We start from the raw sequence: 55004 nt of genomic DNA, 5'->3' as shown, positions 1-55004 counted from the left end.
TGACGGAGTGGCGAAACAGCAGAAGCTCCACAAGGAAACCGTAGCCAACCACAGGGATGCCTGGCTGGCCAGGGGGTTCATCGGGCTGCGCGACCTGCCGCGCAGTGGTGCCCCTCGCAAACTATCGGAAACGTATCAGCAGGTACTCTGCGCCTGGGCGACGGCTGAGGCCTGTACGGCCCCCCAGTTGAGGGACCGCCTGTCAGAGGAACATGGCGTACAGGTTTCGGTGGGAGTGGTTCAGGCGGCCTTGAAAGAGAAGAACTATGTCTGGAAAAGGACCCGGCACAGTCTAAAAAAAACGGGATGAGGCGAAATTTCGAGCAGCCCAGGTAGAAATAGATGAATTGCTTGAAAAAACAAAGCTTGGCGAACTCACGTTATCGTATATGGATGAAGCCGGCTTTGTGCAGACCCAGCCCAATCGGAGCGCCTGGACCGAGACAGGAGAGGTGCACCGCATCACGGCCGCGCGGGGAAAGCGTCTGAATGTGATGGCCGCGTTGATCTCGACGGGTGAATTGTTCACGGCCAAGTTCTGGGAGACAACGACCGCAGCTCTTTTTGGCGGCTTCCTCGGTCTCCTCCTGGAAAGCGTCGGCAGACCCCTGACGGTGATTCTGGACAATGCTTCCATCCACAAAGCGAAGGAAATCCAGACCCTGTTGGCCCTGCTGAAAGAGAAGGGCCTCACGCTTTACTTCCTGCCACCCTACAGTCCGGAACTGAACCGCATCGAGAAGCTCTGGCACAAAATGAAGTACGAGTGGATGGCCTTCAAAGCACGGAACTCTGCCGGGCTTGAGGCTGACGTCGACAAAATTCTGGACGGTTTCGGCTCTCATTATCGAATGACTTTTTGCTAGGCGCTTACGCCATGTACCCGCTCATTCTTGAAGCTGTTGAACCAACTCTCGGTGGGCGCATTATCCCGGCAGTTGCCCTTGCGGCTCATCGAACAGGTCATGCCATATTCCTTGAGCTTGTCCTGAAAGGTATGGCTGGCGTACTGGCTGCCGCGGTCGGAAGTGATGCATCAGACCCGTGGCAGGCCGGCGGCGGAACCACGCCATGGTCAGGGCGTCCGTCACGATGTCTGCCGTCATGCGAGGCTTGAGTGACCAACCCACAACTTCCCGGTTGAACAAATCCAGCACGATGGCCAGGTACAGCCAGCCTTCATCCGTCCATAAATACGTGATGTTCTAGGTCCAGACCTCATTGGGTGCCGTGGGCGTGAAATGGCGGGCCAGCAGATTCTCCGACACCGGGAGGGCATGGCGCGAATCCGTCGTCACCTTGTAGCGGCACTTGTGACGGGCGTGAATCCCGTTCTCGCGCATCAGCCTCTCTACCCGCTCCTTGCCCGCACAGAAGCCACGTCTTTGCAGTTCGCGCACCATGCGTGGGCTGCCATAGGCGCCCTTGAGTTCGGCATGAATGGCCTGGAAAGTGCCAGCATCTGCAGGTCCGTCAGCCCCTTGCGCTCCGCCACCCCGCCTCGCTTCGAGGCTCGGTAACCGCTGATACTCACCTTCAATGCCTCGCACAGTTCCGACAACGCGAACTCCCGCCGATGCGAGTCAATCCAGGCGTACTTCACAGGGCATCCCTCGCGAAGTACGCCGCCGCTTTTTTTACTATTTCAATCTCCCGCTTGAGTCGCGCGTTCTCGGCTCGCAGCCGTGACAGTTCCTTCTCTTCTGGCGTCACCATCCGGTTGCCCGCGCCGTTTGAGGTGCCCTTCGCCGCCGCCTTCACCCCGTTGCGCAAGGTCTGCTCGACCAGCCCCAATTCCTTTGCCACACCTCCGATACTCTCGCCGGCCTTTACCCGCTTTACCGCCAGGCCCCTGAATTCCGGCGTGAATGCCGGCTTCGGTATCTTCATTTCTCGCTCCTAAAGTGACTGAATCCTACGTCACCCTTGGAAGACGAAATTTCGGGGGAAGCTCAGTGTCGTTCTAGCTGCCTTTCAGGCTTTTTGCAGGGCCTCGTCCCGCAATTCCCGGCGCAGAATCTTGCCGACGTTGGTCTTCGGCAGTTCGGCCCGGAATTCAACCTGACCGGGTACCTTGTAGCCTGTCAAATGCTCGCGACAATGGGCAATCAGCGCCTCGGCGGTCAGTGCGGGGTCTTTCTTGACGACGAAAATCTTGACCGCCTCACCCGATTTGTCATGCGGCACGCCAACGGCAGCCACTTCCAGGACCCCTGGATGCTGCGCCACGACATCCTCGACCTCGTTGGGGTACACATTGAAACCCGAAACGAGGATCATGTCCTTTTTGCGGTCGACGATGCGAACGAAGCCTGTCTCGTCCATCACCGCGATGTCGCCGGTCAGCAGAAAACCGTCAGGCATGATGACCTTGGCGGTCTCTTCAGGACGATTGTAATAACCCTTCATCACCTGCGGACCCCGTATGCAGAGTTCGCCACGTTCACCGAGGGGAACATCGACCCCGGCATCGTTGCGAATCGCCACTTCGGTAGACGAAATCGGCAAGCCGATCGCGCCGGTATAGGCAGGAATGTCGAGCGGATTGATGGTCGCGGCCGGCGACGTTTCGGTCAGACCATAGGCCTCGATCAGGGGCTTACCGGTCACCTGCTTCCACTTTTCGGCGACTGCCCTCTGTACCGCCATGCCGCCGCCGAGAGTGACTTTCAGCTTGCTGAAATCGAGGGCGCAGAAGGCGTCATTGTTGAGCAGGGCATTGAACAGGGTGTTGACTCCGGTGATCACCGTAAACGGATGCTTGCCCATCTCCGCGACAAAGCCCGGGATATCGCGCGGATTGGTGATCAACAGATTGCTGGCGCCGATCTTGAAAAAGGTGAAACAGTTCGCCGTCAGCGCGAAGATATGATACAGAGGTAGCGCGGTGACCACGAGGTGTTGCTCGGTCCCGAGCGCAGGCTTGATCCACGCGTGCGCCTGTGCCAGGTTTGCCAGAATGTTGCGATGAATCAGCATGGCTCCCTTCGACAGGCCTGTCGTACCCCCGGTGTACTGCAGAAACGCAAGGTCGTCCTGAGTGACGGTAACCGCCTTCAGTTCACCCGCCCCCCCCTTGGCGATGGCGGTGCGGAAATTGACTGCACGCGGCAGGCTCCACGCCGGGATCATTTTCTTGACATACTTGACCACGAAGTTGACAACCGCGCCTTTGGGAAAACCGAGCATGTCGCCAAGACGGGCAATCACAATATGCTTGACCGGTGTCCTGTCCAGAACCTGCTCCAGTGTCACCGCGAAGTTTTCGAGGATCACGATCACTTCCGCACCTGCATCCTTGAGCTGATGCTCCAGTTCACGCGGCGTATACAGCGGATTGACGTTCACCACCACGTAACCCGCACGCAAGGCGCCAAAAATGGAAATCGGATACTGCAGGACGTTGGGCATCATCACTGCCACACGTGAGCCCTGGGGCAGCTTCAGGACCGATTGCAGGTAGGCAGCAAAATCCCTTGACAGCTTGTCGAGTTCGCCATAGGTGATCTCGACGCCCATGTTGATGTAAGCGACGCGGTCGCGGTACTGTGCCACGCTCTTTTCGAAGAGTTCGCCAAGCGACTGAAACTCGCTCAAGTCAATCTCGGCCGGCACACCTTTCTGATAGCTCTTTAGCCAAATCTTCTCCACCTGTTCTCCTCCGGGGTTACTTGGTCTCTCCATGGATCGTATCGATCGATGTCTTCGTCAGCGCTGCCTACTGGCCATCCGCCCACGCGCGGGCTGCCGCTTGCGAAACGCTACGGGGTTCATTCTAATGGATTTTTTACTCTGACGGACCCCTTGAACGTGATTCCAGGGGTACTCGCAGCACCTGTGGCGACAAGTGGCGTGGACGAACAAGGCTCATGCACCCGGATTCGACACGGAAGCTGGCACCGCTAACGGCAGCACTTTGGCCGGAGGACCGGCCACCAGCGCCGCTGCCGACACCAGGAATCAGCGCTGCAGGTACTTGAGCTTGCCCGGCTTGTTATTCCACTCGTCGGCGTCGGCCAGGGGTTCCGTGCGCTCGACGATGACCGGCCAGGTACTGGCCAATTCGGCATTGAGCGCGATGAACTGACGCTGCGCCTCGGGCACATCGTCTTCGGCAAAAATGGCTTCTGCCGGACATTCCGGAACGCACAAGGTGCAATCGATGCACTCCTCCGGGTCGATCACCAGGAAGTTCGGACCCTCATGGAAACAGTCGACGGGACAAACATCAACGCAGTCCGTGAATTTGCATTTGATACAGTTTTCAGTAACAACGTAAGTCATCGTCGCGCTTCTACAGATTCAGACGGCAAAGACTATAACGTATTTGGCGCTGAGGAGACAGACCTACGCCTTCCCTTGGGAGGATTTTTTCGCTAGCATTGCGGGGCTGGTTACGAGCGCGGCTAGTTCCGCTCAATCCCAACGCCCGCTACGCATCCCATCCCAGATCCCGCAAGAGGTTTTAATGAGCGAACACATCCACCACGTTACGGACAACAGCTTCGGCACCGAGGTACTTCAATCGGAGGAACCTGTTCTCGTTGATTACTGGGCCGAATGGTGCGGTCCGTGCAAGATGATTGCGCCACTCCTGGACGATGTCGCCAACGACTATGCGGGTCGCCTCAAAGTAGTCAAGCTGAACATCGACGACAATCAAAGGACACCTGCCAATTATGGCATCCGTGGCATCCCGACGCTGATGCTGTTCAAGAACGGCAACGTTGAAGCAACGAAGGTCGGCGCCCTTTCGAGATCGCAACTGATCACCTTCATTGACAGCAACCTCTAAAGTCGATACCCTCATTGTCTGGAGGTTCGCTGGGTGCAACACCTGACCCACAGCAACTGACGAGCCCGCACAGAACCTTCAGGCGTCCTCCCCCTTTAGCATTACCCTGCCGGCCCCACGGCACTTCGCTTGGCACGCGTTGCATTTGCGACGACGCGCGGCGCGTTTGCTTCTTCCCCTCTTCGTCTTCAGCACATGCACTTATCCGAACTCAAGGCACTCCATGTCAGCCAGCTACTCGACATGGCCATTACTAACAACGTCGAAGGCGCAAACCGATTGCGCAAGCACGAACTGATCTTCGCGCTGCTCAAGAATCAGGCCAGAAAGGGCGAGAGCATTTTCGGCGACGGTACGCTGGAAACGCTCTCCGATGGTTTCGGTTTCCTGCGCTCGCCGGATACCTCGTATCTGGCCAGCACCGACGACATCTACGTCAGCCCGAGCCAGATCAGGCGCTTCAACCTGCATACCGGAGACACCATCGAAGGTGAAATCCGTACGCCGAAGGACGGGGAACGCTATTTCGCCCTGGTCAAGGTCGACAAGATCAATGGCGAAGTGCCCGAGGCGTCGAAGAACAAGATTCTCTTCGAGAACCTGACGCCCCTGCACCCCGCCGAGCACCTGAAGCTCGAGCGAGACATCCGTGGCGAAGAGAACATTACCAGTCGAATCATTGACATCATCGCGCCAATAGGCAAAGGCCAGCGCGGTCTGCTGGTGGCCAGCCCGAAAAGCGGCAAGACGGTGATGATGCAACACATTGCGCACGCGATCACGACCAACCACCCGGACGTCACCGTGATTGTCCTGCTGATCGACGAGCGCCCCGAGGAAGTGACCGAGATGACACGCTCGGTCCGCGGCGAAGTTGTCGCATCAACCTTCGACGAACCGGCAACACGTCATGTACAAGTAGCGGAGATGGTCATCGAAAAAGCCAAGCGGCTGATTGAGCACAAGCGCGATGTCGTTATCCTGCTTGACTCGATCACCCGCCTGGCGCGCGCCTACAACACCGTCCAACCGGCATCAGGCAAGGTGCTCACCGGAGGCGTAGACGCCAATGCACTGCAGAAACCAAAACGTTTCTTTGGCGCTGCGCGCAACATCGAGGAAGGCGGCTCACTGACGATCATCGCCACAGCACTGATCGACACCGGCAGCCGTATGGACGACGTCATCTACGAGGAATTCAAGGGCACCGGCAACATGGAGATCCATCTCGACCGTCGCATGGCCGAGAAACGAGTCTACCCGGCAATCAACGTCAATCGTTCGGGCACCCGCCGCGAAGAACTACTGCTCAAGCCGGATGTCCTGCAAAAGATGTGGATTCTGCGTAAGTTGCTGTACAACATGGATGATCTCGAAGCGATGGAGTTTCTGCTCGACAAGATCAAGGCCACCAAGAACAACGCGGAGTTCTTTGATTCCATGCGCCGCTGAACACTTTCCGCAAGCAACGCGGTTGTCGGACCGCCGACACCGTACGGCGGTTCCGGGATGTGCCAGAATGCGAAGCTTCTGACATCGGAATTGCAGAGCAGCCGGAAATCGTCGATAATGATTGTTTTTATTGCCTAGTGTGTCGGTCCTTGCCTCCTTGGGCTCGACCGACTGGTCCAACATACAGGAAAAGCACCAGATGAAAGCCAACATCCATCCTGCATACAACGAAATCGCGGTGACCTGCTCCTGCGGCAACACCTTCACGACCCGATCGACGATGAAGAAGGCGCTGCATGTCGAGGTGTGCGCGGCCTGCCATCCGTTCTACACCGGCAAACAGAAGATCATTGATACGGCTGGCCGCGTCGAGAAGTTCAATCAGAAGTACGGTGCGATGCGTAAGCCGGCCTAGGCCAGAATCGATTCGTCGAGAAAAAAGGCAGCTCTCGGCTGCCTTTTTCATTTCCGTCGACGAGCCAGTTCAGCAGCAAGTTCAAGTGCCCTTTCAAGCAGAACGTCCCCGCCACAGGGGGATTCCACTGCCGCCCAGCGGCTGGACCCTGGCGGTTCTGCTCGTCCTTTATATTTTCACCGGCCTGATCGGCCACGATCCGTGGAAGAACGACGACGCAGTCACCATCGGCGTGGTCCATGATCTGGTCTCCAACGGCAACTGGCTGACACCCAGCCTGGCAGGTAACCCCTACCCCGACGCCCCCCTCTACTACTGGGTGGCGGCGGCCAGCGCTCACCTGTTGTCCTGGCTCTTGCCCCTGCATGAGGCAGCACGTCTGGCCAGCGGTGTATTCACACTCCTCGCCCTAGGCTGCACGCTCCTTGCCGCGCGCGAGTTGCATGACCGCGAACAGGCTCCGGCGGCACCGCTGCTTCTGGCCGGCAGCATTGGTTTCCTGTTCCATGCGCACGAGGCGCAGCCGATGTTGGCAACCCTGACGGCACACACGGCCGCCTACTGGGGGCTGACACAGATCGACAGGCGCCCCCTGCGAGGCGCTTGCTGGTTCGGGTCGGCACTGGGACTGGGTTTCCTTGCCAACGGCCTGGCGCCGATGCTGCCGCTGCTGCCGGTGGCAGCCTTCGTGGTCTGGCGATCACAGCACCGCCAGCGCTCGGCACTGCTGCTGCTGCTGGGTTCGCTGCTGCTGAGTTGCATGCTTGCCGGAGCATGGCTGGCGGCATTGTTCGCGACCTCACCCGATTACCTCGCGGCATTCTGGCAGGGCGAGTTGACCCAACTCAGCGGCAGCGTGCAACCACTGCTCAGCCTGCAACGCCTGTTGCTGATGTTGCCCTGGTACGCCTGGCCAGCCCTGCCCCTCGCCGGCTGGACACTATGGGCGAAACGCCGCCAGTTGGCGACCACCCCTCTGGCTTTGCCGATGTTCGCTTTCCTGGTGGCGCTACTGGTGGTCAGTGTCTGGTTGGGAGCACGCAGTGCCCCGGCGCTGCTGTTGCTGCCACCGCTGGTGCTGCTCGCCGTTCCGGGCGTCACCTCACTTCGGCGCGGTGCCGCAAACGCATTTGACTGGTTCGGCATGATCACCTTCAGTTTCTTTGCCGCGCTCACCTGGATTGCCTGGTGCGCAATGGTATTTGGCTGGCCGGCAAGGCTCGCCAAGCAGGCTGTCCGCCTGGCGCCAGGTTTCGTTGGTCACTTCAATGTATTCGCTGCCGGCCTTGCCCTGCTGGCGACGCTGGTCTGGTGCTGGATGATTGTCACCAGTCCCCGCTCACCGATGCGCGGTATCATGCACTGGATGAGCGGCCTGACGCTGCTGTGGCTCCTGATTGCGACGCTGTGGATGCCGTGGATCGACTACGGAAAGACCTATCGTCAGGTATCGGGCTCCCTGTCCAGGGCACTTCCCGAAAAACGCGAATGCATCGCCAGTGCCAACCTCGCCGATTCTCTTCTCGCCTCTCTGGACTATTTCGACGATATCCGCACGTTGCCGGCAAAATCGATTGCCGGCAAGAGGTGTGACTTGCTGCTGGTGCATGGCTCGGCCAAAGACGGCAACATCTCGGTGGCTGGCGGCTGGCGCCAAATCTGGGAGGGTGGTCGTCCAGCCGAGCGCCGTGATGCCGAAAAACTACACCTTTACAGGCGGGAGGAGGGAAAAAAAGGGCCGCCGGGCAAGTGACGTACACGCAACGCAAGTCGCCGCTGTCACCGCCTCAAAGCCTGAGGAAGTGCTCGCGGTAGTATTTCAATTCTGCAATCGATTCGCGAATATCCGCCAGAGCCGTGTGGTCGGACTTCTTGACAAAGCCTTTTGCCACCTCTGGTCGCCAGCGGCGGCAGAGTTCCTTCAAGGTACTGACGTCAAGGTTTCGATAGTGAAACCATGCCTCAAGCTGGGGCATGTACTTGACCATGAAGCGACGATCCTGCCCGATCGAATTGCCGCACATCGGGCTGGCCGCCTGGGGCACCAGGCCCTGCAGGAAACTCAGAGCGGCCCTTTCGACCGCGGCTTCGTCGAGCACCGAGGCCCGGACCCGATCGATCAACCCTGATCGGGCGTGCGTCTTTCGATTCCAGTCGTCCATCGCGTCGAGGCGAGCCTCATTCTGGCTAACCACCCAGGCCGGCGATTCGGCGATGGTCACCAACTGGCTGTCGGTCACAATCATCGCAAGTTCAATGATGCGGTCGCGCTCAGGTTCCAGACCGGTCATTTCCATATCCAGCCAAACGAGGTGATTGGCAACCTGTGTCATATAATCCACCTGAACTGTAAAAGCCCTATTGTGTCACAGGCCCATGCTCAATACTTTCTCACTGCTGTTTCTTGTCTCCTTGCTGTTGATGTGTGTCATGCGTCTATGGCTCGCGCAGCGTCAGATTTCTCATGTACGCGCGCATCGAGAAGCGGTACCCGAGAGCTTCTCTGGACATATCGCTCTTGGCGCCCATCAGAAAGCCGCTGACTATGCGGTGGCACGTGCCCGTTTCGGCAGAGTCGGTCTCGCCATCGAAGTCGCCGTTCTACTCGGCCTCACGTTCGGCGGCGGCCTGCAGTCACTGAATGACTTCTGGTCGCCTCGCCTCGATGGTCTCCCTTACGGGGTCGCACTCGTATTCAGCGTGATCGCGCTTTCTGCCGTCGTTGATCTGCCGCTCACGCTCTATCACCAGTTCGTGATCGAAGAAAAGTTCGGTTTCAACCGCATGCGCCTCACGCTCTTCCTCGGCGACCTCGTGAAACACGCGGCCCTGGGCATCGTCATCGGTACACCGGTGCTGCTTGCCGTCCTCTGGCTGATGGAGAGCATGGGAGAGCTGTGGTGGCTCTACGTGTGGCTGTTCTGGTGCGGCTTCAATCTGCTGCTCCTGTTCATCTACCCGACCTGGATCGCACCCTTGTTCAACAAGTTCGCGCCACTCGAAGACGACGCTCTCAGAACGCGCGTCGAAGCCCTGCTTGCACGCTGCGGCTTCACCACTTCTGGCCTTTTCGTGATGGATGGCTCAAAGCGATCGGGCCACGGCAACGCCTATTTCACCGGTTTCGGCAAGACCAAGCGCATCGTCTTTTTCGACACGCTGCTCGGTCGCCTGCAAGCCGTCGAGGTCGAAGCCGTACTCGCGCACGAACTTGGGCACTTCAGGCACCGGCACATTGTTAAGCGGATCGGCATGCTGTTTGCCATGTCGCTGCTTTTTCTCGCCATTCTCGGTCAACTGATCAATGCCGACTGGTTTTTCAATGGCCTGGGGCTTGATGCCAGGAATACGGCGCTGGGACTGGTGCTATTTTTCCTCGCCGGACCGGTTTTCACTTTCTTCCTGACCCCGCTGTTGAGCCTGCTGTCCCGCCGCGACGAGTTTGAAGCCGACAGCTATGCGGCCGGGCATGCATCGGCAGGCAACCTGGTGAGCGCACTCGTGAAACTGTATGAAGATAATGCTGCCACCTTGACACCCGACCCGCTACACTCGCTGTTCTACGATTCACATCCCCCGGCGGCCCTGCGCATTGCCCGCCTGCAGGACGCCTAAGCCCCGCACAGGAGGAAATGCCGCCATGACCACGCAGCAACAACTCGCGCTAGAGCGCTGCCGCCCGTTGCAGGGTAGCGAGTACCGGCTTGATCTCGCACAGCGTTCAGCCTTGCTGACTGGCCTGCCGGGCTGGCAACTGGTCGGCGAGACCGTACTGCAGAAGGAGTTCGCCTTTGCCAGCTATGCAGCGACCTTGCTGTTCGTCAACACCGTGGCAGGCCTGGCTGAACGCGAGAACCATCACCCCGACCTTGCAGTCGCTTACGGCCGCGTCAAGGTGAGTTACAGTACCCACGACGTTGGTGGCCTGTCCCGCAATGACTTCGTCTGCGCGGCCAAGATCGAGGCGCTTACCCAGATTTGAGACTCTCTGGCACCGTCGTCGCCGCCTACGGACGGCAGTACCGGATCGAATTGGCCGACGGCACGACGCTGCTCTGCGTCCCGCGCGGCAAGAAGAGCGAACTGGTCTGCGGCGATCAGGTCAGCGTGCTGCGGACTAGCCCAGACCAGGGCGTGATCAGCTCGCTGGAGTTGCGCAGGAGCCTGCTGTATCGCTCCGATCACTTCAAACAGAAGTTGATCGCCGCGAATGTGACACAAGTGATCATCGTCGTCGCCACCGAACCCGCGTTTTCGGATGAACTGATCACCCGCTGCATCGTTGCAGCCGAAAGTCAGGAAATCAAGGTGCTGATCGTGCTCAACAAATGCGACCTCCTTGAAAAGGTAGCGCTGGCAACGACAACACTGACACCGTTCCAGGCGCTGGGTTACCTTGTGCTGCCGCTGTGCGCACGCAATGATGGCGCCAGCCTGCTGCCTTATCTCGCCGGTCATACCAGCCTGTTGATCGGCCAATCCGGTATGGGCAAGTCAACGCTGACCAATGCCCTCGTCCCCGACGCCTGCGCGCCAACCCGTGAGATATCGCAGGCCCTCAACGCCGGCAAACAGACCACGACGCATGCCAGCCTCTATCGCCCCGGCGCCAGCTCGGCGCTCATCGACTCGCCCGGCCTGACCGAATTCGGCCTGCAGCATCTGTCGGTAGCGGAAATCTCGCAGGCATTCGTCGAATTGCGGCCATTGCTCGGTCAATGCCGCTTCCGCGACTGCCGACACGACCGCGAACCCGACTGCAGCATTCTTGCCGCAGTCCGGCACGGTGACATCGACCCGCGCCGCTATGCGGCCTACCGCGCACTCTGTGCCGAAATCGGCTAATACCAAAGGAGCCTTCGCATGAGCGACATCATCATCCGCCGCCAGCACGGCAAGAATCTTGCCGAGGCGCGCGCCTCGGCCGAGCACATGGCCGCGGAACTGAAGGAAGAATTCGATCTCGACTACATCTGGATCGGCAACGTCATGCGTTTCAAGCGGCCTGGGGTCGCCGGAGAATTGTCGGTAAACGACCAGACAGTAGCTCTCAACATCCGTCTCGGATTGCTGCTCTTCGCCCTCAAGCCGGCTATAGAGCGCGAGATCCACAGGTTTTTCGACGAGAACTTCCCAAGCTGAGAAGACCTCTGCGCGGCGCCGATCCCCCCGGTTTCATTTCTCTTGCAACTTTTCGATCAAGCTGACGTACTGTTGCATCGCATCGGCAGGACCCGTGCCCTTGAGCGCAGCCCAGGCATCGTACTTGGCACGCCCTACGAGATCAGTGAACCCGGGGCGCCGGCCCTCGACATCGCCCTCGCTTGCCTGTTTGTACAGGGCGTAGAGCTTCAGCAACACGGTATTGTCCGGTCGCTCGGGCAGGCTCTTTGAATTGGCAACGGCAGCATCGAACCGGGCTTGCAAGTCACTCACGGGAAGTCCTCCGCAGGATGATCTGTTGGAATGGCTTGCTATTATATGGGCTTGCCATTTTCTCAGGGAGCGCGCGGATGACGCAACGCGAAAGAATTTCCCATGTCGACACCGCCTGGCTGCGCATGGACCGACCCGAGAACCTGATGCAGATCCTGGGGGTCATGATCTTCGAGGGCCGCATCAACGCCGAGCGCTTCAAACGCACTGTCGCGCAACGGATGCTGCGTTACCGCCGCTTCCGGCAGATTGCGCGGGAGGACGCCGACGGCACCTGGTGGGTCGATGACCCCGACTTCGACATCGATGCGCACGTGCGCCATTCCTCGCTCCCGGCACCCCACGGCACGCACGAACTGCAGAAGTTCGTCGCCGAAATGGCCAGTAGCCCGTTGAACCCGGCCCGCCCCCGCTGGGAATTCAACCTCGTCGACACCGCCCGGGGAAATTCGGCACTGGTCGTTCGCATCCACCACGCGATTGCAGACGGCATCGCACTGCTTGGGGTCATCCACTCACTGACCGATGCCGCCGCCAACGCCCCCGAGCATGGCGGCCCGGAGGCAGCGTCGGAGGAACCGGATGACGATGACGCTGGCGACGTGCCGGAAGGCGACGCCTTCTGGCGGACCATCCTCGATCCACTCACGGACGTTACGCTGGCGTCGATCCACCTGGGTGGCCATCTGTGGGGACAGTTTCTCGGGCTCCGCAATGACCCGACAGGCATCCGCAACTACGCGCGCGTCGCGGCAGCGATCGCCCAGGAAGTCGGCAAGCTGGCCCTGCTGCCCAACGACAGTCCAACACGCTTCAAGGGAAAGCCCGGAACCGTCAAACGCGTCGCCTGGTCGGAACCCATCGCCTTGCCGGACATCAAGGCCGTCGGCAAGGTCCTCGGCTGTTCGGTCAACGATACCCTGCTGGCGGCGGTGGCCGGCGCCTTGCGCGGCTACCTGGTGGCGAGAGGCGATCCGGTGGTAAGCTCCGTTGCCATCCGCGCCATGGTCCCCGTCAATCTGCGAGCAGCGAGCGATGCCGATGAACTCGGCAACCGCTTTGGCCTGGTCGCCCTCGAACTGCCGATCGGTATCGACAATCCGCTAGCCCGGCTGTACGCCACGCGTGCCAGGATGGCGGCGTTGAAGGGTTCCTACCAGGCGATGCTGACCTTCACCCTGCTCGGTGCAGCCGGCACCGCCCCGAAGTTCGTTCAGGACCAGATCCTCAAACTGCTGACCAGCAAGACAACGGCGGTGATGACCAACGTACCCGGCGCGCAGCAACCCCGCTATTTCGCCGGCAGCAGGATCGACCAGCAAATGGTCTGGGTACCGCAGGCCGGCGACATCGGCATGGGCGTCAGCATCCTCTCCTACAATGGCCGAGTACAATTCGGACTGATCACCGACAAGAACCGAGTCGACGACCCCGAGCAGATCGTGGGCCGCTTCGCCGACGAGTTCGAGAAGCTCTTGTGGCTGCTCCTGCTGGAACCCTGGGATCGGCTGGGGGACCCGGCGGCCGTCGAGGAAGACCTCTCGCGCCTGATCAATACGGTCGCCGAATAGGGGTCACCCAGGTAGCGCAGGCGCCGTTCAGTCGGCCACTTCGGCCTTGGCTGCCTCGACGTCGAGACGCTCCATGGCGTCCATCGGTCGGCATTCTGCGGCTTCCTGGTAGAGCCGCTCGGCATCCTTCATGCCGGCCTTGCCGAACATCATCACCAGGGCATTGGCATACTCGATGCGGGTGATCGCGGAATCCGGGTTGAGTTTGAGAGCGGCCTCGAGCAGGGCCTTGCCGGCGTCTTTTTTGACCCCGTAAGTGATGCCGCCAACCAGCGCCCCGACCTTGTCGATCACCTCGGCGTGATACGCGCCCAGCGCGATATGCGCGTCGGCGTGTCTGGGCTCGAGCTCCAGCGCCCGCGTCAGGCTGTGTTTGATCTTCCCACCCAGACCTTGTGCGAGCGCCTTGACCACCGAGATGCTCTGGCTGTAACGACCGAGAGCAAAGGCATGCAGATACCAGGCGTTGACCACCTGGGGCGATTTCTGCTGCTGCTCCTCACAGCGTTGCGCGACCTCCATCAGCAGGTGGCGCTTGCGATCGTCGTCAGTCTCGAGGTAACTGGCATAGATCGTGGCTGCCTTGTTGGCGGCGTTGTAGCCGGCGAGACCACAAGCCAGGCCGGCCTCGACCGCCTTACCGAAGTCACCCGCATGGTAACTCCGCCAGGCGTCCTGTACCTTGGGATCGTCAGGAAACGGCTCGCAGTCGCCACGGTGCAGACGACCCCAATTCTCCTGTAGCGCCGCACCGGCATAGCTGTAGGCCTGGTCCGTGTAGGGAAAGGTTTTCCAAGTCATGCTCTTCCTCCATATGGGTTACGTTCTGAGGTACTCATGCGACAGTTTTTCGAGCAGCCCTTTCGATTCGCCAAACAGATACGGCGCGATCATCGCCATCGCCTGATACACGCCGCGGCCGATGCGCCCGCTTTCGACCTTGCCGCGCGGATCACAAGCGTATTCGAAGGACAGCCAGTAGGTTGCAATCACCGTCATGTTCGTCGCCAGCGCGCGCAGTTCCTCAGGGCCTGCGCGCATCGCACCAGCCAGCACCAGACTTTCACACAAGGTCGTCGCCGTACGCACCTTGTGCGCCAGGATCTGTTTGAAATGAATCTCCAGAACCCGATTGCGCGTCAGCAGGTCATTCAGGTCGCGATAAAAAAAACGATACTTCCAGATCTGTTCGAACAGCAGGTGCAGAAAAAGCCAGATGTCTTCGACATCGGCTGACCGCCGCGTCGGCACCGCGAGGATGTCCTCGATCTCCCGCTTGAAGTCGGCGAAAATCGACTCCAGGATCTCGTCCTTGTTGTGAAAGTGGTAATAGAGGTTGCCGGGACTGATGTCCATTTCGTCGGCGATGACCGTGGTCGTCACGTTCGGCTCACCAAAATCGTTGAACAGGCGCAGGCTGGTTTCCAGAATACGTTCTCGTGTTCGCCGCTTCGGTTTCTTTTCCATCGACTGTCCGCCGTGATCTGCTCCGAAAGGCCAGAATATCACCGCCGGCAAGGTCAGGGAATGGCCGACGAACGAAATTGCACCGACGGGCGACCCGGGTCAGGCCTTCTGAGCCAGCAGCCAGGCTTCCAGGTCGCGCAGCGAAGAATCCAGTGCACTGGCGCTGGTCGCCAGGTCGGGACGACGCTTCTTCGACAACAGGGAGCGGCTATGGTCCTTGAGCACACCAAGGTTCAACTCGATCCCGTGGCGCTCGAAGATTGGCCTCAACTCATGACGCCGCCGATACAGATCGCTGCGCGTACGCTGATAGGCATGCTCGCACAGGCGACTACGGCCGCGATAACTGAATACGTTGGTGAAGAACATGTCCGCATCGTCGCGGGTGGGTTCGAACAGCACCACATCCTTGCCCTCGAACTCGAGACGGTAGCGGTCCATGCCGGTGCGCATCCGCGAGTGGATGATGGCGCGGAAAGTCTGCGACAAGACCACCGGCAGCCCCCCGTCGACGAGATGCTCGGGAGCCGGAGAAGGGTTCTCGTGCGCTGGTCGTTTGGCCGCCAGGCGCGCATCGAATGGCACCAGCGGGTTGATGCAGATGACCAGTTCGGCACCTTCGTGCAATGCCACGGACGCGTGCAGGGTCTTGATCAGCGCACCATCGACGAAATAGCGCTCGCCGATCCTGACCGGAGGAAACAAGCCCGGAAGGGCGGCACTCGCCTGGACAGCCACCGAAATCGGCACGTCATCATGCCCCGCGGAACCGAAGGCCAGCGACTCGCCGGTGTCCAGATCAGTCGCCACGATAAAGAGCCGGTGCCTGAGCTGACGAAAATCGTTGCTCCGCCCCTCCACCGAAAACAGTTTCCTGAGCAGCTGATCGATCCCGGAACTGTTGAACACTCCCGCCGGGATGGCATGGCTGAGACCCTGAAATGCCTCCAGAAAGCGAAGATGCCAAGGGTCCGACAGGTACTGGCGGAGTGACGACCAGAACAACATCGGCACGGACAGCGCGCGCCGCAGGTATTCGCTGAAGGCCGGACGCAGGAGCATTTCCGGGTCAAATACCTCGTCGCTGTCATTATCCACCAACATCCGCGCCAGAGTGGCAGGCCCGAGACCATTGGCAACCGCCGCCGACATGAAGGCCCCCGAACTGACTCCAACATAAATGTCGAACTCGGTGAAGTCCACTCCTTCCAGCGCTTCGGCCAGAGCGGCCATCGCCCCGACTTCGTAGATACCGCCCACCGGACCACCGCCAGCGAGCGCCAGCGCGATTTTTGAACGCTTGTTTGCCGCCATACAGTGCCGTTCCTTTTCTTAGGAAGCGCCTCCTGCAGCAGCATCGAATGCCGCTTCCCGGCGCCATGGTGCCCGTGCGCACCGCTACGCAAAATTCGTCCAGACGAAGGCACCGCCCACCGATCCCACACCGTCTGGACAGGCGCGCCATCGCGCCCGCCGCCGGCACATTGCCCGCATCGATCAGCAAACCCGCGGCGGGCTCTTCAAGACAAGCTACTCGCCGGCCTGCGGGATGGTATTCAGTACATCGGCCGGAGTGACCGGAGGAACCGGCTTTGCGGCAGCAGTTCTGGCCGCGGGTTTGCGAGTCGCCGGCTTGGCAGGAATCTCTGCAGCAGGTGACTCGTCCTGCTCTGCGGACGTCGCCTCAGACTTGACAATCGTCTTTCCTTCGGTCAGTGCCTGCACCGCCGCGCTCAACTCGACGACGCGCTTGGAAAGTTGGTCGATATCCTGCTTGCTGGGCACGCCGAGGCTACCCAGAGCACGCGCCACGCGGTCCTCGAACACCTGTTCAAGGCGGTCCCACGTGCCAGACGCCTTGCCGGCAACCTGTGCAATTCTCTCATCGGTGATCTTGCGGGTTCGCGACTGGATGTTCTCGCCTTCCTTGACCAGCGCATCGAACACCTTGCCGCCTTCTTCCTGGGCTTTGGCGAAGGCACCAAGCCCCGCCAGCCAGATCTGTTGCGCCGATTCCTTGACTGTCGACGCCAGTTGGTTCTCGGTCACGCTGCCGGCCAGTTCTTTGAGTTTCTTGCCCATTTATATCTCCTTAAACGTAGTAGTCAAAAGGCCAGCAAGTTTTTTGCTTGCCCTGGAAAGCCAGTGTAGTGACAATATCTAGAGGACGCACACTAAAGAGTCAGGGAATGGCCTCTGGGAGGCTGCAGTCCAGCACGCAAGGAACACAGGAGAGGACAATGAATTTCATCAGGAGGCAGCAATGAATTACTTCGTTACCGGCGCCACTGGTTTCATCGGCAAGCGACTTGTCGCAAGATTGCTGGGCCGCCCCGAGGCTACCGTCTATTTCTTGACTCGCGCCATTGAGCTGCCGAGGCTGCAGGAATTGTACGAGTATTGGGGTTGTGACGATAGCCGCGTCATTCCGATCGTCGGCGACCTGACGCAAGTAGACCTGGGCGTCTCGCGGACCGATATCCACAAGCTGCATGGCAAGATCGAACACTTTTTCCATCTCGCGGCGATCTATGACCTCAAGGCCAGCGCCGAAGATCAACAGCGCGCCAACGTGGACGGCACCCGCAACACCGTCCGCCTGGCAGAGGAAATTGCTGCCAGACACTTCCACCTGGTCAGCTCGATTGCCGCCGCCGGACTTTTCGAAGGGCTGTTTCGTGAAGACATGTTCGACGAAGCGGAGAACCTCGAGAATCCCTACTTCCGCACCAAGCACGACTCCGAAGGCATCGTCCGCAAGGAGTGCCGGATCCCGTGGCGCATCTTCCGTCCGGCAATCGTCGTCGGCGACTCGCGCACCGGCGAAATGGACAAGGTCGACGGGCCCTACTACTTCTTCAAGCTGATCCAGAAGATGCGCAAGATGTTCCCCTCCTGGATGCCGACCATCGGTATCGAAGGCGGGCGCATCAATGTCGTCCCGGTAGACTTCGTGGTCGCGGCGATGGATCACATTGCCCACCTCGCCAATGAAGACGGACAGTGCTTCCACCTCACCGACCCGATGCCGATGCGCGTCGGTGACCTGCTCAACACTTTTGCACGCGCCGCACACGCTCCCGAAATGGCAATGCGCATCAATGCTGCCCTGCTCGGTTTCATCCCGCGCACGGTACGCAAGGCGATGTTCGCCCTGACCCCGGTGCGCCGCATCCGTACCGCGGTCATGAAGGATCTCGGCCTGCCCGACGACATCCTCGATTTCGTCAACTACCCGACCCGCTTCGACTGCCGCGAGACGCAGCGCGCGCTCAAGGGCAGCGGCATCGCCGTGCCCCCGCTCGACAGCTACGCCTGGCGCTTGTGGGATTACTGGGAACGCCACCTCGACCCGGATCTTTTCGTCGATCGCACGCTGCGCGGCCAGGTCGAAGGCAAGGTCGTGCTGGTCACCGGCGGCTCCTCCGGCATCGGCAAAGCCACCATTCGCAAACTCGCGGAAGCCGGAGCCGTGGCGGTCACGGTCGCCCGCGACGCGCAGGCGCTCGACGAAGTCCGGCGCGAATTCGAAGTCGCCGGGCTGCACCTGATCACGCATGCGGTGGACATCGCCGATCCGCAGCAATGCGCCGCCTTTGTCAAATTCATGAACGAGGAGCACGGCGGCGTCGATATCCTGGTCAATAACGCCGGCCGCTCGATTCGCCGCGGTATCGAGAACTCCTTCGATCGTTTCCACGATTTCGAGCGGACCATGGAACTCAATTACTTCGGCGCGTTGCGTCTGACCATGGGCTTTCTGCCGGGAATGATCGCCAAGCGCAAGGGACACGTGATCAACATCTCGTCGATCGGCGTCCTCACCAATGCCCCTCGCTTCTCGGCCTATGTGGCCTCAAAGGCAGCGCTGGACGCCTGGGCGCGCTGCGCGGCATCCGAGTTTGCCGATCGCGGAATCGAATTCACCACCATCAACATGCCCTTGGTCAGGACACCGATGATCGCCCCGACCAAGCTCTACGATCAGGTCCCCACGCTTTCCCCGGAAGACGCCGCCGATCTGGTCGTCGAAGCGGTCATCCACAAACCGGTGCGCATTGCCACACGCCTGGGAATTTTCGGTGCCCTGCTGCACTCCCTGATGCCGAAGGTCGCACAGATCACGATGAACACCTCCTTCCGGATGTTCCCCGATTCCGGGGCAGCGGCGCGCAAGCCTGAGGAACCGGAATCGCAAACGGCGGACCAGATCGCCTTCTCACAGGTCATGCGCGGGATTCATTTCTGAGTGAGTTGCCCGCAGCAAGCAACCGTCTCGCCCGCTGCGACGAGAACCCAGGGGGCCACGCATCGGACGCCAAGGCAAGCGCCTGCTGTCCTGAGCGAGGCCCCGCTCACCTCCCTGCCGCATCATCACCCATGACGACTCCCACTCAAAACCAAGCACCGGTTCACAACGCACGGCAACTCCTCAAGGAACTGCAGGAGACATTCCCGGTCTTTCGTGACAGCCTGCCGCTCGCCATCGGCATCGACAAGCAACTGCAAGGGCGACTGCCCAACGTTGGCCGCAAGGACTTGCGCATCGCTCTGGGAATGCACACGCACTCACTCCGGTACCTGAAAGTGATGGCGCAGGCAACGGTCCGTGTGGATCTTGACGGGCAACCGGCAGGCGAAATCCTGGCCACGCACCGTAGCCACGCCAGCGACCTGATCAAGGAGCGAACCCGCAAACAGGCAGAACAGCGCAAAGCACAGCGCGAGGCTGAGGCGCTGGCTCGCCAGCGTACCGAGAAGCTGGACCAGTTGGTGGAGAAATTCGGCCGCAGCCGCTGAGTTGTCGGCGCTGCGTACAGCGCCGTGCCGATTCCAGTGTTTCCGCCGACCCCGGGACCAACCTACGAGACAAGAGGCGCAGGCGGATTGCGGTCTGTCGAGCAAGAAATCATGGACCACCTACTCAAGGACAGCGCACCGCTCGAATTGTACGCCTGGCTGGACGACGACGCTGAATGGCCCGGATGGGACATCCTCGTCGGCAATCCCTTCGCCCACTCGCTACCCGGCGACCAGTTCACGACCGTTCAGAACTACTTTGCCGAGTACCATCTGGAATACTTCCGGCAGCGACTCTACCCGCATTTCCCAAGCCGGCTGCATGCTCTCCTGCTCTTCGCCACACGCGTCGATGCCGAGACTTTTCGCGCCAAGCATCCCGCCCGCACCTTCGGCAAGTCACTGGTGCGAGCGCGCAGCAAAGGCAGCTATGTCTGCTCGTTCCACGATGCGAGCTGGCTGGACTACCTGCGATTACCGCATAGCCTGAGCCTGTCGACACTCGACGAAATCGCCAATCATTACTGGAAGGGCGCGCTCGTCGAGGAAGTTGGGCTCACCTTTCTGAATGAGCGCTGGCGAGAACCGCCGGTCATCGAAGCGCTTTTTCAAGGTATCCTTGAGCCGGTCACGGCACACCCGCAGAGCGGCTTGCTACCCGGCTTCACGTGACGGCACCGGGAAGTCGCCCGGCCACAACGATCGCGGTACTGCTTGCCGCCCGCTGGCTCAACAGTTAGAATCGCCGGCTCGCTTCGCCAAGCGAATAAGCACCTTCATTCATCAGGCGTTGGCTCTATCAAACCGGGGCTGCGCCGTTCTTCAGGAAAGAGAGTTTGACATGGCGATAAATGTTGCGCAAAAAGCGCAGATCATGAGCGACTACCAGCGTGCCACAGGCGACACCGGATCGTCCGAAGTCCAGGTGGCCCTGTTGACCGCTCGCATCAATGACCTGACCGGCCACTTCAAGGAACACAAGAAGGACAACCACTCGCGGCGCGGACTTTTGCGCATGGTCAGCCGCCGTCGTAAGCTCCTCGACTACCTGAAACGTACCAACGTTGACTCCTACCGCAGCCTGATTCAGCGTCTCGGCCTGCGCAAGTAAGCCTGTTCGCCGATCCGCGTCGCGGTCGGAGGTGCAGGCAATTCGAAAAGCCGTCAGCGGCCAGCCCCCAGGTGGGCTGTGCCGCTGTTTCTGCTGCTGCGGCTTTTGTTGGCAAATGGGCGCGTCGGTCGAATGGTCTGCCGGAGTCGTGGGCAGGCACGCGCCAGATTATTGAGAAAGGGAACTATGTTTAATATCGTCAAGAAAACCTTCGCCTATGGTGCCCATCAGGTCACCCTGGAAACCGGCGAGATCGCCCGCCAGGCGGGTGGGGCCGTAATGGTCTCGATGAACGACACGGTCGTGCTGGTCAGCGTCGTCGGCAACAAGACAGCCAAACCGGGCCAGGATTTTTTTCCCCTAACGGTGGATTACATCGAGAAAACCTACGCCGCGGGAAGAATCCCCGGAGGGTTCTTCAAACGCGAGGGGCGCCCCTCGGAAAAGGAAACGCTGACCTCCCGGCTGATCGACCGCCCGCTGCGCCCGCTCTTTCCCGAGGGCTTCTACCACGAGGTACAGGTCGTGGCGATGGTGATGTCGCTCAACCCGGAAATCGATCCAGACATCCCGGCGATGATCGGTGCCTCGGCAGCTCTGGCGATCTCGGGCATTCCCTTCGATGGGCCGATCGGTGCCGCACGCGTCGGCTACCTCGACGGTCAGTACATCCTCAATCCGACCGCCACACAACTGTCGTCGAGTCTGCTGAATCTGGTCGTCGCCGGTACGCAGTCGGCGGTCCTGATGGTCGAGTCGGAGGCCAGGGAACTCTCGGAGGAAGTCATGCTCGGTGCCGTGGTCTATGGGCACCAGCAGATGCAGGCGGCGATCGACACCATCAACGAACTGGCCGATGCAGCCGGCAAACCGGAATGGGACTGGACACCGGCAGCGAGAAACGAAGCGGTCCACGGCAAGCTCGACCAACTGGTCGATGCCGAGCTGCAGGAGGCCTACCGGATCACCAGCAAGCAGCTACGCAGCCAGCGCATCAAGGAGATCACCGCCTACGCCGTCGAGGTCCTGACCGCCGGTGACGACGCCCCGGACGCCAACGCGGTGCGCAACATGGTTTCCGCCGCCGAAGCGCGTATCGTGCGCGGCCGCATCCTGGCCGGCGAGCCAAGAATCGACGGTCGCGACACGCGTACGGTCAGGCCGATCGCGATCCGCTCGGGCGTTTTGCCGCGGGCGCACGGTTCGTCCCTGTTTACCCGTGGTGAAACCCAGGCCATCGTCGTGGCCACGCTCGGCACCGGCCGTGACGAGCAGATCATCGACGCGCTGTCCGGCGAATATCGTGACCGTTTCATGCTGCACTACAACTTCCCTCCCTATGCAACCGGCGAATGCGGACGCGTCGGCACGCCAAAGCGGCGTGAGATCGGACATGGCAGGCTGGCCAAACGGGCACTACTGGCCGTGCTGCCATCGGTGGAAGACTTCTCGTACTCGATCCGCGTCGTCTCCGAGATCACCGAATCCAACGGTTCGAGTTCGATGGCCAGCGTCTGCGGCGCCTCGCTGGCCCTGATGGATGCGGGTGTGCCGCTCAAGGCACACGTCGCCGGAATCGCCATGGGTCTGATCAAGGAGGGCAATCGCGTCGCCGTTCTGACCGACATCCTCGGCGACGAGGATCACCTCGGCGACATGGATTTCAAGGTCGCCGGTACCGATTCCGGGGTCACCGCGCTGCAGATGGACATCAAGATCCAGGGCATCACCAAGGAGATCATGCAGGTCGCCCTGGCGCAGGCCGGCGAAGCACGCCTGCACATTCTCAAGCAGATGCAGGACTCGATGTCCGGACACCGCGAGGAAGTCTCGACCTACGCCCCGCGCCTGTACACCATGAAGATCAACCCCGAGAAGATCCGCGACGTGATCGGCAAGGGCGGGGCGGTGATCCGGGCGATCACCGAGGAAACCGGGACGACCATCGACATCAAGGACGACGGCACTATTACCATCGCCTCGGTCAGCGGTGACGCGGCCGATGCTGCGCGGGCGAGAATCGAGTCGATCACCGCCGACGTCGAAGTCGGCAAGGTCTATGACGGCACCGTGCTCAAGCTGCTCGACTTCGGCGCCATCGTCAGCATCCTGCCTGGACGCGACGGCCTGCTGCATATTTCGCAGATTGCCAACGAACGCGTCAATGCCGTCGCCGATTATCTCAAGGAAGGCCAGAAAGTGCGCGTCAAGGTACTGGAAGCCGACGAGAAGGGTCGCGTGCGCCTGTCGATGAAAGCCCTGACGGTCGAAGAGGGTGGTGCCGGGGCAGCAGCGCCGGCGTCGTAACCACGCAACAGCAGATCAAAAAAAGGACGCCACGGCGTCCTTTTCTATTTCCGCGCGCGGCCAATTCGTCCGCGCTGCACGTGTCTGGGACCGCCTATTTGGCGATCTGCTTCTCGCGCACCTCTTCCAGCGTCTTGCAGTCGATGCACAGCGTCGCCGTCGGCCGCGCTTCCAGACGCTTGATGCCGATCTCGACGCCGCAGGCCGCACAGTAGCCATAGTCGCCACTGTCGATACGCGCGATGGTTTCCTCGATCTTCTTGATCAGCTTGCGCTCGCGGTCACGGTTGCGCAACTCGATGGCGATGTCGGTTTCCTGGCTCGCACGATCATTGGGATCAGCAAAAACCGTCGCTTCATCCTTCATCGTGTGCACCGTGCGCTCGATGTCTTCCATCAACTGCCGCTTGAGGGCTTCGAGGATGCCGCGAAAATGAGCCAGCTGATCGCTGTTCATGAACTCCTCGCCCGGTTCCGGTACGTAGGGAGTGAAGTGCTTGTGGAGCAATTCTTCAGCCATGTTCGAAGACCCTGTTTTCTGTTTGCAAAAAAAGACGACTAGATATCAGAAATAGCAGCGTCTGGCAAGCAACGGTCTGCTGATCGGATGCGTGCGGGCGGCGGCAACCGGCTGCCAGGGCGCGCCGGGAACGTTCATCTGCCCGCCCCCGCTGGATCGCCTTCGACAGGAGGGCCATCACCGCGGGCCAGATAGCGTGCGCGCAGCGCCATCGCCGTCTCGAATGCCGCCTGCGTGAAACTCAGGATCTCCGCGAACTCCGCGTCGCTGAGCGTCCGGGCATCGTCGTTGCTGCGATAGACGTTGACGAACTGGTGCTCGCGCACCGTCTGCAGCACCAGCTTGCCGACCCCCAAGCCTTCGAGGCTCTTCCACAGATCGGGATTCGCCGTGCGCGTAAAGCGCATCACAAAACCGACCGGGTCGTTGCGCCCAAAGACCGCCGCCAGGCGCAGGATCAACTCGAACGACAGGGCAATGCGGCCATTCTCGAGCGCCTCGATCAGCGAGGGATCCTTGAGATCGATCGCCGCGCCGACCTCGGCAATCGTCAGTCCCGCCGACTCGCGCATGGCGCGGATCGCCGCCCCGGTCCTGGCCCATGCGGGTTCGGCGACGCCCGGCAACACCGCCCGCACCACCTCACTGGCGGCGTCGAGCGGGTGCCCGTCCTGCAGCGCCCGCGAGACCTTGCCGGCGGTCTCCATGGCGCGCCCGGCAAGCACCGTTGCCGACCCCAGGTCCAGCAAACGGCTGGCCATCGCGCGCATCTGATCGACCATGCCCGGCTCGGTCAACCGAGCGCTGTCGGCGCTCGCCTGCGCATCTGACTTCTTTGCGGTTCGCCTGGCAACCGCAGGCTTGCGTTTGGCCGATGGAGCGGACGGGGTGCTCATGAGGGATCCCTTCGTGGAAGTGGCGGCATGGTTGAAGTTTAGCTCAGGCCGCCAATGCTGCAAGGGGCAAGGTGTGGGGCGGACACGCCCCGCCGCCCACGCGTGCCGGGAGCGCACACGACAGACACCTCACGGCTGGTCCGGCGCGTCGTCGTGAACACCGGACCTGGGCGGCTGAGCACGCGCCTGCCGGGTCGTGGCCCTTCCCTGCTGCCGCGTGCACCCCTTGAACAGGTAGCCGAGGGCGAGCGCAAGCAGCGCAAAGGCCATGCCCACCACCAGGACAAACACCAACAGTCCGACCGGAGCGGCGAGTAGCCAGGGCGCTGCGGTATCGTGATTGTCGAAGCTCGCGAATACCCGTTGAAAGGCCAGGCCGGCCACCTGATAGGCCAGCGGCACGGCCAGGCTGGCCGCGACCAGGAGTTGCACGACCGTCCAGCCGACGCGCGGACCCGCCCTTTCGACATCGGGCCGCGCCCTTCGCCCGCGGAGTATCCGCAGCAACAGCGCAGCGAGCACGCCGCCGCCGATGACCAGCCCCCCCGGCAACAGCCAGCGTTCGATTCGCCCTACCCAGGCCAGGTCGCGTCTGGGTGGCGGTAGCGGTGGCGCCTCGATCGAGACCGAAGGCTGTGCTTGCACTGTCGTCCCCCCCGCCTGTCCCGCCTCGTCACAGCGCTGCTGACCTGGCCGGCGGATGGTCCGGGCTTCCGGCGGACAGGGGCCGTCGACAATGTACTGCAAGCCATGCAGGTCACAGAGCGCGGCGTTGCGCAACCGGCACTCCTCGGCGACGGTCGGTACGTCGGCCCGGCATGCCGAAGCAGCAATGACCAGCCACGCCACCGACACACTACCGGCAAGACCCAAAGCGGCGCGTTGGCTGTGCATTGCTGCTTCTCCCTTCCACCGGCTAATCCGGTACACCCGCGCACTCAGAGCTGATACTCGTCGGCCGGTCGCGCACCGGCCATCGCCATGTCGACGGCCTTCTTCGTCAGGTGCGAGGCGAAGAGTTCAATGAAGTCATATTCGTAGCGACGGATGTGCGTGCCACGGCGCAAACCTATACGCGTCGTGTTCGAACCGAACAGATGCTCGGCGGCCATCGCCTGCAAACCGGTGTCGCGCACCGGATCGAAAGCCATGCGGGCAATGATCCCCAGCCCCAGCCCCAGCCCGACATAGGTCTTGATCACGTCGGCGTCGATCGCCGTGAGCACCACATTCGGAGTCAGTTGCGCCAGTTCAAAAGCCTTGTTGATGCGTGAGCGACCGGCAAAGGCCGAGTCGTAGGTGATCAGTGGCCAGCGCGACAGGGCGGTCAACGAAACCGGCTTTTCGCCGAGAATCGGGTGCCCGTCGGGAGCGATCACACAGTGCACCCACTGGTAACACGGCAACATCAGCAGTTGTGGATACTGGTCGAGCGCTTCGGTGGCGATGGCGATGTCGGCCTCGCCTTTCAGCGTCAACTCGGCGATCTGTGCAGGATGCCCCTGGTGCAGCGACAGGCGAACCCGGGGATGCCGGTCGACAAAGTTCTTGACCACTGCCGGCAGCGCATAGCGCGCCTGCGTATGGGTGGTGGCGATGACCAGGCTGCCAGTGTCGCCGCCAGCGTACTCTTCGCCGACGCGCCGGATGTTCTCGGCATCGCGCAGAATGCGTTCGGCAATTTCGAGCACCGCCCTGCCGGGCTCGGTGATCGCCGTCAGGCGTTTGCCGCCGCGCTCGAAGACGGTCACCCCGAGTTCGTCTTCGAGCAGCCTGATCTGCTTGGAGATCCCCGGCTGCGAGGTATAAAGCGCCTCCGCGGCTTCGGAGACATTGAGACCACGGCGCGCCACTTCGACGAGATAGCGGAACTGCTGGAGTTTCATGGCTGTCGCACCATTGGATTGGTTATAACAATCTAACTGAATATTCTTTTTCGATCAAACACTGCGCTGATACCATGCGCGGACTTTTTCCGGTAGTAAGCCATGGACTGGATGTACACCTTGTCGGGTTTCGTCGTCGGCGCCATCGTCGGGCTCACCGGCGTCGGCGGCGGCTCTCTGATGACGCCGTTGCTGGTGCTCCTGTTCGGCATCCACCCGGCAACGGCGGTCGGCACCGACCTGCTGTATGCAGCCATCACCAAGGCCGGCGGCACAGTGGTGCACGCCCGCAAGGGGCACGTCGATTGGCGCATCACCCGTCTGCTGGCCAGCGGCAGCATTCCGGCCGCGCTGCTGACGATCTGGGCATTGTCCCTGCTGCCGAAGCAGAGTGTGACGGTGTCGCATATTATCTCCTTTTCGCTCGGTATCGCCCTGCTGCTCACCGCCGCCGCGATCCTCTTTCGCAGCAAGCTGCAGCAGCAGGCCCTGGCGCACGCCGACGACGCCGCACACACGCAGTTGCGGGCGCCGATCACGGTTGCCGTCGGCGCGCTGCTCGGCGTGCTGGTGACCATTTCGTCGGTCGGCGCCGGCGCGCTCGGCGTCGCCGTCTTGTTCTACCTCTACCCCCGGCTGCCGGCGATTCGCATCATAGGCAGCGATCTGGCGCACGCCGTACCGCTGACGCTGATCGCCGGTCTGGGCCACTGGCTGATCGGCAGCGTCGACTGGTCACTGCTCGGCAGCCTGCTGCTCGGATCGCTGCCCGGCATCTGGCTCGGCAGCCACGCCTCGGCGAAGGTGCCGGAACGCGTGCTGCGCCCGATCCTGGCCGGCATGCTGCTACTGATCGGCAGCAAGCTGATTGCCCAGTAGATACCGCACGCCGCCCCATCGCCTCCAACCGGGAGACGGGGCAACCTTCAACAAGGCCCAGGACAGGCTTCCTGAGGCGCTGATGCGACTTTCAAGGCAAGGAGCGAGCGACGATGTATCGCTACGACAATACTGACCAACAGATCATCAACGAGCGCGTGGCCCAGTATCGCGACCAGATCGGCCGTCATCTGGCCGGCGAGCTGTCGGTCGACGAATTGCGTCCGCTGCGCCTGCAGAATGGCCTCTACATCCAGCGGCACGGCCCGATGCTGCGGATCGCCATTCCCTACGGCATGCTCTCGGCCGCGCAGTTGCGCAAACTGGCCGAGATTTCTCGCCGCTACGACCGCGCCGTCGGGCATTTCACGACGCGCCAGAACATGCAGCTCAACTGGCCGCAGTTCGAGGAAACGCCGGACATCCTCGCCGAACTGGCGAGCGTGCAGATGCATGCCGTGCAGACCTCGGGCAATTGCGTGCGCAACATCACCACCGACCATTTCGCGGGTGTCGCACCCGACGAGTGGACCGATCCGCGCCCGTATTGCGAACTGCTGCGGCAATGGTCGACCTTCCATCCCGAATTCGCTTTCCTGCCTCGCAAGTTCAAGATCGCGGTCAATGCCGCGGCCGAGGACCGCGCGGTGATTCGTGCGCACGATATCGGCCTCGACCTGGTCGGCAACGAGCAGGGCGAAATCGGTTTCCGGGTCTTTGTCGGCGGCGGCCTGGGCCGGACGCCGATCCTCGGCAAGCTGATCCGCGAGTTCCTGCCGCGCCGGCACCTGCTCTCGTACCTCGACGCGATCCTGCGCCTTTACAACCGCTACGGCCGTCGCGACAACATGTACAAGGCGCGCATCAAGATCCTCGTGCAGGCGCTCGGCATCGACGAATTCGGACGCCAGGTCGAGGCCGAATGGTCGCAACTGCGCGACGGTCCGACGACGGTTCCGGACGTGGAGTTCGCACGCCTCGGCGGGCATTTCGCCCCGCCGCCGCGTGCAACGCTACCGGCTGAAGACGCCGCGCACGCCGCCCGGTTGCGCAACGATCCGGCTTTCGCCAACTGGGTCAAGCGCTGCGTGCATCCTCACAAGACGCCGGGCTACGCCGCCGTCACCCTGTCGCTGAAGGCGCTCGGCGTCGCGCCTGGCGACATCAGCGACGTGCAGATGATCGCCGTCGCCGAGCTCGCCGAACGTTTCAGCTTTGGCGAACTGCGCGTCAGCCACGAACAGAACGTGGTCCTCGCCGATGTCAGACAGAGCGATCTGCACGAGGTCTGGCTGATCGCTCGCCGTCACCGCCTGGCGACGGCCAACATCGGCCTGCTCACCGACATGATCTGCTGCCCGGGCGGCGATCTTTGCGCGCTGGCCAACGCCCGTTCGGTGCCGATCGCCGCCGCGATCCACGAGAAGTTCGACGACCTCGACTATCTCCACGACATCGGCGACATCTCACTGAACATCTCGGGCTGCATGAACTCCTGCGGCCACCACCACGTCGCCAACATCGGCATCCTCGGAGTCGACAAGAACGACGAGGAATGGTATCAAATCACCATCGGCGGCCAGCAAGGGAACGCCGCGACCATCGGCAAGGTGATCGGGCCGTCGTTCTACGCCCAGGAAGTGCCACAGGTCATCGAAGCGCTGATCGGCGTCTATCTCGAACACCGAACGCCCAGCGAACGCTTCATCGACACCTTGCAGCGGATCGGCATCGAGCCCTTCAAGGTGCGTGCCTACGCCGGCCGCGACCGGCGGCGGACGGCCAAGGTCGACAACCGGGAAGAGGAAGTCATCAATGCCTAGGATCATCAAACATGACCGCGTCGTCGAGGACGACTGGCAAGTCCTGACACTGGCAGCAGGCGAGACCCCGGCGACCGTGACCCTGCCCGCCGACCCGGTCCTGCTGCCGCTCCCGGTATGGCTCGCCCGCCGCGCGGAAATCAGCAGCCTTTACCGGACCCTCGGGGTCTGGCTCGACAGCCATGAGGGCCCGGAAGCGCTGGCCGACGACATTGACCGGTTGAGCATCATCGCCGTCAATTTTCCCAAGTTTACCGATGGCCGCGGCTACTCGATCGCCCGCCTGCTGCGCGAGCGCTATCACTTCCAGGGCGAGATCCGCGCCATCGGCGACGTGCTGCAGGACCAGCTCTTCTTCATGCGGCGCTGCGGCATCGACGCCTACGCGCTGCGCGCGGACAAGGACATCGAGAAGGCGCTGGCCGGCTTCTCCGTGTTCAGCGAAACCTACCAGGCGGCGGTCGACCAGAGCGAGCCTCTGTTCCTGCGCCGCCGCAAGGAGGCGTCGGCATGAGTGTCCAGGTCAATCCCGACGACCCGGCGCTGCTCGCCGCCGTGGCCACCCGCGTCGGTGAAGCGCGCCGCCTGCTGCGCGAGATCGCCGACACCTTCTCGCCGGCAGCGTTCGCCAGCAGTCTCGGCGCCGAGGACATGGTGCTCACCGATCTGATCGTCCACGACCGACTCGACATCGAGATCTTCTCGCTCGACACCGGTCGCCTGCCACCGGAAACCTACGACCTGATCGCCGCGGTGAAGAACCGCTACGGCCTGACGCTGCGCCTGTACTCCCCGCGCCACGAACTCGTCGAAGCCTACACCCGCAGCAACGGCATCAACGCCTTTTACGAATCGGTCGAGTTGCGCAAGGCCTGCTGTTTCGTGCGCAAGGTCGAGCCGTTGCAGCGCGCGCTGGCCGGCCGCAAGGCCTGGATCACCGGCATGCGCGGCGGCCAGGCGGCAACCCGCGACGGGCTGCCGGTGCGCAGTTTCGACGCCGCCAATGGCGATGGCGGCCTGGAGAAATTCAACCCGCTCGCCGCATGGAGCGAACGCGAAGTCTGGGCTTACCTGAAGCTCAACGACGTTCCCTACAATGCACTGCACGACAAGTTCTACCCCAGCATCGGCTGCGCACCGTGTACGCGGCCGATCACGCCCGGCGAGGATGTGCGCGCCGGCCGCTGGTGGTGGGAAAATCCACAATCCAAGGAATGCGGCTTGCACGTCAAGCGCGCCTGAAGGCCCGGACGGACGTCTGCGACAGACGCGTCACGGGCGCTGAACACCCCGAAATACAGGTCAAACCATGAGTACTGCAACACTCTCCAGAGTCATCCTCTCCCACCTCGACTGGCTGGAGTCCGAGGCCATCCACATCATGCGCGAGGTGGCCGGCCAGTGCAGCCGTCCGGTCCTGCTCTTCTCCGGCGGCAAGGACTCGATCTGCATGCTGCGCATCGCTGAAAAGGCGTTCCGTCCGGGCCGATTCCCCTTCCCGCTGCTGCACGTCGATACCGGACACAACTACCCGGAGGTCATCGACTTCCGCGACCGGCGCGCGGCCGAACTCGGCGAGCGCCTGATCGTGCGCTCGGTCGAGGACTCGATGGTGCGCGGCAGCGTGGTACTCAAGTCGGCCGACGAGCCGCGCAACAAGCACCAGTCGGTGACCCTGCTCGAAGCGATCGAGGAATTCGGTTTCGACGCCTGTATCGGCGGCGCACGCCGCGACGAGGAAAAAGCCCGCGCCAAGGAACGCATCTTCTCGTTCCGCGACGAGTTCGGCCAGTGGGACCCGAAAAACCAGCGCCCCGAACTGTGGGACCTCTATAACGCGCGCAGCTTCAAGGGCGAGAACATCCGTGTCTTCCCGATCTCCAACTGGACCGAGATCGACGTCTGGCAGTACATCGAACGCGAACATCTGGCGCTGCCGTCGATCTACTTCGCACATCAGCGACCGCTGGTGCGCCGCGGCGGCGGCCTGCTGCCGGTCACCGCGGTCACCCCCGCCCGCGCCGGTGAAACGATCGAGACCCTGACGGTCCGCTTTCGCACTGTCGGTGACATCACCTGCACCGCACCGGTGATCTCCGAAGCCGACAGCGTCGCCAAAATCATCGCCGAGACCGCCAGCACGACGATCACCGAGCGCGGGGCGACCCGCCTCGACGACCAGACGTCGGACGCCTCGATGGAACAACGCAAGAAGGAAGGCTATTTCTGATGTCCGCGATCGAAAGATTCCCTGCCGAAGCCCTCCCCGACAATGGCCTGCTGCGTTTTCTGACCTGCGGCAGCGTCGACGACGGCAAGAGCACCCTGATTGGTCGCCTGCTGTTTGACAGCAAGACGATCCTCGTCGATACCCTGCATGCGATGAAAAGAACTTCGGAAAGGCGTGGGCTGGATATCGTCGACCTGTCGCTGCTGACCGACGGCCTGCAGGCCGAGCGCGAACAGGGGATCACCATCGACGTCGCCTATCGCTATTTCACCACCGGAACCCGCAAGTACATCATCGCCGACGCGCCGGGCCACGAGCAATACACGCGCAACATGGTCACCGCCGCGTCGACCGCCGACCTGGCGATCATCCTGATCGACGCCCGCAAGGGCGTGCTCACCCAGACCCGCCGCCATTCCTACCTGGCCCACCTGCTAGGCATTCCGCAGATCGTCGTGGCGGTGAACAAGATGGACCTCGCGGACTACTCGCCCGAAACCTTCGCGCGCATCAAGGCGGATTATCTGGCGTTCGCCAACCAGTTGGGCATCACCGACGTGCGCTTCATACCGATGTCGGCACTGCACGGCGACATGGTGGTGGATCGCGGCGAGCACCTGGACTGGTACGACGGGCCGACGCTGCTCGAAATCCTCGAAAGCACGCCGGCGGTGCACAGCGAGCACACCGAAAAATTCCGCTTCCCGGTGCAATACGTCTGCCGCCCACAGGATTCTGCCAACCCCGAGCTGCACGACTATCGCGGCTTCATGGGCCGCGTCGAGTCCGGCGAACTGCGCATCGGCGATGCGGTGACCGTGCTGCCGTCGGGACGGGAAACACGCGTCAAGGACATCCAGGTCCTCGGCGAATCGCAAGCCCGCGCCGTCGCCGAGCAATCGGTGACCCTGCTGCTCGCCGACGAGATCGACATCTCGCGCGGCGACATGATCGTCAAAACCGGCGAATTGCCGCAGGTGACCAAACAGATCGACGCCATGCTCTGCTGGCTCTCCGAATCACCGCTCGACCCGCGCCGCAAATACCTGCTGCGCCATACCACGCGCGACACCAAGGCCATGCTCGCCGGCATCGAGTTCCGCGTCGACATCAACACCATGGAACGGCAGACGGCCGAGCTGCTGGCGATGAACGACATCGCCCGCGTCCGCTTCAAGCTGGCACAGCCGATCTTTGCCGACCCCTATGCCGAGAGCCGCGGTACCGGCGCCTTCATCGTCATCGACGAATCGTCTAACAACACCGTCGGCGCCGGCATGATCGCCTGAGCGTCGACCGGCCTGCCGCGCCCCTTCCGGCAAACCCTGCCGAGTGGTGCGGCGGCGCATCGCCGCCGAATCTGTGGACCCAATTGTTCGAGACGTGCGGCTTGGTGATGCCTCGATCTGCGCTTTCATGCGACAAGTTTTGCCCCCGATGACTGCCCAAGCGAGTGCTTGCGTGCCATGATACAGCCTTGAAGGCTCATCTTTCGAGCCCGTAACCGAAGGCATCGTCGTCGGACTTCATCTTTATGAGCAGCATGGAACGGATCTACCAGATCGACCAGATTCTCGGCGCCCGCCCCTTTGCGACGCGCGCGGATCTGCAGGAGCGTCTCGGTGTTTCCTGGGCAACGCTGAAGCGCGACATCGCTTATATGCGTGATCGCTTGAATGCCCCGATCGTCTTCGACCGCAGCCTGGGCGGCTACCGCTTCGAGAAGCCCGAACAACAGGTCGGACCGCAGTATGAACTGCCGGGCCTGTGGTTCACCGCGGAGGAGATCCATGCACTGCTGACCATGCAGCATTTACTCTCGAACCTCGACACCGGGGGACTGCTTGGGCCGCAGATCCAGCCCCTGCTCGCCCGCCTTTCGGGCCTGCTCGGCGCTGCCGAGAACCCGGTCGAGGAAGTCCGGCGCCGCATCCGTATCCAGACGGTTGGCGCCCGTGAATTTCACCTCGACCACTTCCAGGCCGTCGGCTCAGCCTTGTTGCGGAGAAAACGCCTGGTCATCCGCTACCACGCGCGCGGCACCGACAAGCTGACCGAACGGGAAGTCTCGCCGCAACGCCTCAATTACTATCGCGACAACTGGTATCTCGATGCCTGGTGTCACCTGCGCAATGGCCTGCGCGCCTTTTCGGTCGACGCCATCGAACGCGTCGAAATCCTCGACAAGCGGGCCAAGGACATCGCCGACACCCGGCTCGACGAAGTGCTCGGGTCCGGCTACGGCATTTTCGCAGGCGATCAGGTGTCGTGGGCGGTGTTGCGCTTCACGCCGGAAAGAGCGCGCTGGGTCGCCTCCGAACGCTGGCATCCGAAGCAGGAAGGCAAGTTCCTCGACGATGGCAGCTACGAACTGCGCGTGCCCTACGCCGACAACCGCGAACTGATCATGGACATCATGAAGTACGGTAGTGACTGCCAGGTCATCGAACCGGAAGCACTGCAGGCGAGTGTGGCGCAGGAATTGCGTCGCGGACTGAAGAACTATCGGGTCTAGCGCCTTTGCGTCCCCGGCAGGCAAAGCACCCTGTCTTGCGAAGCTCCAAAAAAAAACCCGACCGGGATCCGGTCGGGCTTCTGAACTGCTACGTACCCCGGTTTCAGGCGCGTTCGAAAATGACTGCGATCCCCTGACCACCACCGATACACATGGTCACCAGTGCGTACTTGCCGCCGGTGCGCTGCAACTCGTAGATCGCCTTGATGGCGATGAACGCACCCGAGCAACCGACCGGGTGACCGAGGGCGATCGCCCCGCCGTTCGGATTGGTCTTGACGGGGTCGAGGCCGAGACCCTTGTTGACCGCAATGGCTTGCGCGGCAAAGGCTTCGTTGGCTTCAATGACGTCCATCTGGTCGAGCGTCAGGCCCGCCTTCTTTAGCGCCAGTTTGGTCGCCGGGATCGGGCCCTCGCCCATGATGTCGTTCGGCACGCCGGCGACCGCATAGGAAACGAGACGCGCCAACGGCTTCTGACCGGCACTCGCTGCCAAATCGGCGGCCGCCAGAACCAGGAAGGCTGCACCGTCATTAATGCCGGAAGCATTACCAGCGGTGACCGTACCCTCCTTGTTGAACGCCGGCTTCATCTTGGCCAGCGCTTCGATCGTCGTGCCGGCCTTGACGTGCTCGTCCGTATCGAAAACGACGTCGCCCTTGCGGGTCTTCATGACGATCGGGACGATCTGCGACTTGAAGCGACCCTCGGCGATCGCAACACCGGCACGGCGCTGCGACTCGACCGAAAAGGCATCCTGCTCTTCACGGCTGATGTTCCACTTCTTGGCAAGATTCTCTGCGGTAACGCCCATATGGCCGACACCAAACGGATCGGTCAGGGTGGCGACCATCATGTCGATGGCCTTGGCATCGCCCATGCGCGCGCCGGTACGCATCGCCGGCAGCATGTAGGAACCACGCGACATGACTTCCACACCGCCACCGATTCCGTAGTCGGCGTCGCCGAGCATGATGTTCTGGGCAGTGGTCACGACGCCCTGCAGGCCTGATGCGCAGAGGCGGTTGACCGCCATGGCCACCGAGTCCATCGCCAGACCCGCCTGGATCGAAGCGACACGAGCCACATAGGCAAAGCGCGAATCGGTCGGGATGCAGTTGCCCACCGTGACGTAAGTAATCTGTTGCGGATCGACACCGGAACGGGCGATCGACTCCTTCATCACGGTGCCGGCCAACTCGTGCGGCTCCATATTGGCGAGGGAACCTCCGAAAGTGCCAATGGCTGAACGGACCGCGCTTAGTACGACAACTTCTCTGCTCATGAAGAAACTCCTGAAAAAAAATCGATCAACCGCCTACCAGACTGGCAAGCCCCAACAACAGCAAGAACGACAGCACCACGGCAGGCCAAGCCAGCCCGACGGCGCTGTCCATGAAGTCAACATCGGCGGTCTCACCGGTGCCGACTTCCGACCACCCGTCCAACTCGCCTGATGCCGAGAGCGGCTAGCCGAGGCGAACCCCAAAAGTATCCGCGCCGCTGGCCACGACAATTCCCGGGCCATCGCTGGTGTACTGGTCAGCCGGGGTACGCCGACAGTAGACCGCATCCTCGAATTCGCCGACGATGGCCAAGGCCACTGCGGTGAGCCGCACAGGAAGCCAGTGAATAATAGCAAAGGTTCGCCGTGCGAAGCGCTTACTGAATGTCCGTATAATAGTGAATGAACTGGCGGAACCCCGTCGTCAGGCAAGGGACCAGGGAGATTCACAGCCAGGCGAGAAGCGGGCTGATGTCGGCAAGAACAAATGGACGCCTGCGGCAACCAGCATCAGGCCGCCGACCCCGACCAGCCAGGCAAGGGTTCCATGCCGACGCGGACCCGCATTGAACCAGCTTTCGAGAAAACCGTAGCACCAGGTTGGCGGCTCATGGACCAGGCGAAGGTTGGGTAGTGGTTGGGCCTGCTCGATGAGCGGGACGGCAAGCAGGGAAAACAGGCTCATACTGGAGTCTTGCCTGGGTGGCGCCAAGTACTCCAATACGCTGTAGTAGTTCGCGCCAGATCAGTATTCGAACGGGCACCATACCATAATTTGCCGGGGCTTGCAGAAACCCGTGACTTCGCGCAACATCACTCTGCGGCTTGTGGAACGCTTCTCAGCATGGAACTGTCGTCTATCTACAGCAAGACCCAAAAAGGCCATGATGAGGTGACCACCCGCGCACACCGCCTGCCCTTCCGGGTGCGTGCGATGCTGATCATGGTCGATGGCCACCACACCGGACACCAACTTCTCGAACTGAGCAGTTCCGCAGCGGATGGCAGGCAGCAACTGGCAGCCCTGCTGGATGGCGGTTTCATCCAGGCACAGGTAGCCGCCGACGCCGGGCACGAAGGCATGCGCCGGGCACTACCCGACGAGGACATCAGCCTCGCCCGGAGTTACGCCATCCGCACGCTGAAGGAATTGTTGGGTTCGCGGGCCGCTGCGTTGATCGCAGCAATCGAGCAAGTCGAAACGCCGGACGAACTCCGGCAGCATGTCAGCAAGCTGCGAGCCGCACTGAGCACGGCTCCCGACCAGGAAAAGGCCAAGCACTTTCTCGAAACGCTGGCGATGGTGCTTGACTAGCGTGCGTCAGGGGAGAGGGAGCGGTAGAGCGACATGATGATTCCCGCCGTGGCGCCCCAAATGAAGTAATCGCCGTATGGCATCGCCCAGTAGTGCCGCAGTTTGCCGCGGTAGTGCAGCGAGTGCCGCTGGTGATTGGCGGGATCGAGCAGAAAGGCCAGCGGCACCTCGAAGGCCTCTGCCACCTCGAAGGCGTCGAGCCTTAACTCGAAGGGCGGCGTCACCATGGCCACCACCGGGGTGACACGAAAACCCGTGGCGGTACGATACTCCGGCAGGTAGCCGACAATCTCGACCACCGCCGAAGGCAGGCCAATCTCCTCGAACGCCTCGCGCAGCGCCGTGTGCGCCGGTGAGGGATCGGCCTCCTCGCAACGCCCCCCCGGAAAGCTGACCTGCCCGGGATGATCCCTGAGGTGTGCGGTGCGTTGCGTCAGCAGTACCGTCGGCTGGTCGTTCCGCCGGATGATCGGGAACAGCACCGCCGCCGGCATCAGTTCCTCGTCGCCAACGCCATCTTCGAGCACAAAGGGAACACGTGACGGTTCCGGGCGCAAGATTCGCCGCAGTTGGTCGAGATCGACTGGCCTTCCTCGCTCTGGCGATGGAGCAAGCGAAACTTCAGGTGCTGACAGCACGCTCTTCCTCCTCGATCTCCGCATGCACGGCTGCAAGTGCATCGCGCAGGGTTTCATCGGGAAGGGCGTTGATCCTGCTCGCCACCAGATCCGCGGACTTCACGGCACCCTCCGGCAAGAGACTGCTGTCCAGAGAGGCAATGAGCGCGGCACTGGCACCCACCACCTGCAGCAGGGTCTGCCGCTCGCTCATCAGAAGTTCGAGTTCGCGGCCCAACATGGTTATCTTCTCGTCGCGGTGACGCATTTTCGAGTTCTCCTAGTAGCGCTTCCTGAGGATCATGGTCTGACCATCGCGCTGCATTTCCATACGGTTCAAGAAACTCATGCCCAGCAAGGCAAATGGCATATCCTGGGCATGCACCACCGCGTCGACGTTGTTCAGGACAATCTCGCCAACGCGCACGCTGTCGAGTTTGACGCGAGCAACGGCAGCCTGACCATTGGCGGTGTTCACCATCCCCGGCTGTCCCTTGCCGGCGTCAATGCCGATGCGCCGCGCTTCGCCGGCGCCGAGCGAGATCATCGTCGCACCAGTATCCACCAGAAAGCGCACACTCGTTCCATTGATGTTGCCGGTCGTCAGGAAATGGCCGTTACCATCGGCGGTCAATGTCGCTTTGGCGCCGCCATCGCCAGCAGGCTGCGATGCAACATTCTGCCCAACCCGCAGGATACGCTTCTTTCCGTCCGTCTCGATGGTGGCCGTATCACGGTCGACCGACAGGACTCTGACGCCTTCGTCGGTGCGCGCACCGACCGCCACCGTGCGCGGCGCGCCGCCGTCGATGGTCAACAAGGCCTTACCCGGGAACACGCCAGCCAGCCCGACATCGACGGCCTGCGCCACCGGGCACGCGGCCCAGAACGACAGCAACACGGCGCCCCAACTGACCACCCCTGTACCGCTTTGGTGACCCCGCGGGTCACCACTCCAAAGCCACCGCATAAGCACAATCCCTCCTCGCATAGCCAGCCACATTTCGCCATCCGACGCGCAATGGATCAAGGCATTTTGCCACACTCCGATCACGGCACCTGACGGGCATCCAGGGGTTATCCGGAGAAGCGACGGTAGCTGCGCGCGTCAGGGCTCCAGAGCCAGCCGGCAGTGCCGGACAAATCGCGCACGAACCACTGGCCGACCCGCGAGACTACTGCGGAAAACCACGCCATACGCCCGTCGCCGATCGCAGGTCCGGGACGGTCGCGTACCGTGCTCATCCTCCAATCTGGTGGACGAGCACGGCAGCAGGGTTTCAGCGATAGACGAGGACGGGAATTTTGGAGTGCGTCAGCACTTTGTTGGTTTCGCTGCCGAGCAACAAGGCGGTAAAGCCGCGGCGGCCATGCGAGGCCATGAAGATCAGGTCACAGCCGGCCTGGGTCGCCGCATCGATGATCGCCTGGTAGGGAATATCGCTGGTCAGGGACAGTTTCGCCACCGGGACGCCTGCGGCATCACACAACTGGACGACAAAATCCAGCGTCTGTTGTGCCTGCTGTTCGGCAAGTTCGGCGAACTTCTCCGGCGTCGTGGGGTCGATCAAGGCCCCTTCACCATAGTAGCTGACCGGATATTCGGGTTTGGCAAAGAACGCCGTGATGCGCGCCCCCGCCTCCTTGGCAAAGGAAACCGCGCGACGGGCGGTTTCCCTGGAAAGTTCGGAACCATCGGTCGGAACAAGGATATTCTTGAACATGGCGTTTCCTCCACAGGACGATGAATTAACTATAGGATGAAAGCGGGCCCGACTGTTGATCAACATCAAAGGATGGAGGGTGCATGCGCACAAACGCTCGGCAACCGCGACGGTGATGAACCATTCGCAGCCGGCCGAACAGCAATGCGCGCCGGAAAACCGGTATCCGTCGATCAGAATTACTTGATGTCGGTCAACGTGGGTGGTCGCCGCCCGCCCGACAATGGCAATCCTGTCTCCAGAGAGCTACCGCATGCACGCGATTACGGATTTCATGGTCAACGATCACCGCTCCTGCGACGGTTTGCTGGTCGCCGTCGAGCACGCCGTGGTGAACGCCGCCTGGGCAACAGCCCAAACCGAGTTCGCTCGCTTCAGCGACGCGATGCGTTATCATTTCGCGGCCGAGGAACGCGTTCTCTTCCCGCTTTTTGAACAGAGTACCGGCATGTACCACGGGCCGACGCAGGTCATGCGCGCCGAGCACGCGCAAATGCTGCAGTTGCTGGCCAGCACCGCGTCGGCTCTGGAGGCGGCGGACAGCGACGATTACGCCGGTAGCGCAGAGACGCTGTTGATCATGATGCAGCAACACAACCTCAAGGAAGAGAACGTGCTGTATCCAATGTGCGACCAGCATCTGGCTGATCAACTCGATGCGTTGCTGCCCGCGTTGCAGAGGCAGATTGCCGGCCAGGATGAAAGCACGAGATGACACAGGGGAATGCCGACATCGTGCTCGACGCGCGTGGCCTGGAGCCTCCCGGACCACTGGTGCGTACCATGGAAGCACTCGACCAGCTCGGTCCGGCGGAAAAGCTCCTGGTACTCCTCCCGCGCGAACCCTATCCACTCTACCGGGCGCTCGAACTCAACGGCTTCTGTTGGCAAACGGTGTGCCGGCCCGACGGAACCGTGGAAGTCCTGATCCAGCAACGACAGCCCTAGTGCAGGCGCTACTGTCCTTCGATCAGGCGCCACCGCTGGCGGCGCCGCTGCGTTTTTTCCTGACCGCACCGCTGTTCGCCATTCTCGCCGGTCTGCTGCTGTTGTGGAGCGGCCCAGACCTGTTTGCCTCGCGCTGGACGCCGGCGGCGCTGGCCCTGACGCACCTGATCAGCGTCGGCTTCATGCTGCAGGTGATGCTGGGGGCGATGATACAGATTCTGCCGGTGGCCGCCGGAGCGAACCTGTCGCGACCGCTGCTGGTAGCGTCCCTGGTCCATGTCGCGATCACGCTGGGCGCATTGTTGCTGGCAGCGGGTATGCTGAGCTACGAACCACTCGTTCTGAGGTTGGCCGTGTTCCTGCTCGGCAGCGGCGTGGCGCTGTTCGTGGGTGCAGCCGCACGCTCCTTGTACGGTGTACCGTCGACGAACCCGACCGTGCGTGGCCTCAAACTGGCCTTGTCGGGTCTGAGCGTCACCGTCGGCCTCGGCCTGCTGCTGGCCATCGCCTTCAGCGGCGGTTTCGAACTGCCGCTGCCGTTGCGACAGTTGACGCCCATTCACCTCGGCTGGGGCTTCGTCGGCTGGGGCGTGCTGTTGCTCGCCGCTGTCGCTTTTGTCGTGGTTCCGATGTTCCAGATGACACCGCCGTACCCCGCCGCGTTCACCGGCACTTTTTCCTGGTCGGTGCTGGCGTTGCTGTGCATGTGGAGTTTCGCTGCCGGCGCGGCCTGGCACTGGCCATCCGCCATTCTGGAGGGAGCCGTGGTACTGTCGGTGGCCAGTTTTGCCGCCCTGACCTTGCAGGTCCAGAGCCGCAGCAAGCGCGCGAAGTTCGACGCCACCCAGCACTACTGGCGTGTCGGCATGCTGTGCGCCCTGGCAACCTGCGTCCTGTGGTTCGCGGCGGCAGTCGTGCCGGCGCTCGCCGAGCGCCCGGAATGGTCGCTATGCTGCGGGGTACTGGCGCTGGTTGGCGGCTTCATGTCGGTAATGATCGGCATGCTGTACAAGATCGTTCCTTTTCTGGTCTGGTTGCACCTGCAGAACCGTGGTGGCGGGCGAGTGTTGGCTCCGACAATGAACAAGGTCATCGCCACACGACAGATCGACCGGCAAATGTATGCGCACCTGCTGGCGCTTGCGCTCCTGCTGGCGGCAGTCGTCTGGCCGCTGTGGTTCAGCTATCCGGCAGGCCTGGCGGTCGTGCTCGCCAATGCCTGGCTGCTGCACAATCTGCTGACTGCCGCCGCGTTCTACCGGCGGCACTGCCTGAAAATCGAGGCCTGGGAAGCCGCCACGGCCACGCCGGTCGGATGATGAGTTACCTGTACCTGAAGTACCTGCACATGGGTTGCGTTGCCCTCAGCGGCGCCGGCTTCCTGCTGCGCGGGGTGTGGATGCTGACCGATTCACCCTGTCTGCAGCAGCGAGCGGTACGGGTCCTGCCACACCTGGTCGATACGATCCTGCTCGGCAGCGCGATCGCCATGGCGATAATCAGCGCCCAATATCCGTTCGCGGTGAACTGGTTGACCGCCAAACTCGTCGGTCTGCTGATCTACATCGGTTGCGGAACAATGGCTCTCAAGCGCGCCCGCAGCAAGGCACAACGGGCAGTGTTCCTGGTCGCTGCCTTGGGCGCCTTCGCCTACATCGTATCAGCCGCGCTTGCCCGCAGCCCGCTGGGCTTTTTCGCCTGGCTCGCGTAGGCGGCGAGCGCCGCGCTTCCTGCCGCCGCTTAGGCGCGCTGGTGCGTCAGCAGCTTTCGCAACCCGGCGGTGTTGAGGATTCGGACCTTTCTTTGATGCACGGCCAGCAGCCCTTCTTCCTGGAACCGCGAGAATGCCCGGCTGACAGTCTCAAGTTTGAGACCGAGATAGCTGCCGATTTCGTCACGCGACATGCGCAGATTGAATTCCGCCGGTGAATAACCACGCGCCTTGAAGCGCTGCGAGAGATTGAGGAGAAAGGCTGCCAGGCGTTCCTCGGCGCGCATCGTGCCAAGCAGCATCATCACCCCGTGATCGCGAACGATCTCGCGGCTCATCACCTTATGGAAGTGATGCTGCAGGGTATGAATCTGCCGCGACAACCCTTCGAGTTGCAGGAAGGGAATCGCACACACTTCGCTGTCTTCGAGCGCGATGGCATTACAGGAGTGGATTTCGCTACTGATGCCGTCCAGCCCGAGCAACTCGCCCGTCATCTGAAAACCGGTGACCTGATCACGACCGTCCTCGATCATCACATCGGTCTTGAAAAAGCCGCTGCGAATGGCGTAGATCGATTCGAAACCCTGCCCGGCACGATAGAGATGATCACCGCGTTTCAGGCGCCTGCGCGTCGAAACCAGTTCATCCAGCCTTTTCAGCTCGTCTCGCTCAAGTCCTATGGGCAGGCACAGCTCGCGCAGGTTGCAGTTCGAACAAGCGGTCTTCACGACTTCAAATGCCAGCCTTGCCGTCACAGCATTCATCGTCATGCGCGTCCTTTTTCATTAAACCCTGCCTTTGATCCAGGTCAACCCGGTTGCTCCAGCGCGGTCCGATAATGCAGACCATAAACAGTGTAGCGGGAACATGAACTCTGTCGCTGGCCACCTCGTTTTTGATCCACAGATCATCCGCCGTTTCGACATCAACGGTCCGCGCTACACGTCGTATCCGACCGCGGACCGCTTCGTCGAAGCCTTTGGTGCGGAGGCCGCCAGGCTCTGGCTCGGCAAGCGGAATATCGGCGCCATCAGCCGGCAACTGTCATTGTACTTCCACATTCCATTCTGCAACACCATCTGTTATTACTGCGCGTGCAACAAGATCATCACCAAGGACCATGGTCGTTCGGCCAAGTACCTGAAATATCTGGCACGCGAACTGGCATTGCAAAGCAGCTATCTTGAGGGCGGCGACCAGGAAGTCGCGCAGCTGCACTGGGGTGGGGGTACGCCGACCTTCCTGTCACACGACGAGATGCGTCAGTTGATGGCGGCGACACGCCAGCACTTCAAATTGATCGACGGCGGCGAGTACTCGATCGAGGTCGATCCGCGCAAGGTTGATCGCGCGACCGTCGAGTTGCTCGGCGAGTTGGGTTTCAACCGCATGAGCGTCGGAGTGCAGGATTTCGATGCCAGCGTGCAGCAGGCGGTCAATCGCATCCAGAGCGAAGAGGAAACCTGCGCGGTGATCGGCGCGGCGCGCGCGACCGGCTTCAAATCGATCAGCATCGACCTCATCTACGGTTTGCCCAGACAAACGGTGAGCGGCTTCGGGCACACCCTGGACCGCGTCATCGACGCCGCTCCGGATCGCGTATCGATCTACAACTATGCGCACCTGCCCAGTCTGTTCAAGCCACAGCGCCGCATCCTGGAAGCTGACATGCCTTCCGCCGACGCCCGCCTGCAGATTCTCGCCCTGGCGATCCAGCGGATGACCGATGCCGGCTACGTCTATATCGGCATGGACCACTTCGCAAAACCCGACGATGAACTGACCACTGCGCAGCGACAAGGGCGGTTACACCGGAACTTTCAGGGTTATTCGACGCATTCGGATTGTGATCTGCTGGCCTTCGGGATTTCCGCGATCGGCAAGGTCGGACCGACCTACAGTCAGAACGTGAAGACCCTTGACGAGTACTACGACCTGCTCGACAGCGGCATCCTGCCGGTATATCGCGGCATCGAACTGAACGCCGACGACCTGCTGCGGCGGTCGATCATTCAGTCGCTGATGTGTCACTTCGAACTTTCGATCGAATCGATTGAAATCGCCCATCTGATCGACTTCCGGCAGTACTTCGCCACCGAGCTCGACGACCTCGACGAAATGGTGGACGCCGGCCTGGTCCGCGTCGACGACAAATGGATCACCGTTCTGCCGCAGGGACGCATGCTGGTGCGGGCGATCTCGATGGTCTTCGACAGGTATCTGCGCGCGGACCGCCAGCGCACCCGCTACTCGAAAGTGATCTGAAGCAGCCCGGCGGGCGATCGTCGAGCGGGAAGGAGTAGAATTCCCCCCTTCCCGCCCGGTGCTTGCGCTTGCCTCCGATGCCTGAACTCCCTTATCTCGCCCTGCTGCTGATCGGTCTGCTGGGTGGCACGCACTGCATCGGCATGTGTGGTGGCATCGTCGGCGCGCTGTCGATGGGAGCCCCGGCGCGCATCAGCCTGCACCTGGCCTATAACCTGGGACGCGTCACCAGTTATGCGACAGCCGGCGCGATTGCCGGCGCGCTGGGCCAGGCCGGCATGGCATTGTCCGGTCAGTGGCCGTTGCGCAGCGCCCTGTACGTGCTCGCCAACCTGATGCTGGTTGCCCTTGGCCTCTACCTGATGGGCGTCACGCGCGCCCTGGCCTTCAGCGAACGCGCTGGTCAGAAGTTGTGGCGGCACCTGCAGCCCCTGAGTCGGCGTTACCTGCCGGCACGTACCGCGGCGCAAGCCTTTCCGCTTGGCCTGCTGTGGGGCTGGCTGCCCTGCGGTCTGGTCTACAGTGCCCTGGCAACCGCCCTGACCAGTGGCTCGGCGTGGCACGGCGCGGGCTTGATGCTGGCCTTCGGCGTCGGCACCTTGCCCAATCTGCTGCTCGCCGGTCTGCTGGCCGCTCGCCTGCAGGCCTATGCGCGCCAGCCGGTGGTCCGCATCCTATCCGGCCTGCTTATTCTGGGCTTCGGGGTCTGGGGACTGCTGAGCCTGCCGGCGCTGACCCGGCTGGTCCCCTGGAACTAGCGATGCACATCTTCTGCCAGCCGCCGCCTGCGCTGCGCCTCGGTAAACATGACTGAGCCGACCGCCGGCACGCTGCACCTCGATCTGCCGATCAGTGGCATGACTTGCGCCGCCTGCGCGACACGCATCGAAAAAGTGCTCAACCGATTGCCAGGCGTAGCCGCCAGTGTCAATCTCGCCAGCGAGCGGGCGCTGATCGACGTCTCTTCGCCGGCAACGAGTTCACAACAAATCGTCGCCGCCATCGAGAAGGCCGGTTTCAGCGTGCCGCCACGCACGCTGGAGCTGGCCATCCAGGGCATGAGCTGTGCGGCCTGTTCGACGCGCCTCGAAAAGCTCCTCAACCAACTGCCGGGGGTAGAGGCGGTGGTGAACCTGGCGAGCGAGCGGGCCATGCTGCGCTATATTCCCGGCATCGTCTCCCCGACACAGCTGATCGCCGTGGTCGAGCGGGCGGGCTTTACGGGTCGGCTCGCCAATGATCATTCGCGGGAGGAGGAACAGGCGCGCAAACGCGCGGTGCAGCGGGCCGAATTGCGGCGATTCTGGATTGCCGCGGTATTGACGCTGCCACTGGCTGCACAAATGCTGACCATGTTCGATGCCGGCGCAACGCAGCACCAGGATATCCTGCCACGCTGGCTGCAGCTCGCCCTGGCAACACCCGTGCAGTTCTGGATCGGCTGGCGCTTTTACAACGGTGCCTGGAAGTCCCTGCGCGGCGGCGCCGCGAACATGGACGTGCTGGTTGCGCTCGGAACGACGATGGCTTATGGGTTCAGCCTGGTGGTCACCGTGTCTGGAGCGGCCGGCCTGCACGTCTATTTCGAGGCTTCAGCCGCAGTGATCACGCTCGTCCTGCTCGGCAAGTTGCTGGAGGCCAGCGCCAAGGCGAAGACCACCGCGGCGATCGAGGCCTTGCTACGCCTGCAACCCCGGACAGCACGCGTGGAACGCGATGGCCAGTTGATCGAACTCGACGCGGCCCTGCTGATCCCGGGAGACATTTTCATTGTCCGCCCCGGCGAAGCACTGCCAGTCGACGGCGAGGTGATCGACGGCTCCTCGACGGTCAATGAAGCGATGCTCACCGGTGAAAGCATGCCGGTAGTCAAACACCGCGGTGAGCGCGTTTTTGCGGCCACCAACAACGGTGAGGGCACACTACGTTGCCGCGCAACCGGCGTCGGCGAGCACACCCTGCTGGCGAGCATCATCCGTATGGTCGCCGAAGCACAGGGATCGAAAGCGCCCGTGCAGCGACTCGCCGACCGGATCTCGGCGGTCTTTGTGCCGATCGTCTGCGGCATTGCCTTATGTACCTTGATTGGCTGGTGGACTCTGGGCGGCGTCTTCAGCACGGCGCTGGTCAACGCCGTCGCGGTGCTGGTGATTGCCTGCCCCTGCGCGCTGGGTCTGGCCACCCCAACGGCGATCATGGTCGCCAGCGGGCGGGGAGCCGCTGCCGGTATCCTGATCAAGAATGCCGAGGCTCTCGAACGCGCCGGGAAGATCGCCGTTCTGGCGATCGACAAGACGGGCACCCTGACGTGTGGCGAGCCGGTGCTGACCGATCTGCTGCCATTGGCCTCCGTGTCAACCGAAGAGGCGCTGGCTTTGGCTGCCGGCCTTGAACAGGCTTCCGAGCACCCGCTGGCACGCGCCATCCTGCGGCATGCGCAGGCTGCAGGCGTGGTATTGCCGCTACTCGAAGCGTTTCGGGCAATTCCCGGGCGCGGCGTGCAAGGCCGGATCGGCGGACGCTGGCTGCGCCTTGCGGCCCCAGACACCCTCACCGGCCTGGACCTGCCGGAGGCGGCGATTGCCGGGTTGCAGCGCGCCGGCAAGACGGTCGTGCTGTTGAGTGAATGCCACCCCACCAACGGCACCAGCGGCGACGATGCCGAACTCGACGCGGGCCTGGCGCTGGCGTTGCTGGCCATTGCCGACCCCCTGCGCGACACTTCGCACGCCGCCGTGGCGCGGCTGACGGCCCTGGGCATCCGGGTGGTCATGCTGACCGGCGACCATCCGGGTACTGCCGCGGTGATCGCCGACGCGGCCGGAATCCGGGACGTCCGCGCCGGCGTGCTGCCCGGCGACAAGGCGGCGATGGTCAGCGCACTCAAGAGCGGTGGCGCGGTGGTGGCCATGGTCGGCGACGGCATCAACGACGCCCCGGCGCTGGCTGCTGCCGACGTCAGCTTCGCCATCGGCGCCGGATCCGATGCGGCCATCGAAGCCGCCGACGTGACGCTGGTACGTAGCGACCTCAACGGCATCGCCGATGCGATCCTGCTTTCGCGTGCGACGCTCAGAAAAATCAGGCAGAATCTGTTCTGCGCTTTCATTTACAATGTACTCGGCATACCGCTGGCGGCGCTGGGGATGCTGAGTCCGGTGATCGCCGGCGCGGCAATGGCGATGAGTTCGGTTTCAGTCGTCTCCAACTCGCTGCTGCTGAAACGCTGGCGAGTGGGCGGCAAGCGAAGCTAGGCAGGGATGCAGCGACTCCGAGCGAGGCGGGCTCTCGGTCTACCGGGAACATCACCAACAGAGGTTTGAAACCACCGATGGAGAAGATCGTGATTGCTGTTGGCGGCATGAGTTGCCAACGTTGCGTTCAGAGTGTCAACGCCGCCCTCAGGACGCTGCCCGGTGTTCAACAGGTTGATGTCGACCTGGATGCGGGGCAAGCCAGCGTCACCTGCGACCCCGGCCGGGTGAGCGTCGCCGAGTTGCGCAAGGCGGTCGAAGAGGCGGGATTCGACGCCGGCTGAAGCGCTGTCGACGACTCGTCGGAGCAACCCCTACAGAACGCCCCATTGCTGGCCCCAAAAAAATGCATAGAAAAAAAACCAGACCCTCCGAGCTTCCTGCTGCCGAAACCGAATCCGAATCGACCGAGCCAGTGCGCCTGACGCAGTTCTCGCATGGTGGAGGTTGCGGATGCAAGATCGCCCCCGGCGTTCTCGAACAAATGCTCGCCAGGACGGCGCCGGGGCTGGCGCCAAAGCAGTTGCTGGTTGGCATCGAGACCAGCGATGACGCGGCGGTATACCAGATCAACTCGGAACAGGCGCTGGTGGCAACCACCGATTTCTTCATGCCGATCGTCGATGATCCTTTCGACTTCGGGTGCATCGCCGCCACCAATGCGCTGTCCGACGTCTACGCCATGGGCGGCGTACCGCTGCTGGCATTGGCAGTGGTCGGCATGCCGGTCAACAAGCTGCCACTGCAAACCATCAAGCGGATCCTCGAAGGCGGCGAGTCCATCTGCGCCAAAGCGCGCATTCCGATTGCCGGCGGGCATACCATCGATTCCGTCGAACCAATCTACGGCCTTGTCGCCATCGGTCTGGTTCATCCCGACAACGTCAAGCGCAACGCCGGCGCCCGCCCCGGAGACAAGCTGATTCTCGGCAAGGGACTGGGGGTGGGTTTCTTCAGCGCGGCACTGAAGAAGGGCATTCTGTCGGCCCCCTGCTACACCTCGATGATCGCCTCAACGACGCAACTGAACACACCGGGACGGGCGTTGGCTTGCCTTGCCGGTGTGCACGCGATGACCGACGTCACGGGCTTTGGCCTGCTCGGTCACCTGGTGGAAATCTGCAAGGCCTCGCGTGTTTCGGCGGAGATTGATTTCGCGGCCTTGCCGGTCTTGCCGAACGCTCTCGATTACGCCGCCAAGGGCTGCATCACCGGCGCTTCCGAACGAAACTGGGCGAGTTACGGCGAGCACGTGACACTCCCGAAGAAACAGTTCGGTGACCTCGAACGCGCGCTGCTGACCGACCCGCAGACCAGCGGTGGGCTGCTGGTTTCTTGCGCCCCCGAAGTGGTTACCGAGGTTCTGGCAATCTTCCTGCAGGAGGGCTTCGATCGCGCCGCGGTGATCGGCGGGATTTCCGAAGGCAAACCTCAGGTCACGGTGGTCAAGGGCAAGGCGGAATGACGGTCCCGCCAAAGCCCTGATCGCGAGCCAGCGTCACCCGGCCGTCGGGCTCGGCTGACGCGCTGCCTGACCTGCACGACCAGCACACTCAATCGAGGAGGTGCGACACCAGGCCGTCAGCAAGCTTCGGTTCAAACCACGTGGACTTCGGTGGCATGACCTGACCCGCGTCAGCCACTGCCATCAGATCGGCCATCTGCGTCGGATACATGGCAAAAGCCAGGGCCATTTCACCGCTGTCCACCCGCCGCTCGAGTTCCGCAAGCCCGCGCATGCCACCGACAAATTCGATGCGTGTGTCCCGGCGTAGATCGGTAATGCCCAGTACCGGCCCGAGAAGCTGCTCGGATAGTACCGAGACGTCGAGCCGGCGTACCGGGTCCGAAGCAGGCACCAGACCGGGCTGAATCTCCAGCCGATACCAGCGCCCCTGGAGATACATGCCACATACGCCTGAACGTTGCGGCCTGACCCGTGCATCGCTCGCGGTGACGGTATAGCGCTCGCCAACCGCCGCCAGAAACGCGTCCTCGGACAGGCCGTTCAGATCCCGCAACACGCGGTTATAGTCCATGATCAGCATCTGCGACGCCGGGAAGATGACCGACAGGAAATATTCGGCACCGGCCGTCGCGTGGCTGCCGCCACGTCGGGCGGCAGCCACGCGCGAGGCGGCAGCCGAACGGTGATGACCGTCGGCAATGTACAGCGTGCGCATGGCGCCAAACACCTCACTGATCGCGGCGATGCGTTGCGCGTCATCGATCACCCACAGCGTGTGCCTGATGCCGTCATCGGCCAGCACGTCGGCGACCGGCATCGAGTCGGTGACCGACGCGATCAGATGCTCTGCTTGCGGGCTGTCCGGATGGGCGAGCAACACCGGGCCGGTCTGTGCATTCAGCGCCTCGATCTGGCGCACCCGATCGTCTTCCTTGTCTGGCCGGGTGAATTCGTGCTTGCGAATGCGATTGCTGTCGTAGGCGGCAATCGAGGCCACCGCCACCAGCCCGGTCTGGACGTGCTCACCCATGCACAGCCGGTAAGCGTAATAGCAGGGGCTGGAGTCACGGCGAAGCACGCCGCCGGCGATCAGGCGCTGAAAATTCTCGGCCGACCTGGCATACACCTCGGGGGCATGGTGATCGATCTCGGGAGGCAGGTCGATCTCGGCCTTCGAGACATGCAGGAATGACCAGGGCTTGCCAATCGCAACCTGCCGAGCCTCGGCGCTGGAAAGGACATCGTAGGGCGGTGCCGCCACTGCGGCGGCATCAGCGCCACGTGGCCGGAGACCGGCAAAAGGACGAATCAGCGAATCATCAAGGGACAAGAAACTCTCCTGCAAGGTCTGGTTTCCCGGAGCACAGGTCGTTTGCGGTGCCGACCTGACCGGATATCAGATACTGCGGTACAGCGCCTCATAGCTCACAGCCGAATCGGCCCATGAGAAATCCTGCAGCATGCCACGCCTTTGGATCTTGCGCCACAACGCGTGCTCGCGGAACTGTGCGCACGCCTCGGTGATACGAACGGCCAGTGCTCGACTCCTGGCATCGTTGAACACGAAGCCGTTGGCTGTGCCCAGCTTGATGTTCTCCGCAGTGGCATCAATCACCGTATCGGCAAGACCACCAACCCGCCGTACCATCGGCAGGGTCCCGTAGCGCAGGGCATAGAGTTGCGTCAGACCGCAGGGCTCGAAACGCGAGGGAACGAGCAGAATGTCGGATCCGGCCAGAATACGATGCGACAAGGCCTCATCGTAACCCAGATGCACGCTTACGGTGTCGGGATACGCCGCTGCAGCCGCCCGGAAACCCGCTTCAATCTCCGCCTCGCCACTGCCGATGACGACCAGTTGTGCGCCTGCGGCGCGCAGCGCGGGCAGCGCCCCCAGGACCAGATCCATGCCCTTTTGCGCGGTCAGGCGGCTGATCACCGCAAACAATGGCGCCTGCGACCGCTGCGCGAAACCGAGAGCCGACTGCAGCTTGTGCTTGCAGACTTCCTTGCCATGCAGATGGTCGGCACTGTAGGAGGCTGGGAGCGCGGTGTCGGTAACGGGATCCCAGACTGAATAATCGACCCCGTTGAGGATTCCGGAAAGATGGCTGCCGCGATCACGGAGCAGGCCTTCCAGCCCCCAGCCGAACTCCGGCGTGCAGATTTCGCGTGCGTAGCCGGGGCTGACGGTGTTCACCCGTTTCGCATGCACGAGGGCGGATTTCATGAACGACAACTGTCCGTGAAACTCGAGGGCGCTTTGCGCTGCGCCGGAAAGCAGCAACCCAAGGTCGGAGTGGTGATCGAGCGGGAAGAGACCACGGAAAGCGAGATTGTGGATGGTAAACACGGTGGCCGTGTTCAGCGCCGGATTCTGCGCGATATACGTCGGTGCCAGGCCGGCGTGCCAGTCGTGCGCGTGCACCACCTCCGGCTGCCAGTGACGGTCGAGTTCACCGGCCGCCAGGTGCGCGGCGACCCAGCCCAACAGCGCAAAGCGCCGATGATTGTCGCTCCAGTCGCGGCCATCGGGACCCAGATAGGGATTGCCGTCGCGCCGGTAAAGAAAGGGCGCATCGATGACGTAGGCCAGCAAGCCGCTGTCCGGCAGGCGGCCCAGACGCAGCGTGACGATGGCGGCGCCGAAGGCCGGACCAAAGCGGATCAACCGCCGCAGGTCGACCAGGCCATTGAGGATGGCCGGCAGCCCGGGCAACAAGATACGCGTGTCCAGGCCGCGTGCGGCCAGGGCGGCGGGCAGAGCCGCCACGACATCGGCCAGGCCGCCGGTCTTGACCAGCGGATAGATTTCCGCGGCAACGTGCAGGATGCGCAAGGCGATGTTGCCTCGTGATCCGTCAGGTCAGCCGATCGAGCATCTTCCGGGTGATCAGCGTCACACCGTTTTCGGTATGCCGGAAGCGGCGCGCATCTTCCACAGGGTCTTCGCCGACGACCATCCCCGGAGGGATCTCGCAATCGCTGTCCACGACGCAACGGGTAAGGCGGGCGCGGTGACCAACCGTGGTATCCGGGAGCAGCACCGACAAATTGACCCGCGCGTACGAATGCACGCGGCAACTGGAGAAGAGCAGCGAGCGGTTAACTTCCCCGGAGACGATACAACCACTCGACACCGTGGATTCAATCGCATTGCCGCGCCGGTCGAGATGGTTGTGGACGAACTTGGCGGGCGGAAGCTGCTGTTGATAGGTCCAGACCGGCCAGTTGCGATCGTAGAGGTTCAGGGCCGGCACCGTCGCCGTCAGGTCGATGTTTGCATCCCAATAGGCATCGATCGTCCCGACGTCACGCCAATAATGCTCCTTGCGCTGTTCATCCGGGGCGACGATGCAACTGCGCGAGAAAGGATGCGCCACCGCACAACGGTTGGCCACCGCGCGCGGAATGATGTCCTTGCCAAAATCGTGATCGGATGTCGGGTCCACGATGTCACGGGCCAGTTCCGCGTACAGATATTTGGCATTGAACACGTACACCCCCATGCTGCACAGCGCCATATCGGGCCTGCCCGGCATCGCCGGCGGGTCGGCGGGTTTTTCGATAAAATCAGTGATCATGCCACTCTCATCAACCGCCATGACCCCGAAACCACTGGCCTCATGACGCGGCACTTCGATGCACGCCACCGTGCATTCGGCACCGCTCTCGACATGGTCGACCAGCATGACCGCATAATTCATCTTATAGACGTGGTCGCCGGCGAGAATGACGACGAACTCGGGTGCTGGCGAATAGGTCTCGAGGATATCGATATTCTGGTAAACCGCGTCTGCCGTACCGCGATACCAGGATTCCTCGTCGATACGCTGTTGTGCAGGAAGCAGGTCGACAAACTCGTTGACTTCGCCATGCAGGAAATTCCATCCACGTTGCAGATGACGCAAGAGGCTATGCGACTTGTACTGCGTGACCACACCGACGCGCCGAATCTGCGCGTTGACGCAGTTCGACAAGGCGAAATCGATAATCCGGAACTTGCCGCCGAAATGCACCGCCGGCTTCGCGCGGCGATCCGTGAGTTCGTGCAGGCGGCTGCCGCGCCCGCCGGCTAGAACCAGTGCAATCGCCTTGCGTGGCAATTGGAACGTCTTTCTGTCAACCATCTTTGTATCCCTTCTGAGCTGGTTTCATCGCATCAGGTGGCGCCACCCGGTGTCACCCATTCTCGCTAGCTGATCACATCGGGCTCGCTTCGGCCGGTGATCGCAGCAATCTGCGCCACCGCCTCGGCAAGACCGATCAGAGGCGCCAGCGCTTCCTGTGTGGGAACTTCATGGCGATCGGGATCCGCGACATAACGTTCGAGGTAGACGCGCAGCGTGGCCCCTTCGGTACCGGTGCCCGAGAGACGAAAAACCACCCGCGAACCCTCATCGAGCAGAATGCGAATCCCCTGACGATCCGAACGCGAGCCATCAACCGGATCGGTATAGGCGAAATCATCGGCCGAGACAATGCGCAGGCCAGCGAATTCGGCACCCGGCAGTTGCGGCAGGCGAGAGCGCAGTTCGTTCATCAGGTAATCGCCCTTCGCCGTGTCGATGCCTTCGTAATCGTGGCGCGAGTAGACATTGCGCCCGAAACGCTGCCAGTGCTCCCGCACGATCACGTCGGCCGGCAGGTCGCGGACGGCCAGAATGTTGAGCCAGTAGAGAACCGCCCACAGGCCATCCTTCTCGCGCACGTGATCGGAACCCGTCCCCGCACTTTCCTCACCACACAGCGTGGCTTTGCCGGCATCCAGCAGCGAGCCGAAGTACTTCCAGCCGGTCGGTGTTTCATAGCAAGGGATGCCGAGCGCCGCGGCCACGCGGTCCACGGCGCAACTCGTCGGCATCGAACGCGCGACACCGGCCAGCCCGCCGGCATAAGCCGGAATCAGCGCATGGTTGGCTGCGAGAACGGCCAGGCTGTCACTCGGGCTGACGACGAAGCCGCGACCGACAATCATGTTGCGGTCGCCATCTCCGTCGGAAGCTGCACCGAACGACAGTCCCGAACTCCCGTCGGCCAGGGCGGCTACCAGTTCAGCCGCATATACGGGGTTGGGGTCGGGGTGACCACCGCCAAAATCCGGCAGCGGCGTACCGTTGACCACCGTACCGGCTGGTGCGCCAAGGCGATCTTCCAGAATTGCCCGCGCATAGGGACCGGTAACCGCGTGCATGGCGTCAAAACGCATGCGAAAGTCGGGACGCGCCAGCAGCGCGGCGATGCGCTCGAAGTCGAACAGCGATTCAAGGAGTTCGGCATAATCGGCCACCGGATCAATGATATTGACGATCATGTCGCCGACACGCAATTCGCCGAGTCGGCTCAGGTCGATATCCGGTGCGTCGATGCTGTTATAGGCACTGATTTCCAGGGTGCGCCGATAGACGGCATCGGTAAAGGCTTCGTTGGCGGGCCCCCCGTTACCGAGGTTGTACTTGATCCCGAAATCGCCGTCAGGGCCACCGGCATTGTGACTGGCTGAAAGGATAATGCCCCCGAAAGCCCGCCACTTGCGGATCACGGCACTGGCCGCAGGAGTAGACAGAATGCCGTCGCGACCCACGAGCACACGCCCGAAACCAGCCGCCGCAGCCATCCGCAGGATGGTCTGGATGGCCACATCGTTGTAGTAGCGACCATCGCCGCCAAGCACCAGGGTCTGTCCCTGCTGGCCGGACAGGGTGTCGAAAATGGACTGGACGAAATTCTCTAGATAACGCTCCTGGCGGAATACGGTCACTTTCTTCCGCAGCCCGGACGTCCCCGGCTTCTGGCCGGCGAAAGGGGCGCTCGGAACGCTGATCACCTGCATAGTCATGTCATGCCTCGTTGCAAAATGAATGTCTTGAGTCGATTCCGGACAAGAACCCGTTCATGCCAGATGCTGCCGGCTGAAATTCAACAATCCGCGCGTCGACGCGTCGAACTGTTCGGCCAGCGCGGGATTGTCGAGGGCTGGCAGAATGCTGCTGGCCACCGCCTTGCCGAGCTCGACGCCCCACTGGTCGAATGAGTTGAGCCCCCAGATCACGCCCTGGACGAACACCTTGTGCTCGTAGAGTGCGATCAGCGCGCCAAGCGTCTGCGGATCGAGGCGCGAAAGCAGCAACGTCGATGACGGCTGGTTGCCGGGAAACACCTTGTGTGGCAGCAGGGTCTCGAGCGCCTCTGCCGACATGCTGCGGCTCAACTCGCTGCGTGCCTCCGCGGCAGTCTTGCCGAAAGCCAGCGCGGCGCTCTGCGCAAAACAATTGGCGAGCAGCGCCTCCTGGTGGCCGGGCAAGGGATAG

General features: G+C 62.1%; 59 protein-coding genes and 1 pseudogene (2 of these 60 only partly in view). 34 read left to right on the top strand and 26 right to left on the bottom strand.

The window, feature by feature from the left end; translation table 11 throughout:
• Both AC15MQ_RS14515 and AC15MQ_RS14510 read left to right on the top strand, forming a co-directional pair.
• Positions 1-310, top strand: the 3' portion of a protein-coding gene (locus AC15MQ_RS14515; protein ID WP_287652175.1) for a helix-turn-helix domain-containing protein. 137 nt of this gene lie to the left of the window's left edge; only the last 310 of its 447 coding nucleotides appear in the window; the start codon falls outside the window, past its left edge; its stop codon occupies positions 308-310.
• Between the two features lie 37 nt (positions 311-347).
• Complete coding sequence (locus AC15MQ_RS14510) at positions 348-866, top strand: IS630 family transposase (protein WP_483080469.1); 519 nt, start codon at positions 348-350, stop codon at positions 864-866.
• A gap of 8 nt (positions 867-874) precedes the next feature.
• Here AC15MQ_RS14510 and AC15MQ_RS14505 read toward each other — a convergent pair.
• The 3 genes and pseudogenes from AC15MQ_RS14505 to fdxA form a co-directional block, all read right to left on the bottom strand.
• Positions 875-1890 (bottom strand): annotated as a pseudogene (locus tag AC15MQ_RS14505) (IS3 family transposase); the annotation flags it as partial.
• Between the two features lie 84 nt (positions 1891-1974).
• Positions 1975-3651 (bottom strand): long-chain-fatty-acid--CoA ligase FadD, encoded by a 1677-nt coding sequence (gene fadD, locus AC15MQ_RS14500; protein ID WP_287651917.1) that lies wholly within the window; start codon positions 3649-3651, stop codon positions 1975-1977.
• A gap of 309 nt (positions 3652-3960) precedes the next feature.
• Positions 3961-4284, bottom strand: a complete 324-nt coding sequence (gene fdxA / locus AC15MQ_RS14495) for a ferredoxin FdxA (RefSeq protein WP_287651918.1) — start codon at positions 4282-4284, stop codon at positions 3961-3963.
• 184 nt (positions 4285-4468) lie between these two features.
• On the opposite strand from fdxA, the gene trxA reads away from it, so the two are divergent.
• The 4 genes from trxA to AC15MQ_RS14475 all read left to right on the top strand — a co-directional run bounded on the left by trxA (position 4469) and on the right by AC15MQ_RS14475 (position 8415).
• On the top strand, positions 4469-4795 hold the full coding sequence (trxA, locus tag AC15MQ_RS14490; protein WP_287651919.1) for a thioredoxin TrxA: 327 nt from the start codon (positions 4469-4471) through the stop codon (positions 4793-4795).
• A 195-nt stretch (positions 4796-4990) separates the two neighbouring features.
• Complete coding sequence (rho, locus tag AC15MQ_RS14485; protein WP_287651920.1) at positions 4991-6247, top strand: transcription termination factor Rho; 1257 nt, start codon at positions 4991-4993, stop codon at positions 6245-6247.
• Positions 6248-6446: 199 nt separating this feature from the next.
• Complete coding sequence (gene rpmE / locus AC15MQ_RS14480; RefSeq protein WP_287651921.1) at positions 6447-6662, top strand: 50S ribosomal protein L31; 216 nt, start codon at positions 6447-6449, stop codon at positions 6660-6662.
• An 85-nt stretch (positions 6663-6747) separates the two neighbouring features.
• Positions 6748-8415, top strand: a complete 1668-nt coding sequence (locus AC15MQ_RS14475) for an ArnT family glycosyltransferase (RefSeq protein WP_483080468.1) — start codon at positions 6748-6750, stop codon at positions 8413-8415.
• Between the two features lie 34 nt (positions 8416-8449).
• Here AC15MQ_RS14475 and orn read toward each other — a convergent pair whose 3' ends face one another.
• Entirely contained in the window at positions 8450-8995 is a 546-nt protein-coding gene (orn, locus tag AC15MQ_RS14470; RefSeq protein WP_287651923.1) for an oligoribonuclease, read from the bottom strand.
• A gap of 43 nt (positions 8996-9038) precedes the next feature.
• Between orn and AC15MQ_RS14465 the strand changes: the two genes are divergently transcribed.
• From AC15MQ_RS14465 to AC15MQ_RS14450, 4 genes are read left to right on the top strand one after another with little or no spacing between them, the layout of a single operon-like run.
• Positions 9039-10277 (top strand): M48 family metallopeptidase, encoded by a 1239-nt coding sequence (locus tag AC15MQ_RS14465; RefSeq protein ID WP_483080467.1) that lies wholly within the window; start codon positions 9039-9041, stop codon positions 10275-10277.
• Between the two features lie 25 nt (positions 10278-10302).
• Positions 10303-10644, top strand: coding sequence for a 4a-hydroxytetrahydrobiopterin dehydratase (locus tag AC15MQ_RS14460; RefSeq protein WP_332336539.1), 342 nt, complete (start codon positions 10303-10305; stop codon positions 10642-10644).
• Positions 10641-11507: a ribosome small subunit-dependent GTPase A gene (gene rsgA, locus AC15MQ_RS14455; protein WP_287651926.1), complete on the top strand. Its 867-nt coding sequence runs from the start codon at positions 10641-10643 to the stop codon at positions 11505-11507. Before AC15MQ_RS14460 ends, rsgA begins: the two co-directional genes overlap by 4 nt.
• Positions 11508-11525: 18 nt before the next feature.
• Complete coding sequence (locus AC15MQ_RS14450; protein WP_483080466.1) at positions 11526-11804, top strand: polyhydroxyalkanoic acid system family protein; 279 nt, start codon at positions 11526-11528, stop codon at positions 11802-11804.
• Between the two features lie 33 nt (positions 11805-11837).
• On the opposite strand, the gene AC15MQ_RS14445 is transcribed toward AC15MQ_RS14450, so the two are convergent.
• Positions 11838-12098 carry an acyl-CoA-binding protein gene (locus tag AC15MQ_RS14445; protein WP_287651928.1) on the bottom strand — a complete coding sequence of 87 codons (261 nt, stop codon included), beginning with the start codon at positions 12096-12098 and terminating at the stop codon, positions 11838-11840.
• A 77-nt stretch (positions 12099-12175) separates the two neighbouring features.
• On the opposite strand from AC15MQ_RS14445, the gene AC15MQ_RS14440 reads away from it, so the two are divergent.
• Entirely contained in the window at positions 12176-13669 is a 1494-nt protein-coding gene (locus AC15MQ_RS14440) for a WS/DGAT/MGAT family O-acyltransferase (protein ID WP_483080465.1), read from the top strand.
• Positions 13670-13696: 27 nt separating this feature from the next.
• On the opposite strand, the gene AC15MQ_RS14435 is transcribed toward AC15MQ_RS14440, so the two are convergent.
• The 4 genes from AC15MQ_RS14435 to AC15MQ_RS14420 form a co-directional block, all read right to left on the bottom strand.
• Positions 13697-14470, bottom strand: coding sequence for a hypothetical protein (locus AC15MQ_RS14435; RefSeq protein WP_483080464.1), 774 nt, complete (start codon positions 14468-14470; stop codon positions 13697-13699).
• Between the two features lie 18 nt (positions 14471-14488).
• Positions 14489-15136 (bottom strand): TetR/AcrR family transcriptional regulator, encoded by a 648-nt coding sequence (locus AC15MQ_RS14430; RefSeq protein ID WP_483080463.1) that lies wholly within the window; start codon positions 15134-15136, stop codon positions 14489-14491.
• Between the two features lie 99 nt (positions 15137-15235).
• Positions 15236-16450: a patatin-like phospholipase family protein gene (locus AC15MQ_RS14425; protein ID WP_483080462.1), complete on the bottom strand. Its 1215-nt coding sequence runs from the start codon at positions 16448-16450 to the stop codon at positions 15236-15238.
• A gap of 216 nt (positions 16451-16666) precedes the next feature.
• Positions 16667-17218 carry a phasin family protein gene (locus tag AC15MQ_RS14420; protein WP_483080461.1) on the bottom strand — a complete coding sequence of 184 codons (552 nt, stop codon included), beginning with the start codon at positions 17216-17218 and terminating at the stop codon, positions 16667-16669.
• 181 nt (positions 17219-17399) lie between these two features.
• Between AC15MQ_RS14420 and AC15MQ_RS14415 the strand changes: the two genes are divergently transcribed.
• The 5 genes from AC15MQ_RS14415 (at position 17400) to pnp (ending at position 23354) form a co-directional block, all read left to right on the top strand.
• Positions 17400-19385 carry an SDR family oxidoreductase gene (locus AC15MQ_RS14415; RefSeq protein ID WP_287651934.1) on the top strand — a complete coding sequence of 662 codons (1986 nt, stop codon included), beginning with the start codon at positions 17400-17402 and terminating at the stop codon, positions 19383-19385.
• 131 nt (positions 19386-19516) lie between these two features.
• Entirely contained in the window at positions 19517-19936 is a 420-nt protein-coding gene (locus tag AC15MQ_RS14410; RefSeq protein ID WP_287651935.1) for a ProQ/FINO family protein, read from the top strand.
• 111 nt (positions 19937-20047) lie between these two features.
• Positions 20048-20608: a hypothetical protein gene (locus tag AC15MQ_RS14405; RefSeq protein WP_287651936.1), complete on the top strand. Its 561-nt coding sequence runs from the start codon at positions 20048-20050 to the stop codon at positions 20606-20608.
• A gap of 169 nt (positions 20609-20777) precedes the next feature.
• Positions 20778-21047: a 30S ribosomal protein S15 gene (gene rpsO / locus AC15MQ_RS14400; RefSeq protein ID WP_287651937.1), complete on the top strand. Its 270-nt coding sequence runs from the start codon at positions 20778-20780 to the stop codon at positions 21045-21047.
• Between the two features lie 186 nt (positions 21048-21233).
• Complete coding sequence (pnp, locus tag AC15MQ_RS14395) at positions 21234-23354, top strand: polyribonucleotide nucleotidyltransferase (RefSeq protein WP_287651938.1); 2121 nt, start codon at positions 21234-21236, stop codon at positions 23352-23354.
• A gap of 94 nt (positions 23355-23448) precedes the next feature.
• On the opposite strand, the gene dksA is transcribed toward pnp, so the two are convergent.
• The 4 genes from dksA to cysB form a co-directional block, all read right to left on the bottom strand.
• Positions 23449-23874: an RNA polymerase-binding protein DksA gene (gene dksA / locus AC15MQ_RS14390; protein WP_287651939.1), complete on the bottom strand. Its 426-nt coding sequence runs from the start codon at positions 23872-23874 to the stop codon at positions 23449-23451.
• Positions 23875-24008: 134 nt separating this feature from the next.
• Positions 24009-24770 carry a helix-turn-helix domain-containing protein gene (locus AC15MQ_RS14385; RefSeq protein ID WP_287669767.1) on the bottom strand — a complete coding sequence of 254 codons (762 nt, stop codon included), beginning with the start codon at positions 24768-24770 and terminating at the stop codon, positions 24009-24011.
• Positions 24771-24899: 129 nt separating this feature from the next.
• A complete protein-coding gene (locus tag AC15MQ_RS14380; protein ID WP_287651941.1) occupies positions 24900-25664 on the bottom strand; it encodes a hypothetical protein in 765 nt (254 codons plus the stop codon).
• Between the two features lie 44 nt (positions 25665-25708).
• Positions 25709-26656 (bottom strand): HTH-type transcriptional regulator CysB, encoded by a 948-nt coding sequence (gene cysB / locus AC15MQ_RS14375; protein ID WP_287651942.1) that lies wholly within the window; start codon positions 26654-26656, stop codon positions 25709-25711.
• Between the two features lie 102 nt (positions 26657-26758).
• Between cysB and AC15MQ_RS14370 the strand changes: the two genes are divergently transcribed.
• The 7 genes from AC15MQ_RS14370 to AC15MQ_RS14340 all read left to right on the top strand — a co-directional run bounded on the left by AC15MQ_RS14370 (position 26759) and on the right by AC15MQ_RS14340 (position 34103).
• Entirely contained in the window at positions 26759-27535 is a 777-nt protein-coding gene (locus tag AC15MQ_RS14370) for a sulfite exporter TauE/SafE family protein (protein WP_483080460.1), read from the top strand.
• A gap of 113 nt (positions 27536-27648) precedes the next feature.
• Positions 27649-29358, top strand: a complete 1710-nt coding sequence (locus tag AC15MQ_RS14365) for a nitrite/sulfite reductase (RefSeq protein WP_483080459.1) — start codon at positions 27649-27651, stop codon at positions 29356-29358.
• Complete coding sequence (locus AC15MQ_RS14360) at positions 29351-29872, top strand: DUF934 domain-containing protein (protein ID WP_350495155.1); 522 nt, start codon at positions 29351-29353, stop codon at positions 29870-29872. The genes AC15MQ_RS14365 and AC15MQ_RS14360 overlap by 8 nt, the downstream gene beginning before the upstream one ends.
• Complete coding sequence (locus AC15MQ_RS14355) at positions 29869-30600, top strand: phosphoadenylyl-sulfate reductase (protein ID WP_287651946.1); 732 nt, start codon at positions 29869-29871, stop codon at positions 30598-30600. The genes AC15MQ_RS14360 and AC15MQ_RS14355 overlap by 4 nt, the downstream gene beginning before the upstream one ends.
• A gap of 67 nt (positions 30601-30667) precedes the next feature.
• Positions 30668-31588 (top strand): sulfate adenylyltransferase subunit CysD, encoded by a 921-nt coding sequence (gene cysD, locus AC15MQ_RS14350; RefSeq protein ID WP_350495154.1) that lies wholly within the window; start codon positions 30668-30670, stop codon positions 31586-31588.
• A complete protein-coding gene (gene cysN / locus AC15MQ_RS14345; RefSeq protein ID WP_287651948.1) occupies positions 31588-32877 on the top strand; it encodes a sulfate adenylyltransferase subunit CysN in 1290 nt (429 codons plus the stop codon). The genes cysD and cysN overlap by 1 nt, the downstream gene beginning before the upstream one ends.
• Positions 32878-33122: 245 nt before the next feature.
• Entirely contained in the window at positions 33123-34103 is a 981-nt protein-coding gene (locus tag AC15MQ_RS14340; protein WP_483080458.1) for a helix-turn-helix transcriptional regulator, read from the top strand.
• Positions 34104-34206: 103 nt separating this feature from the next.
• On the opposite strand, the gene AC15MQ_RS14335 is transcribed toward AC15MQ_RS14340, so the two are convergent.
• Complete coding sequence (locus AC15MQ_RS14335; RefSeq protein WP_287651950.1) at positions 34207-35388, bottom strand: acetyl-CoA C-acyltransferase family protein; 1182 nt, start codon at positions 35386-35388, stop codon at positions 34207-34209.
• Here AC15MQ_RS14335 and AC15MQ_RS14330 point away from each other — a divergent pair.
• Positions 35387-35560, top strand: a complete 174-nt coding sequence (locus AC15MQ_RS14330; RefSeq protein ID WP_287651951.1) for a hypothetical protein — start codon at positions 35387-35389, stop codon at positions 35558-35560. The two genes, AC15MQ_RS14335 and AC15MQ_RS14330, sit on opposite strands and share 2 nt — an antisense overlap.
• A gap of 252 nt (positions 35561-35812) precedes the next feature.
• Here the strand turns inward: AC15MQ_RS14330 and AC15MQ_RS14325 are convergent, their stop codons facing one another.
• Complete coding sequence (locus tag AC15MQ_RS14325) at positions 35813-36073, bottom strand: CobD/CbiB family protein (protein ID WP_287651952.1); 261 nt, start codon at positions 36071-36073, stop codon at positions 35813-35815.
• Between the two features lie 159 nt (positions 36074-36232).
• Here AC15MQ_RS14325 and AC15MQ_RS14320 point away from each other — a divergent pair, with 159 nt between their 5' ends.
• Entirely contained in the window at positions 36233-36703 is a 471-nt protein-coding gene (locus tag AC15MQ_RS14320) for a hypothetical protein (protein ID WP_287651953.1), read from the top strand.
• Here the strand turns inward: AC15MQ_RS14320 and AC15MQ_RS14315 are convergent.
• The 5 genes from AC15MQ_RS14315 to AC15MQ_RS14295 all read right to left on the bottom strand — a co-directional run bounded on the left by AC15MQ_RS14315 (position 36700) and on the right by AC15MQ_RS14295 (position 39044).
• The gene (locus AC15MQ_RS14315) at positions 36700-37341 is read right to left on the bottom strand and encodes a CoA pyrophosphatase (protein WP_483080457.1); all 642 of its coding nucleotides are present in this window, start codon (positions 37339-37341) and stop codon (positions 36700-36702) included. The two genes, AC15MQ_RS14320 and AC15MQ_RS14315, sit on opposite strands and share 4 nt — an antisense overlap.
• Positions 37325-37588, bottom strand: a complete 264-nt coding sequence (locus AC15MQ_RS14310; RefSeq protein WP_287651954.1) for a hypothetical protein — start codon at positions 37586-37588, stop codon at positions 37325-37327. The genes AC15MQ_RS14315 and AC15MQ_RS14310 overlap by 17 nt, the downstream gene beginning before the upstream one ends.
• A gap of 12 nt (positions 37589-37600) precedes the next feature.
• Entirely contained in the window at positions 37601-38290 is a 690-nt protein-coding gene (locus AC15MQ_RS14305; protein ID WP_287669779.1) for a retropepsin-like aspartic protease family protein, read from the bottom strand.
• A gap of 107 nt (positions 38291-38397) precedes the next feature.
• The gene (locus tag AC15MQ_RS14300) at positions 38398-38565 is read right to left on the bottom strand and encodes a hypothetical protein (protein ID WP_332336551.1); all 168 of its coding nucleotides are present in this window, start codon (positions 38563-38565) and stop codon (positions 38398-38400) included.
• A 35-nt stretch (positions 38566-38600) separates the two neighbouring features.
• A complete protein-coding gene (locus AC15MQ_RS14295) occupies positions 38601-39044 on the bottom strand; it encodes a universal stress protein (RefSeq protein ID WP_287651957.1) in 444 nt (147 codons plus the stop codon).
• 253 nt (positions 39045-39297) lie between these two features.
• Between AC15MQ_RS14295 and AC15MQ_RS14290 the strand changes: the two genes are divergently transcribed.
• Genes AC15MQ_RS14290 through AC15MQ_RS14275 form a run of 4 tightly spaced genes read left to right on the top strand, consistent with a single transcriptional unit; the run spans position 39298 to position 41703 of the window.
• On the top strand, positions 39298-39759 hold the full coding sequence (locus tag AC15MQ_RS14290) for a hemerythrin domain-containing protein (RefSeq protein ID WP_287651958.1): 462 nt from the start codon (positions 39298-39300) through the stop codon (positions 39757-39759).
• Positions 39756-39992 carry a DUF2249 domain-containing protein gene (locus AC15MQ_RS14285; RefSeq protein WP_287651959.1) on the top strand — a complete coding sequence of 79 codons (237 nt, stop codon included), beginning with the start codon at positions 39756-39758 and terminating at the stop codon, positions 39990-39992. Before AC15MQ_RS14290 ends, AC15MQ_RS14285 begins: the two co-directional genes overlap by 4 nt.
• Positions 39992-41311: a hypothetical protein gene (locus tag AC15MQ_RS14280; RefSeq protein WP_287669783.1), complete on the top strand. Its 1320-nt coding sequence runs from the start codon at positions 39992-39994 to the stop codon at positions 41309-41311. Before AC15MQ_RS14285 ends, AC15MQ_RS14280 begins: the two co-directional genes overlap by 1 nt.
• Complete coding sequence (locus tag AC15MQ_RS14275) at positions 41308-41703, top strand: SirB2 family protein (RefSeq protein ID WP_483080456.1); 396 nt, start codon at positions 41308-41310, stop codon at positions 41701-41703. Before AC15MQ_RS14280 ends, AC15MQ_RS14275 begins: the two co-directional genes overlap by 4 nt.
• A 29-nt stretch (positions 41704-41732) precedes the next feature.
• Here the strand turns inward: AC15MQ_RS14275 and fnr are convergent, their stop codons facing one another.
• Positions 41733-42476 (bottom strand): fumarate/nitrate reduction transcriptional regulator Fnr, encoded by a 744-nt coding sequence (fnr, locus tag AC15MQ_RS14270; protein WP_434735579.1) that lies wholly within the window; start codon positions 42474-42476, stop codon positions 41733-41735.
• A gap of 97 nt (positions 42477-42573) precedes the next feature.
• Between fnr and hemN the strand changes: the two genes are divergently transcribed.
• The 5 genes from hemN to selD all read left to right on the top strand — a co-directional run bounded on the left by hemN (position 42574) and on the right by selD (position 48690).
• Positions 42574-43971, top strand: coding sequence for an oxygen-independent coproporphyrinogen III oxidase (hemN, locus tag AC15MQ_RS14265; RefSeq protein WP_483080455.1), 1398 nt, complete (start codon positions 42574-42576; stop codon positions 43969-43971).
• Between the two features lie 77 nt (positions 43972-44048).
• Positions 44049-44729 (top strand): sulfite exporter TauE/SafE family protein, encoded by a 681-nt coding sequence (locus AC15MQ_RS14260; protein WP_483080454.1) that lies wholly within the window; start codon positions 44049-44051, stop codon positions 44727-44729.
• Positions 44730-44777: 48 nt separating this feature from the next.
• On the top strand, positions 44778-47225 hold the full coding sequence (locus AC15MQ_RS14255; protein ID WP_483080453.1) for a heavy metal translocating P-type ATPase: 2448 nt from the start codon (positions 44778-44780) through the stop codon (positions 47223-47225).
• A gap of 77 nt (positions 47226-47302) precedes the next feature.
• Positions 47303-47509, top strand: a complete 207-nt coding sequence (locus tag AC15MQ_RS14250; protein WP_287651965.1) for a heavy-metal-associated domain-containing protein — start codon at positions 47303-47305, stop codon at positions 47507-47509.
• A gap of 62 nt (positions 47510-47571) precedes the next feature.
• The gene (gene selD / locus AC15MQ_RS14245; RefSeq protein ID WP_483080452.1) at positions 47572-48690 is read left to right on the top strand and encodes a selenide, water dikinase SelD; all 1119 of its coding nucleotides are present in this window, start codon (positions 47572-47574) and stop codon (positions 48688-48690) included.
• Positions 48691-48778: 88 nt separating this feature from the next.
• Here selD and AC15MQ_RS14240 read toward each other — a convergent pair whose 3' ends face one another.
• From AC15MQ_RS14240 to pgi, 5 genes are all read right to left on the bottom strand, one after another.
• Positions 48779-50023 carry a DUF1015 domain-containing protein gene (locus tag AC15MQ_RS14240; protein ID WP_332336555.1) on the bottom strand — a complete coding sequence of 415 codons (1245 nt, stop codon included), beginning with the start codon at positions 50021-50023 and terminating at the stop codon, positions 48779-48781.
• A 66-nt stretch (positions 50024-50089) separates the two neighbouring features.
• On the bottom strand, positions 50090-51532 hold the full coding sequence (gene glgA / locus AC15MQ_RS14235) for a glycogen synthase GlgA (RefSeq protein ID WP_483080451.1): 1443 nt from the start codon (positions 51530-51532) through the stop codon (positions 50090-50092).
• A gap of 22 nt (positions 51533-51554) precedes the next feature.
• Positions 51555-52823 carry a glucose-1-phosphate adenylyltransferase gene (gene glgC, locus AC15MQ_RS14230; RefSeq protein ID WP_287651969.1) on the bottom strand — a complete coding sequence of 423 codons (1269 nt, stop codon included), beginning with the start codon at positions 52821-52823 and terminating at the stop codon, positions 51555-51557.
• A gap of 65 nt (positions 52824-52888) precedes the next feature.
• Complete coding sequence (locus AC15MQ_RS14225) at positions 52889-54526, bottom strand: alpha-D-glucose phosphate-specific phosphoglucomutase (RefSeq protein WP_483080654.1); 1638 nt, start codon at positions 54524-54526, stop codon at positions 52889-52891.
• 60 nt (positions 54527-54586) lie between these two features.
• Positions 54587-55004, bottom strand: partial view of a glucose-6-phosphate isomerase gene (pgi, locus tag AC15MQ_RS14220; protein ID WP_483080450.1) — the 3' portion only. 1217 nt of this gene lie beyond the right edge of the window; only the last 418 of its 1635 coding nucleotides appear in the window; its start codon lies off the right edge, out of view; its stop codon occupies positions 54587-54589.

It is taken from the genome of Candidatus Accumulibacter propinquus, assembly GCF_056856495.1.
The sequence above is the reverse complement of the archived record's forward strand: the minus strand, read 5'-3'. Positions and strand labels throughout refer to the sequence as shown.

Excerpts from the sequence above, each read along its gene's own strand:
- AC15MQ_RS14260 (WP_483080454.1), top strand. The coding sequence starts at position 44,049 with ATGCCTGAACTCCCTTATCTCGCCCTGCTGCTGATCGGTCTGCTGGGT.
- cysB (WP_287651942.1), bottom strand. The coding sequence starts at position 26,656 with ATGAAACTCCAGCAGTTCCGCTATCTCGTCGAAGTGGCGCGCCGTGGT.
- glgC (WP_287651969.1), bottom strand. The coding sequence starts at position 52,823 with ATGGTTGACAGAAAGACGTTCCAATTGCCACGCAAGGCGATTGCACTG.
- selD (WP_483080452.1), top strand. The coding sequence starts at position 47,572 with ATGCATAGAAAAAAAACCAGACCCTCCGAGCTTCCTGCTGCCGAAACC.
- hemN (WP_483080455.1), top strand. The coding sequence starts at position 42,574 with ATGAACTCTGTCGCTGGCCACCTCGTTTTTGATCCACAGATCATCCGC.
- AC15MQ_RS14430 (WP_483080463.1), bottom strand. The coding sequence starts at position 15,136 with ATGGAAAAGAAACCGAAGCGGCGAACACGAGAACGTATTCTGGAAACC.
- AC15MQ_RS14425 (WP_483080462.1), bottom strand. The coding sequence starts at position 16,450 with ATGGCGGCAAACAAGCGTTCAAAAATCGCGCTGGCGCTCGCTGGCGGT.
- AC15MQ_RS14385 (WP_287669767.1), bottom strand. The coding sequence starts at position 24,770 with ATGAGCACCCCGTCCGCTCCATCGGCCAAACGCAAGCCTGCGGTTGCC.
- AC15MQ_RS14310 (WP_287651954.1), bottom strand. The coding sequence starts at position 37,588 with ATGCGTCACCGCGACGAGAAGATAACCATGTTGGGCCGCGAACTCGAA.
- rpmE (WP_287651921.1), top strand. The coding sequence starts at position 6,447 with ATGAAAGCCAACATCCATCCTGCATACAACGAAATCGCGGTGACCTGC.
- AC15MQ_RS14420 (WP_483080461.1), bottom strand. The coding sequence starts at position 17,218 with ATGGGCAAGAAACTCAAAGAACTGGCCGGCAGCGTGACCGAGAACCAA.
- AC15MQ_RS14335 (WP_287651950.1), bottom strand. The coding sequence starts at position 35,388 with ATGAGCAGAGAAGTTGTCGTACTAAGCGCGGTCCGTTCAGCCATTGGC.
- rho (WP_287651920.1), top strand. The coding sequence starts at position 4,991 with ATGCACTTATCCGAACTCAAGGCACTCCATGTCAGCCAGCTACTCGAC.
- fnr (WP_434735579.1), bottom strand. The coding sequence starts at position 42,476 with ATGACGATGAATGCTGTGACGGCAAGGCTGGCATTTGAAGTCGTGAAG.
- AC15MQ_RS14255 (WP_483080453.1), top strand. The coding sequence starts at position 44,778 with ATGACTGAGCCGACCGCCGGCACGCTGCACCTCGATCTGCCGATCAGT.
- AC15MQ_RS14275 (WP_483080456.1), top strand. The coding sequence starts at position 41,308 with ATGATGAGTTACCTGTACCTGAAGTACCTGCACATGGGTTGCGTTGCC.
- AC15MQ_RS14415 (WP_287651934.1), top strand. The coding sequence starts at position 17,400 with ATGAATTACTTCGTTACCGGCGCCACTGGTTTCATCGGCAAGCGACTT.
- AC15MQ_RS14410 (WP_287651935.1), top strand. The coding sequence starts at position 19,517 with ATGACGACTCCCACTCAAAACCAAGCACCGGTTCACAACGCACGGCAA.
- orn (WP_287651923.1), bottom strand. The coding sequence starts at position 8,995 with ATGACACAGGTTGCCAATCACCTCGTTTGGCTGGATATGGAAATGACC.
- AC15MQ_RS14290 (WP_287651958.1), top strand. The coding sequence starts at position 39,298 with ATGCACGCGATTACGGATTTCATGGTCAACGATCACCGCTCCTGCGAC.
- AC15MQ_RS14370 (WP_483080460.1), top strand. The coding sequence starts at position 26,759 with ATGGACTGGATGTACACCTTGTCGGGTTTCGTCGTCGGCGCCATCGTC.
- AC15MQ_RS14435 (WP_483080464.1), bottom strand. The coding sequence starts at position 14,470 with ATGACTTGGAAAACCTTTCCCTACACGGACCAGGCCTACAGCTATGCC.
- AC15MQ_RS14405 (WP_287651936.1), top strand. The coding sequence starts at position 20,048 with ATGGACCACCTACTCAAGGACAGCGCACCGCTCGAATTGTACGCCTGG.
- dksA (WP_287651939.1), bottom strand. The coding sequence starts at position 23,874 with ATGGCTGAAGAATTGCTCCACAAGCACTTCACTCCCTACGTACCGGAA.
- fdxA (WP_287651918.1), bottom strand. The coding sequence starts at position 4,284 with ATGACTTACGTTGTTACTGAAAACTGTATCAAATGCAAATTCACGGAC.
- AC15MQ_RS14340 (WP_483080458.1), top strand. The coding sequence starts at position 33,123 with ATGAGCAGCATGGAACGGATCTACCAGATCGACCAGATTCTCGGCGCC.
- cysD (WP_350495154.1), top strand. The coding sequence starts at position 30,668 with ATGAGTACTGCAACACTCTCCAGAGTCATCCTCTCCCACCTCGACTGG.
- AC15MQ_RS14355 (WP_287651946.1), top strand. The coding sequence starts at position 29,869 with ATGAGTGTCCAGGTCAATCCCGACGACCCGGCGCTGCTCGCCGCCGTG.
- AC15MQ_RS14465 (WP_483080467.1), top strand. The coding sequence starts at position 9,039 with ATGCTCAATACTTTCTCACTGCTGTTTCTTGTCTCCTTGCTGTTGATG.
- AC15MQ_RS14365 (WP_483080459.1), top strand. The coding sequence starts at position 27,649 with ATGTATCGCTACGACAATACTGACCAACAGATCATCAACGAGCGCGTG.
- AC15MQ_RS14250 (WP_287651965.1), top strand. The coding sequence starts at position 47,303 with ATGGAGAAGATCGTGATTGCTGTTGGCGGCATGAGTTGCCAACGTTGC.
- AC15MQ_RS14360 (WP_350495155.1), top strand. The coding sequence starts at position 29,351 with ATGCCTAGGATCATCAAACATGACCGCGTCGTCGAGGACGACTGGCAA.
- pnp (WP_287651938.1), top strand. The coding sequence starts at position 21,234 with ATGTTTAATATCGTCAAGAAAACCTTCGCCTATGGTGCCCATCAGGTC.
- AC15MQ_RS14295 (WP_287651957.1), bottom strand. The coding sequence starts at position 39,044 with ATGTTCAAGAATATCCTTGTTCCGACCGATGGTTCCGAACTTTCCAGG.
- cysN (WP_287651948.1), top strand. The coding sequence starts at position 31,588 with ATGTCCGCGATCGAAAGATTCCCTGCCGAAGCCCTCCCCGACAATGGC.
- AC15MQ_RS14380 (WP_287651941.1), bottom strand. The coding sequence starts at position 25,664 with ATGCACAGCCAACGCGCCGCTTTGGGTCTTGCCGGTAGTGTGTCGGTG.
- AC15MQ_RS14325 (WP_287651952.1), bottom strand. The coding sequence starts at position 36,073 with ATGAGCCTGTTTTCCCTGCTTGCCGTCCCGCTCATCGAGCAGGCCCAA.
- rpsO (WP_287651937.1), top strand. The coding sequence starts at position 20,778 with ATGGCGATAAATGTTGCGCAAAAAGCGCAGATCATGAGCGACTACCAG.
- AC15MQ_RS14300 (WP_332336551.1), bottom strand. The coding sequence starts at position 38,565 with ATGAGCACGGTACGCGACCGTCCCGGACCTGCGATCGGCGACGGGCGT.
- trxA (WP_287651919.1), top strand. The coding sequence starts at position 4,469 with ATGAGCGAACACATCCACCACGTTACGGACAACAGCTTCGGCACCGAG.
- AC15MQ_RS14285 (WP_287651959.1), top strand. The coding sequence starts at position 39,756 with ATGACACAGGGGAATGCCGACATCGTGCTCGACGCGCGTGGCCTGGAG.
- AC15MQ_RS14440 (WP_483080465.1), top strand. The coding sequence starts at position 12,176 with ATGACGCAACGCGAAAGAATTTCCCATGTCGACACCGCCTGGCTGCGC.
- AC15MQ_RS14460 (WP_332336539.1), top strand. The coding sequence starts at position 10,303 with ATGACCACGCAGCAACAACTCGCGCTAGAGCGCTGCCGCCCGTTGCAG.
- AC15MQ_RS14320 (WP_287651953.1), top strand. The coding sequence starts at position 36,233 with ATGGAACTGTCGTCTATCTACAGCAAGACCCAAAAAGGCCATGATGAG.
- AC15MQ_RS14305 (WP_287669779.1), bottom strand. The coding sequence starts at position 38,290 with ATGCGGTGGCTTTGGAGTGGTGACCCGCGGGGTCACCAAAGCGGTACA.
- AC15MQ_RS14330 (WP_287651951.1), top strand. The coding sequence starts at position 35,387 with ATGAAGAAACTCCTGAAAAAAAATCGATCAACCGCCTACCAGACTGGC.
- AC15MQ_RS14450 (WP_483080466.1), top strand. The coding sequence starts at position 11,526 with ATGAGCGACATCATCATCCGCCGCCAGCACGGCAAGAATCTTGCCGAG.
- AC15MQ_RS14225 (WP_483080654.1), bottom strand. The coding sequence starts at position 54,526 with ATGCAGGTGATCAGCGTTCCGAGCGCCCCTTTCGCCGGCCAGAAGCCG.